Source organism: Gordonia sp. 852002-50816_SCH5313054-c (assembly GCF_001665925.1).
GTDB classification, from domain to species: domain Bacteria; phylum Actinomycetota; class Actinomycetes; order Mycobacteriales; family Mycobacteriaceae; genus Gordonia; species Gordonia jacobaea.
In genome coordinates, this window is record NZ_LZTE01000034.1 from 460,732 (window position 1) to 518,402 (window position 57,671).

Sequence of the window (57,671 nt, forward strand, 5' to 3'; positions counted from 1 at the left end):
TACGTCGCCGAGTCCGAGGCCGCGCGCATCTGTAACAGCCTCGGATTGCCCGATCGCGTACTCGGCCAGCCGCTGCGCACGCTCTCGGGCGGACAGCGCCGTCGCATCGAGCTCGCCCGCATCCTGTTCGCAGCCTCCGACGGTTCGGGCAAATCTGCGACGACGCTGCTCCTCGACGAGCCGACCAACCACCTCGACGCCGACTCGATCACCTGGCTGCGCAGCTTCCTGCAGAACCACGAGGGTGGACTCGTGGTGATCAGCCACGACGTCGACCTGCTGGCCGACGTGGTCAACAAGGTGTGGTTCCTCGACGCCGTCCGCGGCGAGGCCGACGTCTACAACATGGGCTGGAAGCGCTACCTCGACGCACGCGCAACCGACGAGCAGCGTCGTAAGCGTGAGCGCGCCAATGCGGAGAAGAAGGCGTCCGCGCTGCGCGCACAGGCTGCAAAGCTCGGCGCCAAGGCCACGAAAGCCACTGCGGCACAACAGATGCTCAAGCGTGCCGATCGGATGATCGATTCCCTCGACGAGGAGCAGGTGGCCGACCGCACCGCCCGGATTCGCTTCCCGGAGCCTGCGGCGTGTGGCAAGACTCCGCTGATGGCGTCGGGACTGAGCAAGTCCTACGGCTCGCTCGAGATCTTCACCGGCGTCGACCTCGCGATCGACAAGGGCAGTCGTGTGGTCGTGCTCGGACTCAACGGTGCGGGTAAGACCACCCTGCTCAAGGTGCTCGCCGGTGTCGAGGCGTCGGATACGGGTTCGCTGGAGCCCGGCTACGGACTCAAGATCGGCTACTTCGCGCAGGAGCACGACACCCTCGACGACATGGCGACGGTGTGGGAGAACATTCGGCACGCCGCGCCCGACGCAGGCGAACAGGATCTTCGTAGCCTGCTCGGTGCCTTCATGTTCACCGGACCTCAGCTCGACCAACCCGCAGGCACGCTGTCCGGTGGCGAGAAGACGCGACTGTCGCTGGCAGGACTCGTGTCGTCGGCGGCCAACGTGCTGCTGCTCGACGAGCCGACCAACAACCTCGACCCGATCTCGCGCGAGCAGGTGCTCGACGCCCTGCGCAGCTACACCGGCGCCGTGGTCCTCGTTACTCACGACCCCGGTGCCGCGGCGGCGCTCGATCCGCAACGCGTGATTCTGCTGCCCGACGGCACCGAAGACCACTGGAGCGACGAGTACCAGGAGCTCATCGAGCTCGCGTGACGCGCAGATCACTTCCTCTTGCTCGTCGTGATTGCGCTCCCATCTCTGCTGTGAGGTGAATCGCTGCCCAAGCGGCGTGGACGCACTGCCAATCTTCATTAGCCGTGCGAGGTTTGTCTGAGCGTCACGAATCATTCATGTGAGCGCCCGGCATCCACCTCACCTAGGAGTACTGCGTCCGTGCGGCAACCTTTGCGATCGCTCATCCTTTTCCTCGCTGCACGGTTCGGGGAGGTCCGGTGACGGCGGCGCATCGTCGCCGTTCGTGGCTCGTCGCGGCGATCGCCGCGCTGACTGTGTCCGCAGGGTTCGTGGTGCCGACCGGAGCCGCCCAGGCGGCCCCAATGCAGTCCGAGAATGTCGCCTGGGCGCCGGGGGCGCATTGGTCGCAGGCCTACATCCCCGAGAAGGACGGCACCGTCCTTCACGCCGACATCTTGCGGCCCGCGCACCTGTCCGCAAGCGCGAAGACGCCCGTAATCCTCAGTGTCAGTCCGTATTTCAATCATTCGGGCTCCGGTGGCGTCGCCGGTGCGCTTGACGGATTCACCTATAAGCCCCTTCCGCCCGCACAGCCGAACGACAGATTCTCCGATCTGGTCACCCAGGGTGACCTCATGCGCAAGGGGTATACCTACGTGATGGTCGACCTCCGAGGATTCGGAGGGAGTACGGGATGCCTGGATTATGACGGGCCGGGTGAGCAGGCCGACGTGCGCGCAGCGGTGGAGTGGGCAGCGAGTCAGCCGTGGTCGACCGGCGCTGTGGGCATGTACGGCAAGTCCTACGATGGCAACACCGGGATTATGGGAACGGCACTGGCCCCGAAGGGGCTGCGTGCGGTGGTCGCGCAAGAGCCGATGTACGACGGCTATCGCTACCTGTATCAAAACGGTGTGCGCTACCTGAACTCGCTCTACATGGGGATCTGGTACGACCAGATTGCCTCGGCGTCGGGGGTGCCGTTCGGCGACGACGCGCGCTACATGAAGTCCTCGCTGTATGAGCTCCAGCATCCGGAGTGCTTGTCGCGCAACGCATCAGCGCAGATGGCCGATTCGGATCACAACTCGTCGTACTGGCGGGAGCGGGGCTTCGCCGAGGCCGCCCACGACTCGCCGGTGCCGCTGTTTCTCACCCAGGGCCTGATCGAGAACAACACGTGGCCCGACGGGTTGTACGAGACGATCGCCGGGCGCAAGGCTCCGACGAGGGCGTGGCTGGGCATGTGGGACCACGTGCGCGGCAACGAGACCGCCGCCGACGGGCGACTGGCGATGGGGCGACCCGGATGGTTCGCCGAGGTGATGCGCTGGTACGACAGGTATCTCAAGGGCACTGACGTCGCAAGCGATCCGTCCATCGTCGTGGAGGACAACACCGGGTCGTGGCGTGCGCAGCCGTCGTGGCCGATGCAGACGTCCACGCAGACGGTCGCACTTCCGACCGGAAGCTATCGTGACGGCGTCACAGCAGTCGGCTCATACGGAACCCAGGCTTCAGCGATCTCGGCGCCGTCGGGACTCGATCGCAACCGGGGACTGTGGCGGGTCAGCGCGCCGGTCAGCAGGGCCGTCCGCATCTCGGGTGCGCCGCAGGTGTCGGTGCGCACAACGACTGCTCAGGCGGGCGCGCATCTGGTTGTCGACCTCTACGATCTCCCCCCATCCGGGCAGGCGACTCGGATCACCCGTGCCGCATCGGTTCTCGAACGCGGCGCCGCGACGACGACATTCCGGTTGCTCCCCAACGACTGGGTGTTGGCGCCCGGGCACCGACTCGGCATCCGCATCGTGAACACCAACTCCGAGCTCTATCTGCCGTCGGGCAGCAGTGCGACGGTCACGGTGACCGGTGGAACGTTGTCTCTGCCCATCGATGCCCACAGGTGGCCACCAACCGCGGGTGGCCGATCGGTGTTCCTCGACGACTACCTGGCCGGGGCGGGCCGCTACACGCTGCCCGCCGGCACACCGACGGATCAGTGGGTGATCAAGTAGGCGAGGCCTCGGCAGCATCAGGGCCGCTCCGTCGGTCCAGCCACGATGCCCGACAACTGCACGCGCTTGCCGACGTCCCGCGTGCTGACGTGACCGACGGGAGTGGCCAGAATCTCGTGATGGTCGGTGGCATCGGACTCGACGTGCATCGTTCCCGACGCCTCGTTCGCGATGTATCCGCTGGGAGCTGCTACCTCGCGAGCGCGGTAGCAGCCCGTCGGCAGCGAACGAATCAGCAGTCCCTGTGCATCGGTGACACCTGACCCACGGGATTGCCCGGCGCACGTCGTGATCGCGAACCGCGCGCCCGGCAGCGGGTGGCCGTCGATGCGGTCGCGCACTGCGATCCGCAGTTGGCCAGACCCGTCGTCGAATCCGCCGTTGCGTTCGACGCCGGTTCCGATGGATCGACTCGGTTGCTGGTCTCGCGTCGTCACGGTGAACGTTCCCGAACCGGGTGTGGCCGAGGCGGCCGCCGACGCTCCGACGATTCCGGCGAGCGCCATTGCGCCGACAACCGTGAGAGTCGTTGTCACACGGACGAATCGGCCGTTCATGCTCGCGTCGCCCACGCGATGATGTTGTCGGCGTAACCGAGCGGGGGACCGACGAACGCCCCGCCACACGTGACGAGGGCGAGGGTTTCCGGACCGTCGAGGCGGTTGAGTTCCTCTGCGGGAAAGCCCTTCTCCTTATCGGCCTTCTGGACGTTACGCACCCGGTAGTGGACGGTCTCACCCTTCGCTGTGGTGACCGCGACATCGGTTCCCGGTGCGAGAGAACTGAACCGGGCGGCGAAGCCACGCCCCTGCGAGGCCTCGTCGACGTGCCCGGTCACGACGATTGTGCCCTTGCCCGATCCGGGTAACGCCGAATCGACCCACCAGCCGAGACGATGGACGTCCTGTGGCGGCAGGAGCGCACCGGTCGTATCCGTCGCAACCGCATCGGTGACAGCGGAATCACCGCCGACCTCAATACTTTTCGGTGCGGCCGGCTCGTCGGTGCGTGCGGCAACGGGTGCGGGTAGCTGGGTCTGCGCAGACGGTGTTGCCACGGACGATTCGCTCGTGCGTGTCGAGCAGCCGACGAGAAGCGTCAGACTCAGAGCCAGCAGGCAGAACAGTGTGCGTATCGGCGTGGTCTTCATGGTCGATCCACCGGTCCCGACGGAATCGACGACAGCGATGTCCTGCCCGACGGATTGCGGTCGGTCACGTGGTCGACGGGGGTGTTGTAGACCGTCACCGTCGACACCTTGTCGGTGGACACGTCGACGGAGTACGAGCGGCCCTCGGACACATAGCCTTTCGGTGCCGCCGTCTCCTTGACGCGGTAGCAGCCCGGTGCCACCTCACGGTTGACCACGCCGCCTTCGCCGGTGGTTTCCCACCCCAGCACGTCTCCGGAGCATGTGGACACGATGAAGCTCGCCCCCGGCAGCTTGGCGCCGGTGACTCTGTCGGCCTTGACCACCTGCAGGGTTCCGGTGCGATCTCCGCCGTCGTCGGCGCGCGCGAAGGAAATCTGGATGTGGTTGCCGAGCAGTCCGAGTTCGACTGTGCCGCTTCCCGAAATCAGCCTCAACCCGTCGGGCCAGCTGATCGTCTCGTAGCTGTAGGTTCCCACGTTCAGGGTCAGATCGGCGGGGGCGGTCACCATCGTCACCGCGCCGGTTTCGTTGTTGGTGAGACGTACCCGAGCGCCCTGCACCGGCGTGATCCCGCCGGGATATGGGATGAACGATGTGACATAGAGATGTGCGGTCCCGGACTCCGGAGGAGTGGTCGGAGAACTCGGGGTTGTCGATGTCGGCGCTTCGACGGTCGTCGACGGCCCGGGCGCGGAGGTGCTCGGTGCCGACGAACTCGGGAGTGACGGATCGGTGGTGGCGGGTGTCGTGGTTGGGGGCGCCTGCGTCGTCGGCTGGTCAGCGGTCGTGGCGGGTGCCACGGTGGTCGACGACGTTGACGGGGTATCCGCCCAGCCGACCGCGGGAGCCATCGCAAGGCTGAGAAGCATCCCCGTTGCGAGGGCTGCGGTGCGTGTCCGCGGAGTGCGGAACCTGGTGTGGTGCTTGGGTGATCGATTCGACATGGGAGTGAGCCTTTCGGTGGGGTGGACGGCCCCGACACCCGTGAAGTCGGGTAGGCCAATCGATTCGTTATCGCCTGCGGCCGTCGGCGGGCGGAAATCATTCACGCGTCGTACGGCCTGTACGTGGCGGTGCATTTACGGCCGGTAGACGGGCCCCGAGGGAATCGAGCTCAGCGGAGTGCGTGCGCCCGGATCACGGCCGGGAGCCGAGGGTCCGGGATTCGTTGTTCCCGGACCTGACGTGCCCTTTGCGGTGAAGTGGATCGTGTAGATGATGTCCCGACCACGCTCGAGTGGAATGTTGAACGACGACGGCCCCACGAGCGTCAGTCCCGCGGGTACTTCGAGCACAAGGACACTCACCGTCCCGGTCGGGGACTGCACGGTAGCGGGCAAGGTCGTGACGTAAGGGTTGACCGCGACCAGGCGAACCAACACGCCGTTGACCCCGTCGTGCGCGCCGTCGAGCACGGCATTGATCATCACGGACCCATACGCGATAGGGCTTGTGGGCGTGGATGTTTCGGTGCTCGCGGGTGTGCTCGGTGGGGTCGATGACGAGGGCGGGGTGGTTGTCGGCGGCGTGGTTGTTGTTGGCGGTGTTGTCGTCGGCGGCGTCGTGGTTGTCGGTGCGGTGGTGGATGGGGTGGTTACCGACGGCGCGGTCGTGTCGACGTCGGCGTGGGCACCACCCACCCCGAGAGACAGGCACGCCGCGACGACGATGAGTGTGCTCGAGAAAGAACGGAAATGTGTGACGGTACGCATGAGCGGACTCGCGATCTCCCCGACCCGAATCGGATCACTGTGTGACCCCCGATGTCTGATGAGTCCGAATCGGGAGGGGGATCGTTAACACGCGCGAAGAACCGTTATCGACGCGTTATCTGGTGTCATTCACGCGTTCGACGGCGACCACTGCTCATCTCGACGCCGCATACCGCTTCGTGAGTTCGCCCTTGACCAGCTTGCCGGTGGGTGTACGAGGCAGATCTACAACGAAATCGACCGAGCGTGGAACCTTGTACCGCGCAAGCGAATCGCTTGCGAAGTCGAGGAGTTCGTCGGCAAGCGTCTGCGAGGCCTCGTACGCCGGATCGAGTTGCACGAGCGCTTTGGCGACCTCGCCGAGGTCGTCATCGGGCACACCGATCACGGCGACGTCGTAGACGGCCGGGTGGTTGATGAGAACGTTCTCGGCTTCTTGGGGATAGATGTTGACGCCGCCGGTGATGATCATGAACGCCTTGCGGTCGGTGAGATAGAGGAAACCCTCATCGTCGACGTAGCCCATATCGCCTGTTGTGGCCCAGGTCGGGTGTTTCGGGTGATACGCCGACGCCGTCTTGCCCGGGTCGTTGTGGTACTCGAAAGCGGGTGTCTCACGCTCGAAATACACGAGGCCGACGTCGCCGACGGGCATCTCGTCGCCGGCGTCGTCGCAGATCCTGATGACGCCCATGCCCGCTCGTCCGACGGAACCGGGATGCGTCAGCGCGTCCTCGGGGCCGATGAACGTCGCGCCCGCGGCCTCGGTCGATGCGTAGTATTCGTGGATCACCGGACCCCACCATTCGATCATCGCGCGCTTGACCTCGGCGGGGCACGGGGCTGCGGCGTGGATCGCCACCTTCAGGCTCGACACGTCGTATTTGTCGCGGATATCCGCGGGCAACTTGAGCATCCTGATGAACATCGTCGGCACCCATTGGCTGTGCGTGGCGCGATACTCCTCGACGAGACTCAGCGCTTCCTCCGGCTCGAAGTGGTCCATGAACACCACGGTGCCGCCGACAGAATTGGTGACGCCGCAAAAGCGCAGTGGCGCAGCGTGATACAACGGCGCTGGGGATAGGTAGACACTCTCGGCGTCGAATCCGTACAGCGGGCTGAAGATCGCGGTGTACGCATCGGGGACTTCTGCGACCAAGCCATCCGGTAGCGGTGTGCGAATCCCCTTGGGGCGTCCCGTGGTTCCCGACGAGTAGAGCATGTCGGTGCCGCGGGGTTCGTCGGTACGCAGTGTGTCCGGTGCTGCCGCCAACACGTCGTCGTAGGGTTCGAAGCCATCGATGACCCCACCCCACGCGATGCGATGACCTGTTTCGGCAAGCGCTGCGATATCGCCGCTCGTCGAGACCGCTTCTGCCACAGCGGCATCGGCAAACAGCACCTTCGCCGCGCTGTCGGTGAGGATGTAGGCGGTTTCGTCCGCGGTCAGGTGATGATTGATCGCGGTGACGTAGAGGCCACTGCGGATCGCTGCCCAGTACACCTCGAACATGTGAAGGTTGTTGCGCGACACCATCGCGATGGTGTCGCCAGGACGTAGCCCGAGTTCGTCGAGGTGGTTCGCCAAGCGCGCGGAGTTGTCATCGAGTTCGCGATAGGTGAGGGCGGTTCCGGTGGCAGCGTCGACGACGGCGGCTTTGTCGGGTGTGGTGGCGGCGATGGTTCCTGGGAACACGGCTATCTCCTCGATGACTCGGGATACGGACGATATCAATTGTGATCGACATCTCATGCGAGATCGTATACCGAGCGATAGTTCGGTGGGGCCGTGATGGGACTTCTGTCGTGTGATTCGGTTGCTCATCGGGTTCGGAATCCGACGTCGGCAGTGATTCGACTCAGTCGAGTCCGATGGAGCGCTGGGCAGCCGAACGAAATGCCGTCATCACGCCGTCGCCATCGAGATAGACACCGACCAACGCGGCGTCACGAAGCAGAACTAACTCGGCGGCAGCCGTGTCGGAGTCTGCGATGCCCGCCGCGTCGCAGAGTGCGCTCAAGGAGGCTCGGAACCATTCGCGGTGACGTCGCACCACTTGTCGAACCGAGCCATCGGGATCTGGATACTCAGCAGCGGCGTTGATGAACGGACAGCCCCTGGTGTGGTACCGCGTCGCATCGGTCGCAATACCCTCGATCACCGCCCCGAGAAGCTCGCCCGGGGATCCCCCGGCCGTGGTGGCCGCATCGAAGTAACCGCGGATTGTCGCATCTTCCCGATCGAGGTACGCAACGACGAGTGCCTCCTTGCCTGCGAAATGGCGGTACATGGTTGCCCGTGTGACTCCCGCCTCGGCGAGGATGCGGTCGACGCCGACGCCCTTGATGCCCTCCGCGTAGAACAGCCGCGAAGCGGTCTCGACCAGCCTGTCGCGCGGCGCACTAGTGGTGCCCATCACCATCACTCTCCAGTCGTAGGTCTTGACGTATCGAGTGTCGCACCCAAACAATGAACAGAACGTTCGTTCTATCTAGGGATGGCCCCATGACATCGTCATCGATCAGTGTCCGAGAGTCCGACGAGATAGCGGCAGCCAATGCGTCGGGCAAACGGCCCGTGGTTTTCGTACACGGGTTGTGGCTCTTGGCCGAAAGTTGGAATCCGTGGCGAGACTTCTTCGATGCCAAGGGTTTCGCCACCGTCGCGGTGGACTGGCCGGGCGACCAGCCGACAACCTCACTCGCCCACGCCCACCCCGAGTCGCTTGACGGCACGTCGATCGCCGACGTCGCCGACCACGTGGCAGCGGTCGTCGCGCAACTCGACGTCGAGCCTGTGCTGATCGGGCACAGCTTCGGCGGGCTCGTGGTGCAGATGGTCGCGGGGCGCGGAGTGGCAGCCGCAACCGTGTCGATCGACCCCGCGCCGAGCCAGGGCGTGCTCCCGCTGCCGGTCTCAACCATCAAGTCCGCGTTGCCGGTGCTGGGCAACCCGTTCACCTTCGGACGGACCGTCACGTTGACCTTCGATCAGTTTCGCTACGGATTCGCCAATGCGGTCGACGAGACTCAGGCACGGGAATTGTACGACGCACAGCACACGCCGGGGCCCGGGCGCCCGCTGTTCCAAGCCGCGACAGCCAACTTCAACCCGTGGGCCAAGACAAAGGTGGACAAGCGCAATCCCGAGCGAGGCCCGATGCTCCTGATCACCGGCGAGAAGGACCATATTGCGCCAGGCGTGATGACTCGAGCGGCGTTCGCGAAGCAACGCACTAATCCGTCAGCGACCGAACTCGTCGAGATTCCCGGCGCCGGTCACTCACTGGTGATCGACGACAATTGGGAACTCGTTGCCCAGAGATCCGCAGACTTCCTTGCACGGCAAGGGATCTCATGACTCCGCAGTGGCGCGCGAGCGCACGGATGCCTCCACGAGGTCGAGAACTGCCGCCAGGTCGTCGGTAGGACGTCCCGACGCCAATCGGGTGATCAGCCCGTCGAGGACGAGGTCGAGGTAGTCGAGCAGAACGTCGGTGGGGACATCGTCACGCAGTCGGCCGGTCTCACGGCCGCGTTCGAGGCGGTCGAGAGTCGCCTTCTCCAACTCGGCTGAGCGTTCCAGCCATGCCGACCGGAACGTCGGGTCGGTGCGGAGCTTGCGGGCGATTTCCAGCCGCGTGCCCAACCAATCGAAATCCTGTGGGCGCGCGAGCATGTCGCGCATGACCTGAACAAGGCCCTGCTCTGCCGCGACGTCGGCCATGCGTTCGGCGTCTTCCCGCGCGAGCGCGAGGAAGAGTGCCTCCTTGTCGCGGAAATGATGAAAGATCGCACCGCGAGAGAGTCCTGTCGACTCCTCGATGCGTTTGACCGTCGCTCCGTCGTAGCCGTACTCGGCGAAGCAATGCCGCGCGCCGTCGAGAATTTCCCGACGACGCGCGGCAAGGCGGTCATCACTGACCTTGGGCACTGCTATCGCCCTGTCAGCTCTTGATCATGTTGCGGAGCACGTACTGCAGGATGCCACCGTTGCGGTAGTAGTCGGCTTCACCGGGTGTGTCGATGCGCACCTTGGCGTCGAACTCGACCTTCGAGCCGTCTTCCTTGGTGGCGGTGACGTGCACCGTCTTCGGCGTGGTGCCGTTGTTGAGCTCCTCGATGCCGGTGATGTCGAAGGTCTCCGTGCCGTCGAGGCCCAGCGACTTGTGCGACTCGCCCTCGGGGAACTGCAGCGGGATCACGCCCATGCCGATGAGGTTCGAGCGGTGGATGCGCTCGAAGCTCTCGGTGATGACGGCCTTGACGCCCAGCAGGCTGGTGCCCTTGGCGGCCCAGTCACGCGAGCTACCGGTGCCGTACTCCTTGCCGCCGAGCACGACCAGCGGGGTGCCCTCCTTCGCGTAGTTCTGCGCGGCGTCGTAGATGAACGACTGCGGAGCGCCTTCCTGCGTGAAGTCGCGGGTGTAGCCACCGGTGACGTCGACGAGCTGGTTGGCCAGGCGGATGTTGCCGAAGGTCGACCGGATCATCACCTCGTGGTTACCGCGGCGGGCACCCAGCGAGTTGTAGTCCTTGCGAGCCACACCGTGCGCGTCGAGGTACTGCGCGGCGGGCGTGCCGGGCTTGATCGTCGAGGCGGGGGAGATGTGGTCGGTGGTCACCGAGTCGCCGAGCTTGGCGAGGACGCGGGCGCCCTTGATGTCGGAGACCGGATCGGCTTCGAGCTTCATGCCGTCGAAGTACGGAGGCTTCCGCACGTAGGTCGACTCGTCGTCCCAGTCGAAGGTCTTGCCCTCGGGGGTCGGCAGGCTCTGCCAGCGCTCGTCGCCCTTGAAGACGTCGGCGTAGTCCTCGGCGTACTGCTCGGGGCTGATCGAGTTCGAGATGGTCTGCGCGATCTCCTCGTTGGTCGGCCAGATGTCCTTGAGGAAGACGTCGTTGCCGTTCTCGTCCTGGCCGAGAGGATCGGACTCGAAGTCGAAGTCCATCGTGCCCGCGAGTGCGTAGGCGATGACCAACGGGGGTGACGCGAGGTAGTTCATCTTCACGTCGGGGTTGATACGACCCTCGAAGTTACGGTTACCCGAGAGCACCGCGGTCGCGGTCAGGTCGTTGTCGTTGATCGCCTTCGAGATCTCCTCGGGCAGCGGGCCCGAGTTACCGATACAGGTGGTGCAGCCGTAGCCGACGAGGTAGAAGCCGAGCTTCTCCAGGTACGGCCACAGGCCCGCCTTGTCGTAGTAGCCGGTCACGACCTGCGATCCGGGGGCCATCGAGGTCTTGACCCACGGCTTGGAGGTCAGGCCCTTGTCGACGGCCTTCTTGGCGAGCAGGCCGGCGCCGAGCATGACCGACGGGTTCGACGTGTTGGTGCAGCTCGTGATCGACGCGATCGTCACGATGCCGTGGTCGAGGATCATGTCGCCACGCTCGGTCGACGACACCTTGACGGGCTTCGACGGCCGACCCTCAGCACCCTTGCTGGCGTTGTGGGCGGGTTCGTAGCCGTCATCGGCGAACGAGAGCTTTGCGCCATTGGGATCGATGGCGGGGGAGTCCGAGGCGGGGAAGCTCTCCGCGTTCGACTCGTCGACACCGTTGTAGGCGGGCGTGTTGCCCTCTTCGACGTAGTTGTGGATGTCCTTGCGGAATGCGTTCTTGGCATCCCAGAGCTCGATGCGGTCCTGCGGGCGCTTCGGGCCTGCGATCGACGGGACGACCGTCGACAGGTCGAGCTCGATGTACTCGGAGTACTGCGGCTCGGTGGCGTCCTTCTCCAGCCACATGCCCTGTTCCTTGGCGTATGCCTCGACGAGGGCCAGGGTCTCCGCGCTGCGGCCGGTGAGCTTCAGGTAGTTGATGGTCTCGCCGTCGATCGGGAAGATCGCGCAGGTGGAGCCGAACTCGGGGCTCATGTTGCCGATCGTGGCGCGGTTGGCCAGCGGGACCTCGGCGACACCGTTGCCGTAGAACTCGACGAACTTGCCGACCACGCCGTGCTTGCGCAGCATCTCCGTGATGGTCAGCACGACGTCGGTCGCGGTGACGCCCGGCTTGGCCGCACCGGTCAGCTTGAAGCCGACGACGCGCGGGATGAGCATCGAAACCGGCTGGCCGAGCATCGCGGCCTCGGCCTCGATACCGCCGACGCCCCAGCCGAGCACGCCGAGACCGTTCTGCATCGTGGTGTGTGAGTCGGTGCCGATGCAGGTGTCGGGGTAGGCGACCTCGGTGCCCTCGGAGTTGGGGCGAACCATGACCGAGCGGGCGAGGTGCTCGATGTTGACCTGGTGCACGATGCCGGTGCCCGGCGGCACGACGCGGAAGTCGTCGAATGCGCCCTGGCCCCAGCGGAGGAACTTGTAGCGCTCTTCGTTGCGCTGGTACTCGATCTCGACGTTGCGCTCGAATGCCTGCGCGTTGCCGAAGGCCTCGATGATGACGGAGTGGTCGATGACCATCTCGGCGGGTGCGAGCGGGTTGACCTTGTCGGGATCGCCGCCGAGTTCCTTGACCGCGTCGCGCATGGTGGTCAGGTCGACCACACAGGGAACGCCGGTGAAGTCCTGCATGATGACGCGAGCCGGGGTGAACTGGATCTCGATGCTCGGCTCGGCCGAGGGATCCCAGTTGGCGATCGCTTCGATGTGGTCCTTGGTGACGTTCGCGCCGTCTTCGGTGCGAAGCAGGTTCTCGGCGAGGACCTTGAGTGCGTAAGGGAGCTTCTCGGTTCCCTTGACAGCGCTCAGCCGGTAGATCTCATACGACTTGTCGCCCACCTCGAGGGTGCCTTGGGCGCCAAAGGAATTGATACTCACGACTTAATCCACTCTCCTCGTGCCGACGGGCTGCGTCGGCGTCGTTCGACGTCTCACGTGTGCGCACGTGGACTGCTTGGCCGGCTCGTCGACGAACGCCGCTCGTCGACTCCGACCGTGACCCGACGGGCTGCGCCGGGTGTTCGAGTGCTGTCGGTGGCGCCGGTGGGTGGTACCGATGCCTCCCTGCCCTCGCGGGGCGGCCACGGGGCCGCCGTGGTCACCGTGTCATCCTAACAGTACGGCTGTACTGTTTACAACACGCGACACGCCCGTTTACCGCCTACCTACAGCATCCTCCATTCTGTCGCATGGCACGAGGCGAGGGTCACGCGGTCGTGTGCGCGTCGGCGACATTTAATGGCTGCGAAACCTTCCCCGGTGACACGCGGGGGTGGGTCCCCGGCCGTGACGACCCATTGGGCAGGATTGTCGTGGCAGCACGCATGTGGTTCGGAGCATGCGGTAGGTGCACGCAGTTTCGAGCAGAACAGAAAGTTGGGTACAGCCGATGAGTCCAGGTCCACAGGGCTACCCCGCGATCATTCCTGCGAATGTCGACATGACGGCCCTGCGGCAAGAGCTGCTTGCCGACCACGTCGCCGCACCCGCCGATCAGGAACCAGCGCTTCGCGCCCTCGTGGCCCGCGCCGAGTCTGACGGGCACGACCTCAACGTGGTCGTTCTGACCGTGCCGCAGCCGAACTTCACCTACTACCGCGACATCGCCACCCAGTTGCAGTCCGAGGTCGGTGGGACCGTACTGGTCATCGGCCCGAACTCGGTCGGTAGCTCGTCGGCCGATTTCAGTCGCGTGGTGCAGGAGCAGGCCATGGACGACCTGACGCTGCAGAATCCGTCCGTCGCCGCCACGCAGATGTACGACGAACTGACGTCGCCGCAGATCGACTGGACGCTCGTGACGCTTCTCCTGGTGGTCGTGACGATCATCGGTGCCGTGCTCGCCCGTGTGCGGACCGTACGTGCGCGTCGGCGCCGCGGTGAGGTCGCGCAACCGGCTGCACAACCGCCGCGATCAGCCGAGTCGACGTCGGGTGACGACGTGGTGTCGGCTACTGAGTCGTCCGCTCGCTGAGACCGGCTGCACCAACCAACCTCGCGAAGCTCGGACCCGGGTCGTACGGCACAACCGGGTCTCGTCGTCGTTCGACGCTCTGTTGCCAATTCGATACCTGGCAAGTCATGTCACCCTTTGGGCTGTTCACGGCATTTTCCCAGGTAATCACCCCTATGTAATTCGTTGCAGCGGTTTTCTCGTGTGTCCGATGTGACGTACGGTTCTCATGTCGCTTGTGTTGCTGTTAGTATCCAATGCACCACATGTGGTAGGTGATGCACGTTGGTTGGTTGGGGAAGACGTGCACCCTGTGTTCGGACATGGAGATGCGTGCGACTCGAGACGGTGCGACTCGAGGCATGACATCGCCGGCGAGGGCGAGGAGTTTCACGTGAGGCGAGTGACCACCGGTGTGGCTCGTGGTACCCCGGGGCGGGGTAGGCCGCGATTCGCACGTCTAGGGGCCGTACTTGCGGTCGCGATACTCAGCGGAATGGGTGCGGGCCAGGCATTGGCCGCTCCCGGCGCTACGGCGCCGAAAAAGCCGACGAGCGCGGTGTCGACGTTGATCAATCAGATCGCGACGGCAAATCAGAACATCAAGGATCTCGACGGAGCGGTCGCCGTTCGCCAGGAGAACGCCAACAGGTCGCTTGCCGATTATCAGAACTCGATCGCGGCGCAGCAGCTGGCCACCCAGGCGGCATCCGGCGCCGAGAACTCTCTCACCAAAGCCAACCGTGCTGCCAAAGACGCCCAGAAATCGTTCGATGCACTGATCCGTGATGTCTATCGGAATGGCACCACGTCGAGTTCGATGACCAAATACGTGTCCTCCGACAATCCCGACAGGGTGCTCGAGCGGATGTCGACGCTCGACCGGCTCGCCCGGAACCAGCAGGACACAATCCGTCGCCTGCAGGTGGCCCGCAACCAACAAGCCAACAGGGTGTCGGCGCTCGAAGCTCTCAAACGGCAGGCGGCGCTTGCCACCTCGGGCGCGGAGCAGCGCAAGAACGACGCCCTTGCCGCCGTACGCGAAGCCCGGTCGGCAATGGTCAACGAACAGCAGCGTCGCAATTCGCTCGTGACTCAACGTGACTCGGTCCAGCAGAAACTCGACAAGCTACGCGGCACGGTCACAACACCCAAGAAGGTCGACGCTCCCGCGCCGACCGACCTGTTGTCGGGACTCTTCCCCGGAATCCCAGGACTCCCGGGACCTCGTCCGAGCGCGCCCGGCGCGACTCAGGTCGAAGGGACGAGTGACAACCAAGCGCTTCAGGTGGCCGCGGAGGCCGCCGCTCGTCTCGCGGGAGACCTTGGCCAGAAGGCGCTCGCGGCAATGGTCGGCCAGGCGCAGATCCCGCACTCGGAACTCCTCGACGAACTCGGCCTCGGGGGTGCGTCGCTGGGCTCCTCCGGTGCTGACAGCATCGCCAGCAGGCTCGGTTCCGGCAGTCTCGGCACGCTGTTCGGCAGCTCCTCGGGTGGCGGTGGGCCGGTGCGTCCTGGTCTGCGTGGCCCTCAGGCCGTCGAGATCGTGGTGAACCGCGCGCTCTCGCAGCTCAACGTGCCCTACGCGTGGGGTGGTGGTGACGCCAACGGTCCCACCCTCGGTATCCGCGACGGTGGTGTTGCCGACAGCTACGGCGACTACAACAAGGTCGGCTTCGATTGCTCGGGTCTCATGATGTACGCGTTCGGCGGCGTCGGTATCCAGCTTCCGCACTACACGGGCTACCAGTACACATCGGGTCCCCAGGTGCCGCTGGCGCAGATGCAGCGTGGCGACATGATCTTCTACGGACCCAATGCGAGTGAGCATGTCGCGCTCTACCTCGGCGACAACAAGATGGTCGAGGCGCGGCAGTCGGGCGACGTCGTCAAGGTGTCGCCGCTGCGGACGGCGGGCGCGATGCCCAACGTGGTGCGCCTGCTCTGATTCCGCACCGAGCCGGATGCCGTGATGCCGCGCCATCCGAACGACCTTCTTGGTGCGTTTTCAGGACGCACGGCTAGGCTGGCTTGCAATCATGTCGGCAACCGATTCTGCGAAGGCACAACGCGGCTGCGCCGGGATCCGGACGAACCTTAGGAGTAGGGGTTGACCTCTTCGCATCCGAACACTGAGCAGGCGCACGCCGCGTCGAACTCGGGCGGGGGAGCGGTGACGCTCAGCGACGACGACGTGAAGCTCGTGGAACGTGCGATCTATGAGGTCAAGCGTGTGATCGTCGGCCAGGATCAGCTCGTCGAGCGCATCCTCGTCGGACTGCTCGCTCGCGGGCACATCCTCCTCGAGGGTGTCCCCGGTGTGGCCAAGACGCTCGCGGTCGAGACGTTCGCCAAGGTCATCGGCGGCAGCTTCTCCCGCGTTCAGTTCACGCCAGACCTCGTGCCAACCGACCTGCTCGGAACGCGCATCTACCGCCAGGGCCGTGAGGAGTTCGACACCGAGCTGGGCCCGGTTGTCGCGAACTTCCTCCTCGCCGACGAAATCAACCGCGCACCGGCGAAGGTGCAGTCGGCTCTTCTCGAGGTAATGGCCGAGCGGCACGTCTCGATCGGCGGCACCACCTATCCGATGCCGAGCCCGTTCCTCGTCATGGCGACGCAGAACCCCATCGAGAACGAGGGTGTCTACCCGCTACCCGAGGCGCAGCGCGACCGCTTCCTGTTCAAGATCCTCGTCGACTACCCGTCGGTCGAGGAAGAGCGCGAGATCGTCTACCGGATGGGCAATGTGCCACCGAGCGCGGCGCAGATCCTCGATCCGGAGACGACGATCCGGCTGCAGGAGACCGCGGCCAATGTGTTCGTCCACCATGCTTTGGTCGACTACGTCGTCCGTGTCATCAACGCGACCCGACGTCCCGCCGAACTCGGTCTGCACGACGTCGATTCCTGGTTGTCCTACGGCGCCTCACCGCGCGCGACGCTCGGCATCGTTGCCGCTGCCCGCGCGCTGGCACTGGTCCGCGGCCGTGATTACGTGATCCCCGCCGACATCGTCGAGCTCATCCCCGACGTCCTGCGTCACCGTCTGGTGCTGAGCTACGACGCTCTCGCCGACGAGGTCACAGCCGACCAGATCATCAACCGCATCCTGCAGACCATCGGATTGCCGCAGGTGGGTACACAGCCCGTGCAGCAGCAGTCGCCGCCTATGCAGGCGATGCCGGGTCAGCCCGGCGTCGGACCACAGGCCCCGGGCGTGAACGGCGCACCCGGTCAGAACCCGCAGCAGCCGCAACAGGTACAGCCGGTGAACGGGGCGCAGGGCCGCTACCCGGCGGGGCCGGCCAACCAGACGTCAGCGCGGTATGGCGGCTAACAGCACACTGCCGTCGCTCGAATCAGGCCTGCTCGACGAACCGCAGCTCTCGGCAGCGCTGAAGTCACTCGAACTGACGGTGCGCCGCAAGCTCGACGGCGTGCTGCAGGGCGAACACCAGGGACTGATTCCGGGACCGGGTTCCGAACCGGGAGAGGCACGGCCGTACCAGCCCGGCGACGATATCCGCCGGATGGAGTGGTCGGTCACTGCCCGTACGACCCAACCCCATGTCCGACAGATGATCGCCGACCGCGAGCTCGAGACCTGGCTCGTCGTCGACGCGTCAGCGAGCCTCGACTTCGGCACCGTCGCCCACACCAAACGCGAGCTCGCGGTGGCCGCGTCGTCAGCCATCGTGCATCTCACCTCCGGTGGTGGCAATCGCCACGGCGCGGTGGTGTGCACCGGTGACAAGGTCGTCCGCGTACCCGCCCACGCCGGGCGTGCCCACGACCTGAGTCTGCTGAAGACGATCGCCACCACCCGTCGCGCGGAACCCGGCGTGCGGGGCGATCTCAAGGCAGGACTCGAAGCGCTGCGCCGACCGCAGCGGCGTCGCGGACTGGCGGTCGTGATCAGCGACTTCCTGGGTCCGATCGACTGGGAGCGCTCGCTGCGCGCGATCGGCGCCCATCACGAACTCCTGGCGATCGAGGTTCTCGATCCACGCGATCTGGAATTGCCACCCATCGGCGACGTCACACTCGCCGACGCCGAGTCGGGTGAGATCAGGCAGGTCACGATCACCGAGTCGTTGCGTCGCGACTTCGCCGACGCAGCCAGAGCCCACCAGCAGAAGGTGCATCGGACCATCCGTGGCTGTGGCGGGCCCGTGTTGTCGCTGCGCACCGACCGGGACTGGATCAACGACATGGTGAAGTTCGTGGGGCGTCGTCGCCGCGGACTCGCCGCCGGGGTTGGGTGAGGACGACAGTGTTCTCGCACCCATGGTGGTTGCTCGCGCTCGTCCTCGTCGCCGCTCTCGGCGCAGGCTATTGGTACATGCTCCGGATGCGGCGCCAGCGGGCATTGCAGTTCGCCAACACCGAGATGCTCGACCGCATAGTGCCCGCAGAGCCGCGGTGGAAGCGTTGGCTGCGCCACGCACCCATGGTCGCGCTGCTCTTGGCGTTGGTGCTGCTCGTGGTCGCAGTCGCCGGACCCCAGGCCAACCGCAAGATCCCGCGGAACAAGGCGACGGTGATCCTGGTGATGGACGTGTCGCGCTCGATGAACGCCACCGACGTCGCACCGTCGAGAATCAAGGCGGCACAGTCGGCGGCGAAACAGTTCGCCGACAACCTCACCGACGGCATCAACCTCGGACTGATCTCGTTCGCCGGTACGGCGTCGACGTTGGTCACCCCGACGCCCAACCACGACGCCACCAAGCAGGCGGTCGACAAGTTGCAGCTCGCCGACAAGACGGCGACCGGTGAGGGAATCTTCGCCGCTCTGCAGCAGATCCAGACGCTCAACGCGGTGCTCGGCGGAGACGAGGGCGCACCACCCGCGCGCATCGTGCTGCTCTCCGACGGTAAAGAGACCGTGCCAGACGACCCGGACGACCCGCGCGGAGCCTTCACCGCCGCCCACAAGGCGAAAGAGGAGAAGATCCCGGTGTCCACGATCTCGTTCGGTACCTCGACAGGAACCGTCGATCTCGAGGGCGATCAGGTTCCGGTTCCGGTCGACGACGAGTCGCTGCGCAAGATCGCCAACCTCAGCGGCGGCCGGTTCTTCACGGCGTCGAGTCTCGATGAGCTGAACAAGGTCTACAGCACCCTGCAGGAGGAGATCGGCTACGAGTACCGCAAGGGCGACGATTCGTGGCCATGGCTGCTCGCCGGCACGATTTTCGTCATCCTCGCCGCGGGCGGTGCGATGCTCATCAACCAGCGATTACCCTGATCGTCGGCGATCATCACCGCATCGACCCTGCCGACGTCACACGCACTCGCAACCGATAGGTTTGTAACCCATGTCGCAGAGCAATGAATCTCCCAGCCGTGTCTCGCGTTCGGTTCTCGTGACCGGAGGCAACCGCGGCATCGGTCTCGCGGTCGCTCGCCGGCTCTCCGCGGACGGTCACAAGGTCGCCGTCACCCACCGCGGCTCCGGCGCCCCCGAGGGCCTGTTCGGCGTGACGTGCGATGTCACCGACACCGCATCCGTCGACGCCGCGTTCAAAGAGGTCGCCGAGCACCAGGGGCCGGTCGAGGTGGTCGTGTCGAACGCGGGTATCACCGCAGACACCCTTCTGATGCGGATGAGCGTCGAAAGCTTCGAAGACGTCGTCGACGCCAACCTGACGGGCGCATTCCGTGTCACCAAGGCCGCGACACGCGACATGCTGCGCAAGCGGTGGGGTCGGTTCATCTACCTCGGTTCGGTCGTCGCGCTGATGGGCACCCCGGGGCAGGCCAACTACGCGGCGTCGAAGGCCGGATTGGTTGGCCTCGCCCGCTCGGTCACCCGCGAGCTCGGCGGACGCAACATCACCGCGAATGTCGTCGCACCCGGCCTCATCGACACCGACATGACCCGGTCGCTGCCCGAGGAGTACACCAAGACGGCCGTCGACCAGGCGATCCCGGCCAAGCGCATGGGGCAGCCGGAAGAAGTGGCCGCAGTGGTCAGCTTCCTCGCGTCCGACGACTCGGCCTACGTCACCGGCAACGTGATCAACGTCGACGGCGGCCTTGGCATGGGCCACTAGACCCCCTCAGCCGCACACCCCCCAGCCTCACACGCACAGACACCATCCACAGACACGCCTACCCGCAGAGGAGCCCAGCACTGTGAGCGGAATCCTGGACGGAAAGACCGTCCTCATCACCGGCATCATCACCGACGCGTCAATCGCGTTCAGCACGGCCAAGGTCGCGCAGGAGCAGGGCGCGAAGGTGATCATCACCGGCATCCCCGAGCGACTGCGACTGATCGACCGCATCGCCAAGCGCCTCCCGCAGGAGGTGCCGCCCGCTATTCCGCTCGATGTCACCGACGAACAGAGCCTCGGCGAGCTCGCCGACAAGGTGCGCGAACTCGCACCCGAGGGGGTCGACGGCCTCGTCCACTCGATCGCGTTCGCACCGAAGACGCTGATGGGTCCCGACGCCGTGCCCTTCCTCGACGGTCCTGGTCCCGACGTCGCGAAGTCGTTCGAGATCTCGGCGTGGAGCTACGCCTCGCTGGCTCGCGCGGCGCTGCCCGTGATGAACGAGGGCGGTTCGATCGTCGGCATGGACTTCGACCCGCGGACCGCGCTGCCGGACTACAACTGGATGGGCGTTGCGAAGGCCGCCCTCGAGTCGGTCAACCGCTACGTGGCACGCGAGGTCGGCTACGCGAAGAAGATCCGTTCCAACCTCGTCGCCGCCGGCCCTATCAAAACGCTTGCAGCCAAGGCGATTTCGGGTACAGCCACCGACGACGCCAAGAAGCTCACCATGCTCAACACCTACTGGGACGGCGCGTCGCCCATCGGTTGGGACGTCAACGATCCGGTAGTGGTCGGTAAGAGTGTGTGCACCCTGCTCAGCGATTGGCTGCCCGGCACAACGGGCTCGATCGTGTACGTCGACGGCGGAGCCAGCCACAACACCTGGTTCCCGGAGAACTTCCTCAGCGAGTGACTTCGCAGAGCTCGAGCACACAGAACAGCACGGCATTCGACGCCGTGCTGTTCCTCTCGTTCGGCGGACCCAACGGGCCCGACGAGGTGATGCCATTCCTCGAGAACGTCACGCGCGGTCGAGGCATCCCGCGTGAGCGACTGGAGGCCGTCGCCGAGCACTACTACCACTTCGGTGGGGTGTCGCCGATCAATCGACTCAACCTGGACATGATCGAGTCGTTGCGTGCCGAACTCGCGCGACGGCGACGCGACCTTCCGGTCTACTTCGGCAACCGCAACTGGGAGCCGATGGTTGAGGACACCGTCGAGCAGATGTACGCCGACGGTCATCGGCGGGTGCTCGTGTTCCCGACCTCCGCCTGGGGCGGTTACTCGGGATGCCGTCAGTATCACGAGGACATCGCCCGCGCCCTCGACGCTCTCGCCGCCCGCGTCCCCGCTTCGGCTGACGACCCGTTGCTGCTTCGCAAGCTCCCGCAGTACTGGGCCGAGCCGTCTTTCGTCGACGCCGGCGCCGACGCGGTACGTCGCGCGGTGGCTTCGCTGCCCGCTTCGGACACGCCCACTCATCTCGTCTTCACCGCGCACTCCGTACCGATGTCGGCCGACGCGGCGTCCGGGCCCGTCGACGACACCGCCGAGCGCACCGGCGACACCACGAATGGTGAAGGCATCGCAGCCGGTGGCGGTCGGCTCTACTCACGGCAGGTGCGCGCGGCGTCGAACGCCGTCGCCGAGGCACTCGCGGGTGCAGCGCAGTCCGATGTCGACCAGGTCTGGCAGTCGAGGTCTGGCCCGCCACAGATCCCGTGGCTCGAGCCCGACATTTGCGACCACCTCGAATCACTCTCTGCGGCAGGCGTTTCCAGAGTGGTGGTGAGTCCCGTCGGATTCATCTCCGATCACCTCGAGGTGGTGTGGGACCTCGACAACGAGGCCGCGGAAGTCGCCGAGAAACTCGGGATGGAGTACGCGCGTGCCGACAGCGTGGGAACCGATCCGCGTTTCATCACGATGATCGCCGACCTCATCGACCGCTACGCCGACGGCGGGGGTGACCTGCGGGCACTCGGGTGCGCCGACAACGGTGCGACGTGCCGCCCGAACTGCTGCGTCCCGGTGCGCCGACCCCAGCGGGCCTAGCAGTGGGGTCGGGGTCGGAGGTAGACGACGATGCGGTCGCGACGTCGTTCACCGACCTCGTGGCCGACGGCGCGGCCGCCGACGTGTCGGGTTGGGATTTCTCGTGGTTGGACGGACGCGCAACCGAGGAACGCCCACCGTGGGGTTACGCGCGTGCTCGAGGTCTTCGATCTTCGCACCGCCCGACTCCGCATCGAGATCTTCGACGTCGCCGCGGTGATCTATCTCCTGAGAAAGATTGTGTGGTGGGTCCCCGGATTCACGGTGGACGGATATCGGGGCCGGCTTCGCGAACTACACGAGCAGATCCAGCGGGAGGGGCCGTTCGTCGCCCACTCCACACGTCACCTCATCGAGGCACGCCGACGCTGACGACGGCTTTACGGGATCGTCGGTACGTACTCGGAGATGACCCGATTGACCGCGGCGCCGCGTGCGGCGCGGGCAAGCGAGACCAGGCGTCGTAATTCGCCGTCGCCGGAATGCAATTCGTTCGACGTCGCGCCGAAGGTGACGTCACCTCGACCGGCGACGGTCACGATTGCCTCGATCTGAGCGGCGGTATCGATCACTCTGCTCGCACGGGTGTCGTCGTGGGGCGGGAGGTCGACCTGATTGCGCAGCGTGAGCGCGCGGACGGAGCCGCGCAGGTCGGCGGGAGGATTACCTGCGCGCGAGCCGACCCGGGTCGCCAGGGCCGCTGCCTCCGAGACCGATTGCCGCAGTTGATATTCCACTTCTCCGACGGGTGCCGATGGGTCCGCGGGCAGCGGGGCGGAGTAGCGGTACACAGACCACCGGCATACGTCGGCATCGAGGTCGGGGACGAGCGCGAGGGGACCTGCGCGCTTTCCGATCTCATCGTCGACAAGCAGGACTTCGCCGGCTGCGAAGCACGCAGACGTGGCAGGTCCGGGGGGCAGACCGTGTGGGTCGCCTGCTGACGGCAGACGCACCGACATCGCCGTGGCACCGCGTAGGAGCGAGAGGAGTCCGAGAACGCCGTCGTCGCCGACGCGCGGGTGGTCGGTGCGGTCGTCGACCGCGTGGTGATCGGCGAAGATCGCGAGTGTGTCGGCCACGTCGTCGGGTGAGCATCGGCCCGCCAGCCACGCCGCGGCCCAGCCGCCGAGCGCGCACGCTGGCCACGCTCGCGTCACGGTGTGGTCGGTACTGGTCACGAGGAATCACGATACCGATGGCGGCTCACGCGCGCTGCGCGCATCGACTCACGCGCGCCGCGCGCACCGACCTCACGCGCGCATCGACATCGACACCGACACGTCATGGAGGTGCCCGGCGTGGCGACACGCAGCGCGTCGGGTCTGCCCTTAGCGTGTCCGGAGTGAGCGACGATCGATATGGACGAGACGTGCTGGCGACGCCGCGCCGGGCCAAGCCGAGGCCTCCAGAGGTGGCGGCCGAACGTGACCTGGTTGTCGAGGACGCCGCGACCGGCTTCTGTGGTGCCGTCATCGGCTTGGAGAAGAGCTACTCCGGCGACCTGGTGCGACTCGAGGATCGTCACGGACGATCGCGCGTGTTCCTGATGCTGCCGGGGGCGTTTCTCATCGACGGGAAGCCGGTGACGCTCGTGCGTCCGCGGACCCGCGGTCCGCAGGCCGCGTCGCGCACCGCATCCGGATCGCGGGCGCTACCGCAACAACGTGCACGGCAAGCCAGAGCGAGTCGATTGTTTGTCGAGGGTGTGCACGACGCCACCCTCATCGAGCGTGTGTGGGGCGCCGACCTCCGTGCGGAAGGCGTCGTCGTGGAGAGTCTCGACGGACTCGACAATCTCGAATCCGCGTTGGCGGAGTTCGGTCCGGCACCGCATCGCCGCGTCGGCGTTCTGGTCGATCATCTCGTCGCGGGATCCAAGGAGGAGCGACTGACCGCGGACGTCGGCGAGAACGTTCTGGTGTGCGGGCATCCCTATATCGACGTCTGGCAGGCGGTGAAGCCGTCATCGGTGCGGATCACGAAGTGGCCTGATGTTCCGCGTGGTGAGGACTGGAAGACCGGTATCTGTGCACGACTTCGATGGGGCACACCGCAGGACGGCTGGCGTCGAGTTCTGGCCGGAGTCAACGACTTTCGTGATCTCGAGGTTCCGCTGTTGCGGTCGGTCGAAGAGCTGATCGACTTCGTGACGCTCACGCCCGGCGACGACTGACCAGGCGGCACAGTTTCTGCTCGTCGTCTGGTTTGTCGGATTCGTTCTGGCACAATGAATATATGAGCGCACTGATCTGGCTTGCCGCCGCGATCGTGCTGCTGATCGGAGAGATCTTCAGTGGCGATCTCGTCCTTCTCATGCTCGCAGGTGGTGCGTTTGCCACCGCGGGTGTCGACGTCGCGTTCGATCCACCGATATGGGTCGACGGAGTCGTCTTCGCCGTGGTGTCCATCCTGCTGGTCGCCGTCGTGCGGCCGGTTGCCAAGCGCCACATGTTGAGTCGACCGCGCGTGCTCACCAACACCGAGGCGTTGGAGGGCAAGCAGGGAATCGTGACCGAGCAGATCGACGGCAATGACGGTCGGGTGAAGATCGGCGGCGAGATCTGGTCGGCGCGGTCGATGGACCCGGCCGAGACCATCGAGCCGGGTGAACATGTGACGATCGTGCAGATCGACGGCGCGACCGCTGTCGTCTGGAAGGGATGAATGGCAATGGAATACATCGGCCTGGCCGTGGTGATCCTGCTGGTGCTCCTCGTTGTGGTGGTCCTGGCGAAATCGGTAGCACTGATTCCGCAGGCCGAGGCCGCGGTGATCGAACGGCTCGGTCGCTACACGCGAACCGTCTCCGGTCAGTTGACGCTCCTGCTGCCGTTCATCGATCGCATTCGCGCACGGGTCGACATCCGTGAACGTGTCGTGTCGTTTCCGCCGCAGCCGGTGATCACCGAGGACAACCTGACCCTGTCGATCGACACGGTCGTGTACTTCCAGGTGACCAACCCGCGGTCGGCGGTTTACGAGATCGACGACTACATCGCGGGTGTCGAGCAGCTCACCATCACCACGTTGCGCAACGTCGTCGGTGGCATGACTCTCGAGGAGACGCTGACCTCTCGTGACTCGATCAACGGGCAGCTGCGTGGTGTCCTCGACGAGGCGACCGGCAGGTGGGGCTTGCGAGTGGCTCGCGTCGAACTGAAGTCGATCATGCCGCCTCCGTCGATCCAGGAGTCGATGGAGAAGCAGATGAAGGCCGACCGGGAGAAGCGCGCGACGATCCTCGCCGCCGAGGGCCAGCGTGAGTCGGCGATCAAGACGGCCGAAGGTAACAAGCAGAGCCAGATCCTCGCGGCGGAGGGCGCCAAGCAGGCTGCGATTCTCGGCGCGGAGGCCGACCGGCAGTCACGCATTCTGCGCGCCCAGGGCGATCGCGCGGCGGTCTACCTGCAGGCGCAAGGCGAGGCCAAGGCCATCGAGAAGACATTTGCCGCGGTGAAGTCGAGCAAGCCGACGCCCGAGGTTCTCGCCTACCAGTACCTGCAGCAGATCCCGGAGATGGCCAAGGGTGAGGCGAACAAGGTCTGGGTGCTCCCCACCGATTTCGGCTCGGCGCTGCAGGGATTCGCGAGGTCGTTCGCTCAGCAGGGTGATGACGGCGTGTTCCGGTACGAGCCCAACCACGACGAATCGGCCCCGGAGGTCGACGACGCCGAGACCGAGGACTGGTTCTCTCTCGCATCAGATCCCAAGGTCGCGCAGGCGGTAGCAGAGGCCGAGGCCGTTGCGCGCAAGCCCGTCGCCCCCGAGGTGACTGCGCGTCCCGTGCGGTCGTCGCTGCCGTACGCCGAGCCCCAACCTGCCGCGAACGATTTGGCCGACACCGCGTCTCCCGCTACGACGGCCGACGATGAGGCGCTGCGAACCGAGTGAGGCCGCGCTTACGCAGTGGTCGACTGCTCGCGTACCGGTAGTCGGACGTCGACGATCAGTCCGATGACCCCGACGGCGAAGAAGGTCGCGCTCAAGAGCATGAGCAGAGGATTGCGCTCGCCGGTGAGGGCATTACCGAGCAGGACCACCGCGACGGTGCCCGGCGCAGACGCGATGACCGACGCGGTCAGGTAGGGGAGTAGCCGCACGGACGAGAGCCCGGCGCACCAGTTCAACAACCAGAACGGACAGATCGGGATCAATCGCAGCGATCCGATCGCCAGCCAGCCGCGTGCAGCAAGCCTCGCGTCGATCGTCATGACAACCGGGCGGCTCAGGAATGGCGTGACCCGATCGCGCCCTGCCCACCGCGCAAGCAGAAATCCGAGCGTCGCGGCAACCGCTGTCGAGATCAGTGCGCCGATGAGTCCGACGACGGGCCCGAACAGCACGCCCGCGGACACCGTGAACACGGTGCGGGGGATGGGAAATACGGTGACGAGCGCGTACGCGAGGAAGAAGACCCAGACGAACCCCGGTCCGAGGTCCTCGCCCCAACTACGGACGCTCGCGACCGTCGGCACGGGGACCAGGTACGACGTGACCAGCACAGCGCACACCGCGATGAACGCGATGACCGCGTTGCGGACCAGACGTCTGCGTGCCGCACGGTCCCCGACATCCTGTGTAGGCGTCGGGGACACGGTCTCTGAGGGCACCGGGTAACTCTACTCGTCGTCCCTTGTGGCGAACTGCTTCCATGGAGCGCTTACCCGACCGAGCGAACGATCGGCTAAGGTTCGGTTACGCGCCCAACAGGAGCATCACGGAGGTTAGCCAGACCACATGAATGATCAGCCTGTGCAGTCAGACCCGGCACTCGACGAGGCCTACCAACACTGGTCGGAGTCGGCGGCTGCGGTGCTCGCCAAGTCGCGACGTGTCGACGTCGCCGACCTTCCCGATACTCCGGAAGCCCTGCTGTCGACCTCGACAGCCGACGGCCTCACGGTGCGGCCGCTCTACACCCGCAAGGACGAAACCCCCGAGCCCGGACTGCCCGGGGCGTTTCCCTTCGTTCGAGGTGCAGATCCCGCGCGCGATGTGACGGCCGGTTGGCGAGTCACCGAACGATTCGGCGACGACCCGACGGTCGACGCAGCGGCGGTCAACACCGAGATCCTCGAGGCGATGAACAACGGCACCAGCGGCCTGTGGATCGCGGTCGGCGGGGCTGTGGCAGCCGATGACCTCGCCACGGTGCTCGACGGCGTCTATCTCGATCTCGCGCCGGTGACGCTCGACGCCGGGGCCGACGGAATCGCGGCGGCCGAGGCATTCGCTGCGATCCGTGCGGGCGCGCCGGAGCCGCCGGTGACCACCGCACCCACGGTCGGCACCACGCATTCGCTGGGACTCTCGCCGTTGACTGCGGCGTACAGCGGCCGACCGACCGTGGACGCGGCGCAGGCCACGGCGCTGGCAGTCTCGAATCCCGACCCCGCCCTGCGTGCGTTCCGCGTCGACGGTGCCGACTTTGCCACCGCAGGCGCCGACAACGGCCTCGAGATCGCGCTCATCGTCGGAGCGGCCCTCACACATCTGCGTGACCTCACCGACGCCGGATTGACCCCGGCGCAGGCGTTGACCCAGGTGTCGTTCGGTGTGTCGGTAGACGACGACCAGTTCGCATCCATCGCTAAACTGCGTGCGCTGCGTAAGATCTGGGCGCGCGTGGCCGGTGTCGTCGGCGCGCCGGAGGTCGGTGGTGCGCTCACCCACGCGGTGACAGCACTCTCGATGTACTCCCAGCGGGATCCCTGGGTGAACATGCTGCGCAGCACGGTTGCGGCATTCGGCGCGGGTGTCGGTGGCGCCGACCAGGTGAGCGTCCTGCCCTACGATGCCGCGCTGCCTGCATCGAAGCGTACGTCGGGGTCGACGTTCACCCGACGTATCGCCCGCAACACCCAACTGTTGCTTCTCGAGGAATCGAACGTCGGCCGCGTCCTCGACCCGGCGGGCGGCTCGTGGTTTGTCGAAAGCCTCACCGACGACCTCGCATCCAACGCGTGGGCGGTCTTCACCGACATCGAAGCGGCCGGTGGCTACCGCGCCGCACTCTCGTCGGACTGGGTCGCCGACCGTATCGGCGAATCCCTGGCACGACGCGACGTTGAGGTGGCGCACCGGCGTAAGCCGGTCACCGGCGTGAGCGAATTCCCCAACCTCGACGAGAAGCCGCTCGGCCCCGACACCGCAGACGCAACCGCCCTCGCGACCGGCGGTCCGCGGCTCGCACGGGTGGGACGTGCATTCGAGGAATTGCGCGACCGATCCGACGCCGCGCTCGCCGACACCGGACGTCGTCCGACGGTGCTGCTGCTGCCGCTAGGGAGCGTCGCAGAACACAACGGTCGTACCACTTTCGTGGCGAACCTCCTTGCCGCAGGCGGTATCGCGGTCATCAACCCCGGACCGGTGACCGCCGACGACATCGCCGACCTCGCAACGGCGGCCGACACCCCGATCGCGGTCATCTGTGGAACCAAGCAGCGCTATGCCGACGACGGGCCTGCCGCACTTGCGGCGGCACGCGCGGCCGGAATCGGCAATGTGCTTCTCGCCGGCCCTGAAAAGGAGTGGCCTGCAACCGAATCCGAAGCGCAGGCGAAGCCCGACGGGTCGCTCCGTGTCGGTATCGACGCCGTCGCCACCCTGAACGATCTCTTTGACACGCTGACCACATCGACCCCGGCCGGGTCGAACACCTCGGGAGCCTCGGCATGACCGAAACACAGCAGACGGGTACGCAGCAGACGGGAACCATCGGTAGCTTCGCCGACGTCGATCTCGACGGCGCAGGCGATTTCGCGGCCACCGCGGGGTCGTCGGATGTCGCCGACGCGATCGACACGCTCGCAGCGGCAAATGGCTACACGACGGAGCAGGTCATCTGGAGCACACCCGAACAGATCGACGTCAAGCCCATCTACACCCGGGCCGACCGCGACGCCGTCACCCGCGACGCCGAGCACCCCTATCCGCTCGACTCCATCCCCGGCGCCGCCCCCTTCATCCGGGGTCCATACCCCACGATGTACGTGAACCAGCCGTGGACGATTCGTCAGTACGCGGGCTTTTCGACGGCCGCGGAGTCGAACGCCTTCTACCGACGCAACCTGGCGGCCGGGCAGAAGGGTTTGTCGGTCGCCTTCGACCTCGCAACCCACCGCGGCTACGACTCCGACCACCCGCGCGTCGCAGGTGACGTGGGTATGGCGGGCGTCGCGATCGACTCGATCCTCGACATGCGTCAGCTCTTCGACGGCATCGACCTGGGCGCAGTCTCGGTGTCGATGACGATGAACGGCGCCGTGCTGCCCATCCTGGCGTTGTATGTCGTTGCCGCCGAAGAGCAGGGTGTGCCGCCGGAGAAGTTGGCCGGGACCATCCAGAACGACATCCTCAAAGAGTTCATGGTCCGCAACACCTACATCTATCCGCCCAAGCCCTCCATGCGGATCATCTCCGACATCTTCGCCTACACCAGCGCGAAGATGCCGAAGTTCAACTCGATATCGATCTCCGGCTATCACATCCAGGAGGCCGGAGCGACAGCCGATCTCGAACTCGCCTACACGCTTGCCGACGGCGTCGAGTACATCCGCGCAGGCATCGAGGCCGGCCTCGACATCGACAAGTTCGCGCCCCGACTCTCGTTCTTCTGGGGCATCGGCATGAACTTCTTCATGGAGGTCGCCAAGCTTCGCGCCGCACGGCTGCTGTGGAGTGAGCTGGTGGCGCAGTTCAGCCCCAAAAACCCGAAATCGCTGTCGCTGCGCACACACTCGCAGACCTCCGGATGGTCGCTGACGGCGCAGGACGTCTTCAACAACGTGGCACGCACCTGCGTCGAGGCAATGGCTGCGACGCAGGGCCACACGCAGTCGTTGCACACCAACGCGCTCGACGAGGCCATCGCTCTGCCGACCGACTTCTCGGCCAGGATCGCCCGCAACACGCAGCTACTGCTCCAACAGGAGTCGGGCACCACGCGTCCCATCGATCCGTGGGCGGGGTCGAATTACGTCGAGTGGCTCACCGCGCAACTCGCCGACAAGGCTCGTCGCCACATCGCGGAGGTGGAGGAGACCGGCGGCATGACGCAGGCCATCAACGAGGGTCTGCCGAAACTCCGCATCGAGGAGGCCGCCGCCCGCACACAGGCGCGCATCGACTCCGGGCAGCAACCACTGATCGGCGTGAACAAGTACCGAGTCGACGACGACGAGGAGATCGAGGTCCTCAAGGTCGAGAACTCCAAGGTGCGGGCCGAGCAACTCGAGAAGCTGAAAAGGCTTCGGACACAACGCGATCAGGCCGCGGTCGATGCTGCACTTGCCGATCTCACCCGCGCCGCCGCGTCGACCGACACCTCGGGTGGTCTGGACAACAACCTGATGGCTCTCGCGATCGAGGCGGCACGTCATCAGGCGACCGTCGGCGAGATCTCGGCCGCCCTGGAAAAGGTCTATGGTCGCCATCAGGCGCAGATCAAGACCATCAGCGGGGTGTACCGGCATGAGGCAGGCGACGTGAGCAACATCGACGCGGCGACCGACATCGTTCGACGTTTCGCGGAGGCGGAGGGTCGACGACCCCGCGTGCTCGTCGCGAAAATGGGTCAGGACGGCCATGATCGCGGACAGAAGGTGATCGCGACCGCCTTCGCCGACCTCGGCTTCGACGTCGACGTCGGCCCCCTGTTCGCCACGCCGGAAGAGGTCGCCGCGCAGGCTGCCGACAACGACGTCCACGTCGTCGGGGTGTCATCGTTGGCGGCGGGTCACCTCACCCTGGTACCTGCGCTCCGTCAGGCGTTGGCCGACGTCGGTCGCGAGGACATCATGATCGTCGTCGGCGGCGTCATCCCGCCGGGCGATTTCGATGAGCTCTACGAGGCAGGTGCGGCCGCCATCTTCCCGCCCGGCAGCGTGATCGCCGATTCCGCCGTCGAGTTGATCTCCAAGCTCGCAAGCAGCCTCGACATCGAGTTGCCAGAGGTGGCTGCCGGTTAATGGGAGTGCAACGTCGGGTTGATGTTCAGGCGCTGACCGACGGTGTGCTCGGTGATCGTCGCGCCGATCTCGCGAGGGCGATCACCTTGGTCGAGTCAACGCGACCGGATCACCGTGCGGCGGCACAGGAGTTGCTGTTGGCGCTCACCCCGCATGCCGGGAAGTCGTTTCGCGTGGGGATCACCGGTGTGCCCGGCGTCGGCAAGTCGACGACGATCGAAGCGCTCGGCATGCACCTCATCGAGCAGGGCCACCGCGTCGCGGTTCTGGCAGTCGACCCGTCGTCGACGCGCACGGGTGGTTCGATACTCGGCGACAAGACACGCATGGGCACGCTCGCCGTGCACCCCGACGCCTACATCCGCCCGTCTCCGACGTCGGGCACACTCGGTGGCGTCGCGAAGGCAACCCGCGAGAGCATCGTGCTCGTCGAGGCCGCCGGATTCGACGTCGTGCTCGTCGAGACGGTCGGCGTCGGTCAGTCGGAGGTGACCGTCGCCAACATGGTCGATACCTTCACGTTCCTCACCCTCGCGCGGACAGGCGATTCGCTGCAGGGCATCAAGAAGGGCGTGCTCGAACTCGCCGACGTCATCGTGGTGAACAAGGCCGACGGCTCGCATCTGACCGAGGCCAAAGGGGCTGCGCGCGAACTGAAGAACGCGCTCAAGCTGATCTATCCGCACGACGCGCTGTGGGTGCCACCCGTCCTGACGATGAGCGCACTCGAGAACACCGGCGTCGACGACTTCTGGCAGGCCGTCGAGCGCCATCATTCCGTGCTGGTCGACGCGGGCGAGTTCGACGCGAGGCGCAGCCGCCAGCAGATCGACTGGACGTGGACGATGGTGCGCGACGAGTTGCTCAATCGCCTGGCGGCCAGCCCGGAGGTCGCCGGGATCCGCAGTGACGTCGAAGCGCGTGTCGGATCCGGCGACCTGACGCCCGCCCTGGCTGCGCAGGAAATCCTCGCCTCCTTCGATCGTCGGTGACCGAAGGGCCATCGACGGCGAGACCCAGATGACCTGCTACGTTGCTTAGGGTCGCCTAATGTCGGGCGCCGTGTCTGTAAGGAAGGCGGTCTCATGCGTTCTCTGGCCAGGATCCCGCGGCGTCGTTTCGCCGCGATGCTTGGGTCGGTGGTATCCGTACTCGTCGCGGTGGTGATCGGGTTGGTGCCCACGCTCACCGCAACCCCCGCTGCTGCAGCGCCTGCCACCGCGGGCACGGTGCTCAGCGCCGAGGACATCACCGACAGGCCGGACGCGAAGGTCGCAGGTGCGGGCAAAGTTGTTGCCGTGACCTACCTTTCGCCGCAGAGTGACGGCACGCTCGTGCCCGTGCGTGCCACGATCATGATTCCCGCGGTCGCCGCACCGAAGGATGGCTATCGCGTCCTGGCCTACGGTCACGGCACCGCGGGCCTCGGCGACGACTGCACCGTCACCGACCGCATGGGGCATCAGGGGCGCTACGACTCCTGGCTTGGTCCGTGGCTCAAGAAGGGCTATGTCATCGCGGCGACCGAGTACGCGGGTATCGGCGGCCCCGGTGTGCACGCCTACCTCGACGGCGACATCGCAGGCAAGAACATCCTCGATTCCGTTCGCGCGGCGCGCGTCGTGACCCCACAGTTCACCGGAGTGCAGACCTCGAAGGGCTTTGTGTCCACGGGTGGTTCGCAGGGTGGACACGCCGCGTTGTGGGCGGGTCATCTCACGCCGTCGTACGCTCCCGAGTTGACCAATGTCGGTGTCGCCGCGACCTCACCGCCCGTCGACATCGCCGACTACTTCTCGGCGATCCGACCGGGCGTTCCGCCGGTCGAGGTGCCCGACTACGTCACCTACTTCTCGTACGTGCTCGCGGGACTCAAGGTCGCGCGACCCGATGTGGACGTCGATTCCTACCTGACCCCGCAGGGGCGCAAGGTCGTGAAAGACGCGCAGACGCTGTGCTACCCGAATCAGGGTCGCGCGACAAAGGGGATGACCGTCGGGCAACTCGTTGCGAAGCCGTTCAACGAGGGTCCGCTGATCCCGGCTTTGCGCTCGGTGACGTACGTCCCCGAAAAGGGTTATCCAGCACCGATTCTGCTCCAGCAGGGCGCACTCGATCCGGTGGCATTCGCGCCGCTGACACAGCGGTGGGTTGACCGCGCGAAGGCGAACGGCGTCAATGTCGATCTGCGGACCTACCAGGCCGGCCACGGCGTCGGTGTCTACGCGGAAACGAACGCGCTGGCATGGTCCGAAGGGCTCCGCTGGCCGACGGCCTGATCGCAGCGCGTCAGCGCTACAACGATCTACAAAGACTGCGTCCCGCTCACCGAGGAATCGGTGAGCGGGACGCAGTCTTTGTGGTGGGTTTCTCTCCCCGGCGCAGGCCTCAGAACTTGGCGGCCACGGGATCGAGGGTGTTGATCACGAATCCGACCGACGGTGCGCTGGGCACGCTGAATGCGGGCTGCGTCTTGTCGTCGAGGAACACCACGGTGCCCTTCTGGACCGCGGGCAGCGACGACCAACCCGGAACACGCTCTGCGACAGCGGGATCGCCGCCCGGGGTGTAGACAACGAGCAGATCCAAGTCGAGCAGGTCGATTCGCTCGGCAGAGATGAGCGAGCGCGTCGAACCCTCCTTGTGCTCCGCTGCGACCTTCGGGTTCAGGGTGAAACCGAGCTGGGCGATCAGACCTGCGGCGGCATCGTCGGTGGTGTTGATCGCACCGACCTGGCCGGTCGGACCGACCTGTGCGAAGGTGAACGTCTTGCCGACGGCCGCGGGGTACTTCGCCTTGAAGTCGGAGATCTTCTTGTTCGTCGAGTCGACGAGTTCGGTTGCCTGCTGCTGCTTGCCGAAGATCTGCCCGGTGGTGGTGGCGATCTTCTCCCACGTATCGACCGTCGCGCCCTTGGTCAGGACGGGGATCGTCGGTGCGATCTCAGCCAGCTTGTCGTAGCGGCTCTTGTCGCCGACATAGCCTGCCAGGATCAGATCCGGTTGGTACTTGGCGATCTCGCCGACGCTGACCTGCGAGATGTCTGCAACCTGGATCACCTCGGAGTCGTGCTTGGGCGTCCACTCGAAGCTCGGGGTGCCCTGCGGAACGAACTCAGCGGTGATCGGGATATCCAGCGCCGCAAGGGTGTCGGTCCAGTCGGTGATCAGGCTGACCACCTTGGTCGGCTTCTTGTCGATCGTGGTGCTGCCGAACTCGTGGTCGATCGTCACGGGGGCGAACGATTCCGATGACGACGACGATGCGTCGTCCTCCGAGGACGAGCATGCGGCCAGGAAACCGATGAGTCCTGCTGTCAGCAGAACCGCGAGTGCCCGCGTCGCGCGCGTTTTCTTCACTTCAATCCAATCGTCTGTGTCGGGTATGTCAGTTTCGGACGGTACATCGCACATCACATGTCCAACGTCGCACCTCCGTCGACGCGAAGGTCGTGCATGGTGATGTGGCGTGCGGCGTTCGACGCGAGGAATACCACCGTCGATGCAACATCTTCGGGACTTGCTATGCGTCCCAACGGTATTCCGAGTCGATAGGCATCTGGTTCTCCGGCGAGTACCCGGTCGCGGTCAGCGTCGTCGGTCCACATTCCCCGCAGCATCGGCGTGTCGGTGGAACCGGGGGAGACGATGTTGACGCGGACACCGTACGGCGCGACCCGAAGTCCGAGACTGCGTGCGTACGACGTCGCGGCGGCTTTGGATGCGCCGTACGCGGCCAGGCCCGATCGCGGGGTGGCTCCCGCGTTGCTCGAGACGACCACGACGGATCCGCTCCGTCGCGCGGTGAGGTCGTCGAGTGAGACGTCGAGCAGATTGCGCACCCCACCCGCGTTCACGGCCATGCAGGTATCCCAGTCGTCGGACATCACTCCGGCGGCCGAGATGACGATATCGACGGGGCCCGTCTGCGTCGCCGCCCTCCACGCTTCACCGACCGCCTGCCGATCCGTCACATCGACACGACGGATACCGCTGTCGTGCACCAGATCCCACGCGTCGACGGAGGATCCGTGTGCGCGCAGCAACGCGGTGACGGCTGCCCCGATACCCCCCGCGGCGCCGGTGACAACCGCACGTGTTCCCGCGAGCGACCCAGGTTGAAGCAACACAGGATCAGGCAGGGCAGGATCAGGCAGCGCAGAATCAGGCATGGCTGCGCGCCCCGCGCGCGGGGGTGTCCGATTCTGACGTTGCGCCTTTACGCAGTGCGTCGACAACGTCGTCGGTGGTGAGGACCCGTCCCGCACGCTTTCCGACGTACTCGCACGCCATCGTGTGCTCGTCGCGCGTGAAGTCGGCGACGGCGTCGGCAACGAAGAACGGTTCGACGTCCATCATGAACGCCTCGGTTGCGCTGATCATGCACCCCATGTGGGCGTACACGCCGATCACGATGAGCTGATCACGCCCGTGCCGTGCCAACAGGTGTCTCAGATCGGTGCGCTGAAATCCCGAGTACCGCCACTTGGTGACGGTGATGTCGCCCTGGCGAGGAGCCAGTGCGGGAATGATGTGCTCGTCACGGCCGGAATCGAGTCCACGGCCCCAGAAGTCGGCCAGGATTCCTCGTCGTGAGGGATGCTGATCGCCGGGCTGTGCCGTGTAGACGACGGGTATGCCTGCGGCGGTGGCTGCCGCACGAATGGCGACCATGTTCGGGAGCGCGGTCGCCATCGGTTCGGCCTGCGTATCGTAGGCGTCGATGAAGTAGTTCTGCATGTCGTGGATCAGCAGTGCGGCGCGCGAGGGTTCCAACTTCCAGTCGACGCGCTGCGGGAACGGTCCGTCGGGAATCTGGTACGGGGTGATCGTCGGGATAGCCACGCCATTAGGGTAGCCTCACCTTTATGCTCGTGTCTCCATGGCCCCCGGAACTGGAAGCGAAATATCGAGCCGACGGACTGTGGGTGGGGGAGACGTTCGACGACGTCCTGCGCTCTCGGGCCGACGACCCGGCGTCCGCCGACCATACCGCTGTCGTCGACATCCACCGCGGGCTCACCTACGCGGAGTTGAACGATCGCGTCAGCCGGATCGCGGCCGGCTTCGTCGAACTCGGGATTGCGCCAGATGATCGTGTGCTGGTGCAGATCCCGAACCGGGTCTGCTACGTCGAAGCCGTCTTCGCGCTGTTCCGACTCCGCGCGATCCCGGTGTTCACGCTTCCCGCTCATCGTGCAGGCGAACTCGTCGGTATCGCGCGCGCTGCCGGTGCCACCGCGATCATCTCGCCACGCGAGGACGCGGGATTCGACTATCGCGGACTCGCCGACACCATTGCGGCGCAGGTTGATTCGGTGACCCGGTGGATCGACGCCGACGACCTCGACGCGTTGTTGGCGCAACCGCTCGAGCACGACCGCGCGAACCCCGCCGAGCTCGCCTTCCTGCAGTTGTCGGGTGGAAGTACGGGCATCCCCAAGCTCATTCCGCGCACACACGACGACTACCTCTACAGCGTGCGTCGCAGTAATGAACTCTGCGGCGTCACCGCCGACACGGTCTATCTCGCGACGCTGCCCGTCGCACACAACTTCCCGATGAGTTCGCCAGGCATTCTCGGCGCGATGTGTGCCGGTGGGACGATCGCCCTCACCGCGTCGCCCGCGCCGTCCGTCGCATGGGAGATGGTGGCGCGCGAGGGCGTGACGATGACCGGCCTCGTGCCGCCCCTTGCGCGGCTGTGGACCGAAACCGCCGAGGCCGGAACATCTTTCGACCTCTCGTCTCTCGACGTCATTCAGGTCGGAGGTGCGCGCTGCCCGGACGAACTCGCACGCCGCATCGGCCCGGCACTCGGGGTGCGCCTGCAGCAGGTGTTCGGTATGGCCGAGGGCCTGGTCTGCTACACGCGACTCGACGATCCGATCGACGTGATCACCACGACGCAGGGCCGTCCGATGTCGGCAGACGACCAGGTCAGGCTCGTCGACGAGGACGGCGTCGACGTCGGTGCCGGACCTGGCTTCCTGGAGACACAGGGGCCGTACACGATTCGATCGTATTGGCAGGACGCGAGTCCGTCGTCGTTCGCGATCGACGGGTGGTACCGCACGGGCGATGTCGTCGAGCTGACAGCAGAGGGCAACGTCGTGGTGCGGGGTCGTGGCGGTGATCGTGTCAATCGCGGTGGCGAGAAGGTGTCCGCCGAGCAACTCGAAGAACAGTTGCTGACACACCCTGCGGTGCGCGACGCCATCGTGGTGGCGGTAGCCGACCCCTATCTCGGTGAGCGCACCTGCGCCTACCTGATCGCCGACGACGCCGACAATCCGCCGAACCTCGCGGGTATCCGACGCTTTGTCCGCGAAAACGGCCTCGCCGAGTGGAAGCTCCCCGACATCGTCAAGATCATCGATGAATTCCCCGAGACCGGCGTCGGCAAGGTGAGCCGCAAGAAGCTTCGCGAGATCCTCGCGGGCTGACCCTTCCGACCCTTCTGACCGCTCAGGCCTCTCAGACCGCTCAGGACAGCGTGCTCTCCACCGGGCGGTCGTTACGTACTGCGACGACCGCTCGGAGCGCGAAGGCCGCGATGATCGAGAGGACGAGCAGTGCGAGTCCGTAGTAGACGATGGCGTCCGATGCGGTCCAGATCGTGCCGAAGACGCCTGCGACGAGCGCACCGATCGTCACGCCGCCGACCTCCTGGGCCATCCAGATGCCGTTCACCCGTCCGAGCAGCGGCCCGGGGGTGTGGTGCTGGATGAGGGAGTACCGGAGCACTTCCTGCGTCGCCTCGAGATATCCGACGATGCACAGCAGGACGATCGCGAGCCATGCGACCGGTGCGAACCCGAAGAGCACCTGGACGAGCGCTGCGCCCGCGAGTGCGCCGAGCAACACGACGCCCGGACGCCGTACCCCTGCCAACCATCCACTGGTGAGTGCGCCGAGCATCGCGCCACAGGCGACGGCCGCGTACAGCAGGCCGGTTGCTCTGGCGTCGCCGCCGAACCGCTCCGCCACGAGCGCGGGAAGGAGTGCCACGAGTCCCGCGCCCAGCATCGCCAGAACACCGACGATCATCACGCCGAGCACGACTCGTTGCGAGGTGAGGAACTCGATGAGTGATTGCGGCGAGTCGCTGTGTGCCGCGTCCGCGGCGTTGACCTGAGCTTCTCCGGACGACGACTCCGACTCTGCGCCGAGGGTTGCCGCAGTGGGAGGCATCGATGGGAGACCCAGCAGGATCAGCACCGTCAGGGTCGCCAGGATCGCTGCGATGGTGTAGGCCCACTCGACGCCGGCAGCCGCGATGATCAGGCCCGCGATGGCAGGCGAGATCGCGGTTCCCACCCGCACGGTCAGCGAACTGAGTGCGCCGACGGCCACGAGCTTGTCTCGCGGGATCAGCGTCGGCACCGCCGCCATCAACGCCGACGTCGAGAGCGAGCCGATCAGCCCGTCGACGCCCGCAAGAACGTACAGAGCCACCACCGACGTCGTGCCGAATACACCGAAAGCGTTCAGCGCGAGGCCTGCGAAGCTCAGTGCCGCGCCCGTGCGTCCGAGAAGAATGAGCTTCTTGCGATCGAACCGGTCGGCGAGAACACCGCCAACCAGCATGCCGACGAACGTCGTGACGCCCGTGACGGCAGTCGCCGCGCCGACCTGCGCCGACGATCCGGTGAGGTCGTACATCTGGATCGGCACCGACACCATGAGGAGCCCGATGCCGATGATCGAGATGAGTCGGGCGCAGAAGATGCGGCGGAAGGCCGCGCTCTCGCGCAGGGGACTGATATCGATCAGGACCCCACGTACCTTGCCGCTCATCGACCACCTTCCGTCTCGCCGGTATGCACGTTCGCCAGTTCAGTGAGGGCAGCCAGCCATCGTTCTGCCAGACGCGCAATGGCATGTGCGTCGATCATTCCGGGCTGGTAGTTCCATGTTGCCGACAGTCGCGGCCCGTCAGGACCGTCGACCGTCGCGACGTCGACGATGAGTCCGTAACCGGCGGGCATCTCGTCGTCGGGTCCGATGTCGACCGACTCGGGCGCCATCGACCACCCGTCGAACGCGAAATCACGGTACCGACCAACGTAATTGAACTCGATGGCCGCGCTGGGTAGGTCGATGACCTCCCGGCCGCTGCTTTCGTCGCCGCTCGCGGAACCGTACCGCAGCAGCCCGTACCCGACGCCACCGTCCGGGATCGTCGCCCATTGCAGCGCGAGATCTCTCGCCTGCGTTGCGGCGTCGTCGGTACCGCCGACCCGGATCGGATGGACGGCCGTGAACCACCCGACGGTGCCGGTGAGATCGGCGCCCGGAACGAGATGTTCGACGCGGCCGTGCCCCTCGGAGTCGACGAGCGTCGGGGTGCCGATCGCCGCACCGAACGCGCCCAACAGCACCTCGTCGACGCCGACACCCAGCCGCGCGCCGACCGGACCCAGGATCTCCCGCGCGACATCGGTATCGACATCGACGCGATGTCGGAGCACGGTGCCCTGGCGATCACGAGCGGGATCGAGGGCACGCGAGAAGACGGCCAGCGGATCGACATCGGCGGCGATCTGACGCCAGAGGTCTGTCTCACCACTGCGGTCCAACTCCGCCAACTCGCGCGCCCACGCACCGAAGTCGGTCGATACCTGCGCGAGCGAGATGTCCTCCGGTGCAACGCCTGCGGTCAGCTGCGTGTACGCGGCAATCAGTTCCGGGACGAGCACGCGCCACGACACACCGTCGACGACGAGGTGATGGATGGCCACCAGCAGGCGGCCCGGTTCATCGCCCCGATCGCTCCACGCGGCCGCGACCATGCGTCCTGCCACGGGATCCAGGCGAGCGCGCACAGTGCGTGCGAGCTCGATCAGATCTCCCTCACTGCCGTCGACGACGAGCACCTCGGGCACGGCGCCGGATTCGGTTGTGTGCTCGCCGATCTCGGGGATCTCGAAGTGCCACGGCGACGTGGTGGCGACGAGTCGTGCACGCAGCATGTGGTGGCGCGACACGAGAATGCTGAGCGCCTCTGTGAGCGCGTCGACGTCGAGACTCGCGGGAACCGTGAGCAGCGCTGATTGGTGGAAGCCACCGATGTGCTCGGGGTTGCCGCTCGTGAGTTCGTCGAGCCAGCCGACGATCGGGGTGGCAGGCACGACGCCCGCGGCCACCCGGGGGAGTTCCGTTGTGGCCCCGGCACGTTCGAGTGTGTCTGCGAGTCCGACGATGGTGCGGTTGACCATCACGTCACGCGGACTGAGTGTGAAGCCCTCGGCGCGCAACCGGGCGACGAGCTGCATCGCCACGATGCTGTCGCCACCGAGCTCTGCGAAGTCGTCGTCGAGTCCCACCTGGTCGGCCGGCAATTCCAGCACGTCGGCCACGGCATCACACACTCGGCGCTGCACGTCCGTCTCCGGCGGACGCACAGTGTGGTCGAAGGTCGGTTCCGGTAGTGCGCGGCGATCGATCTTGCCGTTCGGCAGGGTGGGCAGCGCGTCGAGCACGACGACGGTCGCGGGCACCATGTAGTCGGGCAGCATCGCGCGCACGGCAGCACGCAGGGTGGCGGGCTCCACCGGAGCCTGCTTCTCGCCTGCCCAGTTCTCTTCTGGGGACCGATCGGCCACGACATAGCCGACGAGCCTGCCGACACGCGCGACGACGAGCGCCGTCGTCACTCCCGGTACCGACGTCAGCGCCGACTCGACGTCACCGAGCTCGACGCGGAAGCCGCGGATCTTCACCTGGTCGTCGGCACGGCCGCGGAAGTCGAGCTGGCCGTCTCGCGTCCAACGAACCGTGTCGCCCGTGCGATACATCCGCGACCCGTCTGCCGCGAACGGGTCGGCGACAAATCGTTCGGCGGTGAGGTCGCCGCGACCGAGGTAGCCGCGCGCCAATCCCGCTCCGGCGAGGTACAACTCACCGTCGACGCCGTCGGGGACCGGCATGAGTGCCGGGTCGAGGACGTAGGCGCGCGCACCGTCGACGGGTCGGCCGACAACCGGATGCTCGGCGTCGGCCGCTCGCGCGACGAGAGCGTCGACCGTCGCCTCGGTGGGTCCGTACAGGTTGTAGGCGTCGGTTCCGGTCAGTTCGCGATAGCGCTGCCACTGGGCGTCGGGAACCGCTTCGCCACCGAAACCGATGGCGCACAGGGATTCTTCGGCACCGTCGAGTTGGCGCAGGTGTGACGGCGTCAGCTCGAGGAAATCCCAGCTTTCAGCACGTAACTGCGCGGCGAGCGCCTGCGCGTCGTGCTGGGTATCGGCGTCGACGATGCTCACCTCGTGGCCGTCGAGCAGCCACAGCTGTGGTTGCCACGAGGCGTCGAAGGCCAGTGACCACGCGTGGCCCACGCGCAGTCGATCACGCCCGGCACGGCGACGTGCGGGCTCATGGAGCATGCGCCGATGACTCGCGAAGAGGTTCGCAAGACCGCGATGAGGCACCACGACACCCTTGGGTGTGCCCGTGGACCCGGAGGTGAAGATGACGTAGGCGGGGTGATCGGGCAGCACCGGCACTGTCCGCCTCAGCGCAGGCGCCGAATCGGCTTGTGTTGGAGCGAGAATCGGGTCGTCGAGGGTGTCGATCACGCGTCGCGGCGCTGCGACGCGGGTCATCGCGGCAACCCGCTCGGGTGGTGTGCCCGGCTCGATGGGGAGGTAGGCGGCACCCGCGACGAGTACGCCGAAGATCGCTTCGAGCGCGACCACACCACGGGGCAGCGACACGACCACGACGTCCTCGGGACCGATGCCCTCGGCCACGAGCCTGGCCGCGATTGTCTTCACGCGCAGGTCGAGCTCGCCGAACGTGCGAGTACCGTCGTGCCCTCGGAGCGCAGGCGCAGATCGATCTCGGGCCACCGCGGCGTCGAACAACTCAGGGAAGGTCGTCGCAGGAGCGGGCGGACGATGCAGGTCGCGCAGTTCTGTCGGGATTCGGATGTCGAGCTCGCGTAGCGGCCGATCCCGTTGTGCCGCCATGAAGTCCAGGATCATGACGAGCCGTTGGGCCATCGATTCGACCGTCGCCCGATCGAACAGATCGGTGCTGTACTCGATCACTCCGCCCACCCGCGGCGTCACGCCGGTGGCGTCCTCGGTGAAGTCGAACGACAGATCGAACTTGGCCGTCGTCGGCAGCGGCGGCGCGATGCCTTCACCCCCGTCGGTTCCCGTGTTTCCGTCGGTTGGTGACTCGGGGAGTCGCCCGTCGACGTAGACCACCATCGTCTGGAACAGCGGGTTGAGCGCCGACGAGCGTGACTGCGCCACCGCTTCGACGACCTGCTCGAACGGGACGTCCTTGTTCTCGAACGCCGACAGGTCGGCCGCGCGGACCCTGGCGAGTAGCTCGGCCACTGTCGGGTCACCCGACACATCGGTGCGCAGCACGAGGGTGTTCAGGAAAAAGCCGACCAGTTGGTCGAGCCGTGCGTCGTCGCGCACGGTGACCGGCGAACCGAGCGGGATGTCGGTGCCTGCACCCAGTCGTGACAGCAGAACGGCCACGGCCGCCTGGAACACCATGAACATCGACGTTCCCGTCGATGCGGCAAGCTCCTTGAGTGCCACGACCGTCTCGGGGCGAACGCCGACGAGGACTCCGTCGCCACGACCTGACGGTCGCGGAGGTCGGGCCCGGTCGTAGGGAAGTGACAGCTCCTCCGGCGAACCGTCGAGAATGCGGCGCCAGAAGTCCAGCTCGCGTCGACCGCGGTCGTCGGCAAGCAGATCCCGCTGCCATGCGGCGAAGTCGGAGTACTGCAGTGCGAGATCGTCCCACTCGGGTGCAATCTGTTGTGCGCGTGCACGATACGCCGTGTCGAGGTCGGCACGCAGCGGCGCTGCCGACCACTCGTCGGTGGCGATGTGATGGATCGTGACCACCGCGAACTCGGATGTTGTCGCCACCCGAATCGGTATCTCGGCGGCAAGGTCGAAGGCGTGTGCCGCATCCGCGTGCAGCTCAGCGATGTCGGAGACCACGCGGACCGGAATCTGTGGCGCGACGACGACATCGGGGCGATCGTCCGGGTACCGCGTTCGGAGTATCTCGTGGCGGTCGACGACGTCGCGGACTGCTGCGCGCAACACTTCCGGGTCGATGGGTGTCGTCCCCTGGGGGCCGTCCGGACGCCAGAGCAGCGGCACGTTGTAGGTGCTGGTGGGTCCCGACACTCCCGCGAGCGTGAGCATCTGGGCCTGACCGAAGGAGAGCACCGGTTCGGCGTCCGCGCGACGACGCAAACTCGTTGTGTCCGAATGCGATTCCGTCGTCGTGGCATCCCCGTTGGCGACGAGCCACTCGGCTAGTTGAGCGATGCTCGGCTCGTCGAACACTGTCCGGACCCCGACGTCGTACCCGAGTGAACCGCGAATCAGGTTGACCAACTTGATGGCGGCGAGCGAGTGGCCGCCGAGGGTGAAGAAGCTCGCGTGGATATCGGCGACGTCGGTCCCGAGCACCGCCGAGAAGATCTCGGCGAGGTCGGATTCCAGCGACGTCCGCGGGCTGGTGCCCTGCGAACCGTCGACGGTCGGCGTCGGCAACGCACGGCGGTCGAGCTTGCCGGTCTGATTCAGCGGAAACGCATCGAGCACGACCAGCGGTGACGGAATCATGTAGTCCGGCAGCAACGTCGAGAGTTGACGTGTCACGGACTCGACGACGGACGACTCGTCCTGCGAGCCGGCGTCTTCCGAATCGCTTGCGGCGACGATCCAGCCGACGACCCGATCCGAGTCGACGGCGACCGCGGCGTCGGCGACCTCCGGAAGCGAACGCAGTGCCGCCTCGATCTCGCCGAGCTCGACGCGGTTTCCGCGCACCTTCACCTGGCTGTCGATACGGCCGAGGTACTCGAGGACGCCTGCTCGACGTCGGACCAGATCGCCCGTCCGATACACCCGCGCGCCCGGCTGGTCGCCGGTCGGATCGGCGACGAAGGAGCCCGCGGTGCGAGCTGGGCGCCCGAGATACCCACGGGCGAGCGGTGTTCCGCGCACGTACAGTTCGCCTACCGCGCCGTCGGGTACACGCCGCAACGACGTGTCGAGGACGAGGAGATCGGTACCGGCGATCGGACGTCCGATGGGTGCCGTACGGGTGGACGCGTGTGGAACTGCCGTGTGATCGGTGACGACGACCGTGGTCTCGGTGGGACCGTAGGCATTGATCACTGCCAGCGACGGGGCCGCGGCGAGTACGTCGTCGACGAGCTCGGTGCGTAACGCCTCGCCGCCGACGATCATGTGACGCAGTGAGTCGAGGCCAGGAAGGTGGGGGACGAACAGCTCGAGCAGCGACGGCACGAAGACCGTCGTCGTCACGCCATAGGCGCCGATGAGGTCGGCGAGTCGGCGGGGGTCGCGCTGTGCGCCCGGTTCTGCGACGAGAACACGCGCACCGACGGTGAACGGCAGCAACAACTCCCACACGGCACCGTCGAAACCCACCGGCGTCTTGGCGAGAACGGTGTCGGCGGGTACGATACCGCCACCCGGCATGGTCTGCGCGCGCCACCGCAGCACGTTCACCACGCTGCGATGGGTGACCACCACGCCCTTCGGCCTGCCCGTCGAACCCGACGTGTAGATCACATATGCGCCGTCGTCGGCGCGTACGTGAGGCAGCGCAGCGTTCGTAGGCGACGTCGCCGAGTCCGCAGGGGCCTCGTCGAAGAGACCGTCGTCGACGCTGATCGTCGGTGCACTGTGGTTGATTTGCGCACTGTTGCCGATCGGTGCCGAGCTGTCGGTTCCGACGATGACGGCGGCGGGCCGCGCGTCGTCGAGGATCGTCGTGACACGGTCGGTCGGTGTGTCGGTGTCGATCGGCAGGTAGGCCGCACCCGCGCGCAGCACGGCCTGTAGGGCGGCCAGTTGCGCCATGCTCCGGGGGACGAGGACGGCAACCACGTCGCCGGGTCGCACGCCGAGGTCGATGAGTCGGCCAGCCAGTCGTTCGGTCGCTCTTGCCAGCTGCGCGTAGTCGACCGATCCGCCATCGGTGTCGGACAACGCTATTCGCGACGAATGCCCGCGGGTGGCGTCGTCGATGAGATCTGTCACCGTGTCGGCGTGATCGGCGAGCGCCTGCGCGCCGCACTCGGCGTCGCGGATGGATGCCTCGTCGTCGGGACCGAGAAGCTCGATCTGATCGACGACGACCTCGGGCGTCGCACTGACGACGCGCAGGATGCGGGCAAGGCGTGCGAGCAGGTCCTGAGCGGTTGCGGCGTCGAACATCGTCGTCGCGTACTCGAGGGCGAGCGTCAGTTCACCCGTCTCGGTGTTGTCGACGACGGTGAAGGCGAGATCGAACTTGGCCGATACGGACGTCAGGTGCTCGAACGTCGCCGGGACACCGAGGAAGCGGTCGGGCATCGCACCGAATGGCAGGTATCCGACGCTGACACAGAACAACGGGTTGCGTCCGGGAACACGCTGCGGTGCAAGGTGTTCGACGATCTGTTGGAAGGGGATGTCCTGGTTGTCGAATGCAGCGAGATCAACTGCGCGGACACGGTCGATGAGTTCGTCGAAACGCGGGTGGCCGCCGACGTCGGTGCGCAATACCTGGGTGTCGACGAAGAATCCGACGAGGTCGTCGAGCGCGGGATCGTTACGGCCCGAGACCGGCGATCCGAGCGGGATGTCGGCTCCGGCACCTACTCGGTACAGCAGTGTGGCCACGGCCGCCTGGGCGACCATGAACATGCTGGCTCCGTGATCGGCGGCGATACGCGCGAGAGTCGCACGGGTGTCGGCGTCGACGACGGTCGACTCCGTTGCCGCGGGCCCCGGCGCACCGGGACGCCGTGGACGGTCGCGGGGAAGTGCGAGCTCCTCGGGGAGGTCGGCGAGTGTGTCGGTCCAGAAGTCGAGCTGCTTCTGACCGCGCTCGCTGATCCGATCACGTTGCCACAGTGCATAATCGGCGTACTGGACGGGCAGCGTCGAGAACTCCGGTACTGCACCTGCGGCTCGCGCGGCGTAGGCAGCGGTGAGATCGGTGAGCAGCGGTCGGTCCGACCATTCGTCGGTGGCGATGTGGTGTATCGCGATGGTCAGGACGGCAACGGTCGACTCGTCGGGTGCAGCGACATGCGCCACCTGCACCCTGATCGGTGGCGCCGAACGCAGATCGAAAGTGCGCGTGAGGAACTCACGTGTCACCTCTGTGACCTCGGCACCGGCGGTGCGCACCTCGACCACCTCGGGGATCTCTGCGGAGTCGAGAACACGTTGGTACACCTCGCCGTCCGCCGTGGTCTCGAAGACGGTGCGCAGGCTCTCGTGGCGTGCGAGTACATCTCTCATCGCGGCCGACAGTGCGTCGGCGTCGATGGATTCGTGCACGCGCACGACGTGACCGTAGTGATACGAGATGTCGTCGGGATCCATCTCGTAGAGCACCCAGAGTCGTTCCTGTGCGGGCGAGAGCGGGATACGGTCCGGCCGAACACCGGTCGTGATGTCGGTGGTCGATCCGGTCAGTTCGGTGCGCAGCGCGATGTCGGCGGGAGTTCTGGCCTCGAAGAGGTCGCGGATCGCCAGTTCGGCGCCGAGTTCGGCGCGCAGCGTGGAGACGAGTCGCATCGCGGCCATGGAGTGACCGCCCAGTGCGAAGAAGTCGTCGTCGATTCCGACGGCACATCCCTCATCGGTGTCCGGGAGTCCGAGGACCTCGGCGAAGACCTCGCACAGCCGCCGTTCGAGCTCGGTGCGGGGTGCGCGTCGTGTTCCACCGACCTCGGGGGCGGGCAGCGCCTTCACGTCGAGCTTGCCGTTGACGGTCATCGGGAACTCGGTGACCGTGGCGAACAGGGTCGGGACCATGTAGTCGGGGAGCTTCGCGCTCAACTCGCGTCGCAAGTGCGCATAGTCGAGTTCCGCGTCTGCGTCGGCGGGAATCACGTATGCCACAAGACGTTTGACGTCGGGTGTCGCCGGATCGGCGGTCGCCACGACTGCCGACGACGCGATCTGCGGCAGCGCGGTCACCGCGGCGTCGATCTCGGCGAGTTCGACCCGATAGCCGCGGACCTTGACCTGATCGTCTGTGCGTCCGAGGAAGTCGAGATTGCCGTCGGGACGGATCTTCATCGCGTCGCCGGTGCGGTACAGGCGGCCTCCGTCGGAGAACGGGTCCGCGACGAACCGCTCTGCGGTCAGATCGGGCCGTCCGAGATATCCGCGCGCGAGACCTGCGCCGCTGATGTACAACTCGCCCGGCACCCCCGCGGGCACCGGTCGCAGCCACGGGTCGAGCAGGTGTGCGGTGGTGTTCCAGATCGGGGTACCGACCGACGACGTCGGTGTTTCGTCGGTGCCGACTCCGAGGGTGTTGATCGTGTACTCGGTCGGGCCGTAGAGGTTGTAGCCGAGGGTGTGCGGGTGTTGACGAAGCGCGGTCCACACCGGTTCGGAGACTGCCTCACCACCGAGCAGGACGAGCGCGGGCACGTGGTCGCCTGCGAGGAGGCCGTCGGCGAACAACTGCGCGGCGTACGTGGGCGTCACGTTGATGACGTCGATGCGGTGGGTCGCGCAGTAGGCGACGAGCGCCGTCGAATCGGCACGGAGTTGCTCGTCTGCGACGTGGACCTCGTGGCCCTCGACGAGCCACAGCAGCTCTTCCCAGGACATGTCGAACGCGAACGAGACCGTGTGCGCAATGCGGAGTCTCCCGCTGACACCGGCCTCACGAGCGAGCGCGATCGCGGGTTCGAAGACCTTCTCGCGGTGGTTGAGCTGCATGTTCGTCAGGCCGCGGTAGGGCGTGATGACACCCTTGGGTTTGCCCGTCGAACCCGACGTGTAGATCACGTACGCCGGTTGATCCGGGTCGACGTGGGGAGCCGCCCACGCCGGTGATGTGGGCTCGGGCAGGTCGTCGACTGCAAGTGTCGGCAGGCCTACCGTGTCGAATCGGTGCGCCACCGAGCTGTGGGTCAGGATCAGCAGCGGCGCTGCGTCGTCGATGATGCCGTGGAGTCTGCCGTCGGGGTGATCGAGTTCGAGGGGCAGATACGCTCCGCCTGCCCGCAGGATCGCGAACAGTGCGACGACGGTCTCAATGGAACGGGGGATCGCCAGTGCGACAACTGTTTCCGCTCCGACACCGTGGTCTGCGAGCACATGCGCAACACGGTCGACCTCGCCGTCGAGCTGGGCGTAGGTGAGACGTGAATCGCCGTAGATGAGTGCGTCGGCGTCGGGGATCGTTGCGGCGCGCTCGGCGAGCAACCCCGACACCGTGGTGTCGGGGAGCCGATGGAGTGGGCCGACGAGCGCAACGTCTGACTCGAGCGAGAGATCGAGGGAGGCAACCGTGGTGTCGAGGTCGCGACCGATCAACTCCAGTGCGTGGCGGAATCGTGTCACGAATCCGTCGGCGTAGCGATGGTCGATCAGGTCGTCGCGATACTCGAGTCGGAAGCGAATCGACGCGCCAGGTGTCACCACGAGTGCCAACGGGTAGTGGGTGTGGTCCAGACTGCCCTCGCCGATGACGTCGTGCAGCGCCGACTGCTCGCGCTCCTCTTCTTCGGTCCGGAAGTTCTGCAGGACGTAGAGGACGTCGAACAACACCGGATGCTCGGTCTCCTGCTGTAGCCGGGCCAATCCGATGTGGTCGTAGGCCATCAGCTCCACGCGGGCATCCTGACTGCGGCGCAGGAAGTCTCGCACCGACTCCTGCGGATGCAGCACCGTTCGCACGGGGACGGTGTTGAGGAACAGCCCGATCACGGTGTCGAGGCCGGCAACCTCTGTCGGACGGCCGGCGACGGTGGAACCGAACGCGACGTCGGTGACTCCGAGGACGCGCGACAACGTGAGGGTCAAAGCTCCCGAGATGACGGTGTTGAGTGTGACGCCCGCAGATCTCGCGTCAGCGCGGAGTGACTCCGACGCGGCGACACCGAGGTCGACCTCGATCCGACGCGGCGCACGAGGAGTGGACCCCACCGCCCGCGGCGCGACGAGCGCAGGCTCGGTGTAGCCGTCGAGATGTGCGTGCCATGCCTCGAGTGCGTCGGCGTCGGACGTGTCAGCGATCCAGGCGAGGTAGTCGCGCAGTGACGCTTCCGGTGTCGTCGCCTGTGCGCCTTCGAGGTGGGCGAGTAGCCGCGACACCACGAGTCCGCCAGACCAGCCGTCCCACAGGAGGAATCGACGGTTGACGACGATGCGGTCGTGCTCGCCGGGCAGGTGAATCAGCGTGATCCGCCAGAGGGGTGCGGTGCCGATCGGGATCTCGCGGCCGCGGTCGGCGTCGAGGACCGCGTCGAGCTCGAAGTCGACGACGTCGGGCGACACCTCCGTGAGGTCGACCTCCGCGATGACGGGATCGACCGCGCTGCGGATGATCTGCACAGGGGAGCCGTCGACCTCGACGAATGCCGCCCGCAACTCGGGATTCTCGTCGAGCAGCGCGCGTGCGGCGCGCCGCAGCGCCCCCACGTCGATTCGGTGGCCGAGGTCGAGCCAGAACTGCGCGGTGTAGATGTCGTCGGATGCGTCGATCTGCGACTGGAAGAACAATCCCTCCTGCAGCGGTGTCAGCGGCCAGATGTCGTCGATGGTTCCGTGTTCGCGAGTGAGTCGCTCGACGGTCGCTTCGTCGAGTGCCACCAGACGTCGATCGGCGTCTGCGATCACCCGGTCGGTGATCGCCTGAGCCAGGGTGTCGGCGTGTGGGATGACTTCCGAATCGACGTCGACGATGACCGACCAGCCTGCGTGATCGGGAGAGTCGTTGCGCAACAGCCTGATCGAGACGGGGTGTGCGGTCGGCAGTCCGTGGTCGCCGACGAGCACGTCGGGTTCGACGATCTGCCCCGCAGCAGTGGCGCCGGCCAACGCCGCGCCGACCTGCGGCGAGAGATAGCGCAGCACATCGAGACCCGGTCCGTTGCCGAGAGTCGGGTTCGGGCCGGAGGGTAGCGAGGGATTCGCCAGGTCGATGCGTACCGGCTCGAGTGCCTGCAACGGGCCGACCGTGCGAGTGCCGACGGGTCGCAGGTCAACGGCGAGGTCGATCAGGAGTTCCCGCGGCGCATCGGTGCCGAAGACGTCTGCGATCGCACCTGCCAGTGCCGCAACGAGAGCGTGCTGGGTGGGATGTTCGACGTTCGGGTCGTCCACGTCGACGCGAGAGCTGTGTGTCGAGTGGTCGGCCACAGATGGGCCGGACGTGCCGTCGATGCGCGGTAGCGACGCTCCCGGCGCGAGGGTTTCCAGATAGTGCGCCAACGCGCTGACATCGGCGGCTCGTCCTGCCAATCCCGTTGCCAGGGTGCTGAGTTCGGCGTCAGGTGCATCGACCTCGATGTGCCTACCCGCGGCGGCGTCGTCGAGCGCGGTCTGCAGGTCGGTGCGGAGGATCTCCGCGGACGTCGGATCGACAAGCGCGGCGTCGAACGCGCCGATGACCTCACCGGTCGCGGGCACAAAGGTCAACCCGTGCGCGGGTGCTCCGGTCGGCTCGACGTCGGTGATCGAGACCGGAAAGGTGATGTCATGCGTGGACGCGGTCGTCAATGTCCACAGGATCGGTGCGGGCCGACTGACCGTGGTGCGCAACGCGGGATGTGCCGCGGCCAGCGCAGAGGCGATGTCACCGACCGCGTCGGCGGTCACTGCTGCGGGCGCCCAGGCACGAATGATGCGGGGCGGCAATGTATCCGGATCGATGCGGCCTTCGCGAAGTCGCGCCAACGAAGGTGTGAGCGATACCGCGCCCGCAGCTCCGTGCGTTTCGGTGCGAACCGAGCGCAGCGCATCGTCGAGCTGTCCGTCGGGAGTGAATGCGCGTAGGCGTTCGGAGGGAGCGGTGGCGAGCGCGCGCAGGAAAGCGGCGAAATCCTCGCCGAGACGATGCGCCTGTTCGGCGGCCTCGGCGACGGTGCGAACGACGACTTCGGCGGGCCTGTCCCGACGCCGCACCTGGATCTGGATCTCGACATCGGAGACAGGACCGGATGCGAGGGCATGCAGCGAGAGTGGATGGCCGCCCATCGTCTGCCGCGAGGTGTTCGCCATGACGTTCACGCCCAGACCGAACATGCGGTACGGGCCGTCAGATGGTGCCGACGAACCCGCGTCCCTGGCCTGCGCTGCGAGAGCACGGCCGAGATCCTCACCGCGAAAACGACTGTGGGCAACGAGCGCGAACACCGCGCGTTCGGTGCGGGCGGCGAGGTCGGCGAGGTTGTCGCGCGGGTCCGCGTCGACGCGCAGCGGCAGCACACTGGTCACCATCGACGGTGTTGTGCGTGCCCTACGGTCAAGGCGCCCGGTCACGGGTAGCGCGAGAACCAGGTCGGTGCGGCCGGTGCGCACATGGGCAAACGCCGCCACCGCGGCGATCAGCAGGACGGTCGGTCGTACCCCTGCATCGCGCGCCAACGCGCGCAACGGGTCGAGAACCTCGAGGGGAATGTCGAAGCGTGACGCGATGATCCCGCGACCGGGCACCACATCGTCGTCGAGGAGTCGCACCGGCTGCGGCCGGTCGCCCATGCGCGCCAACCAGTAGTCGGCATCGGCGGTGAAGTCGGGACCGTCGCGATAGTCGTGCTCGGCGTCGAGCACCGGGAGCAGCCGCCAATCCCTGGCTCGCGACGCAGTGCCGTTGCCAGAAGTCTCGGATGTCCCAGAAACGCCGGATACGTCGTAATGCTCCTGCACCGCCTGGGTGAAGAAGCCGAGCCCCATGCCGTCGCAGACGAGGTGGTGAACCTTCACAAGCGCCAATGTCGGGTCGGGCTGGTCGGTTGCTGAGTCGGTGTCGGTTCGGGCGGTGCGCAGGATCGTGCATTCGGTGAGTGGGCCGTGCGTGATGTCCATCGGCTGCGCGAGTTGTGCGGCCATCCAGTCGCGCGCTTCGGGGAGAGGCATGTCGAGGATGTCGACATCGAAGTCGGTAATGGGCAGGACTCGCTGCCGTACGTCGCCGCCTTCTTCGACGAACACGGCGCGCATCGCTTCGGCCTTCTCGAGGACCGCGAGGATAGACGCCCGGAGACGTTCGACATCGGTTCGTGCGTCGACCTCGACGTAGAGTCCGGTCACGTACAGTGCGGGGTCGCCCGAGGCCTGCATCGACAGATAGATGTCACGCTGACCGGCGAGGACGGGCAGTGTCTGATCCTGCGAAGTCGGATGCTGCGAAGTCGGATGTTGGGGGCTGACATGCTGCGAGGTCACTGGTTGACTCCGGATTCTGCTGGCGCCGCAAGCGAATCGAGCGCCGTGCACAGTGCAGCGGCGAGGTCGCGCACAGCGGCGTCGTCGAGGTGGTCGGGTAGATAGCTGAAAGTCGCGGCGACAACGGGACCCGACGACTCGTCACGACAGACGATGTCGATCTCGAGTGGGTAGGCGACACCTAGGGCCGGGTCGGGATCTGCGGCGAGTGCCGTCGATTCCACCGAGGGCTGCCAGGGCGAGCCCCCGCCGACGGTGAAGCGGCCGAGGTAGTTGAGCAGCACGGACGGTCGCGACATGGTGGCGAGTGCGGCCGACAACTGCGGGTTGAGGTAGCGCAGCATGCCGAATCCTGCACCGGCAGCGGGCATTGCGGTCCATGCTGTCTCAGCGTCGGCGATTGCGTCGGCGATGTCGCCGGTGGCGGATAGCCGGATCGGTGCGACGGTCGTAAACCAGCCCACCGTGTGTGACAGATCCGCGTCGATACCGAACTCATGTGCATCGCGACCATGACGTTCGGTGTCGACGATGAGGTCCCCTGTGTCGAGAGCTCGTGTTGCGGCGACACGCAACGCCCCGAGGAGCAGCGACGTGATCCCCACACCGCGGCGGGTGGGTAGATCGGAGACGAGCGATGCCGAGGTTTCCGGAGACAACGTGACGACGTGGCGTCGCTGCTCGGCGACGGTGCCCGACGTGGCGAGCCGACCGGGCACCAGTTCGCCGCCCGGTGCCAGCACCTGCGCCCAATGGGCAGCCTCGTCGAGCAGTGCCGGGTCGGCGGCTCGCTCGGTCACGGCGGCGGCGAATGCGTGCAGGGGTGTCGGGGTCGGAATCGGTTGCAGCACAACACTGGTGGCTGCTGTCTCCCAGAGGGTGCGGAGATCCTCGAGTAGGATGCGCCGGGAGACGCCGTCGACGGCGAGATGGTGAATGACGAGTATCAGTCGTCCCGCGGCCGGATCGCTGGGCGAGTCGGCCGTCAACCAGGTCGCGGCAACCATGCGTCCTGCGCCGGGCGACAATCTGCCTGCCGCCGCGCTGGATTCGGCCGACACGGCTGCGGCGAGCGCGTCTGGGTCGTCGAAGACGGATCTGTCGAGCGTGGCGATTCGCAGGACGTCGTCGACGTCGACCGATCCCGGTGGCGCGCTCTGCATGTTCCAGAGCACACCGGCGACGATCTGCAACGAACTCCGGAGCGCCTCATGGGAATCGAGCAGTGCACGGAACATTGCGCGAAGCGTGTCGGCGTCGAGTTCCGCCGGGGTGTCGACGACGAGCGACTGGTTGAACCGGTCGATCGTGCCACCGATCTCACGGAGTCGATGGACGATCGGCAGCAGCGGAATGGGCGTCGGCGCGGTGGCCGCCGGGTCGTCCGTGCTCGTCGGAGCGGCAGACGACGTGTCGTCGATCCACTCGGCGACCGATCCGAGGCCGGCGACGGTGCGGTGCGTGAAGACGTCCCTCGGCGTGAATCGGATGCCACGTCGCCGTGCGCGATTGACCAAGGTCGTCGAGACGATGCTGTCGCCGCCAAGCGCGAAGAAGTCGTCGTCGACGCTCGGCGGGTCGGCGAGTCCGAGAGTGTCGGCGAAGATGTCGGCGAGCGCGGCCTCGATAGCTGTCGTCGGCGCACGGCCCTCCGCGACGCCGACCTCGGGCTCGGGAAGTGCTGCGGCATCGGTCTTTCCGTTGACCGTCAACGGGATCGAGTCGACGATCAGCACGGCCGACGGGACCTCGTGCTCAGGGAGAGCGTTGCGCAGTGCCTCGTGGAGTGAGTCGGCGTGGAGCGAATCGGAAGCGATGTTGTCGGCGACGGCGTAGGCCAGGATTCGGTCGGCACCGCTCGGTCCTGGCCGGGTCAGGACTGCGGCGTCGCGCACGCCGGGCAGACCCGCGAGGGCTGCCCGGATTTCCCCGAGTTCGATACGGAAACCACGGATCTTGACCTGTGTGTCCGCGCGCCCGAGATAGATGAGCGCACCCTGGCGGGTCTGTCGGAACAGGTCCCCGGTGCGATACAGGACCTGACCGGTGCCCGACGGGTCGGCGACGAAACGTGTTGCGTGCAGCGCCGGGCGCTGCAGGTAACCGGCGGCGACCTGAGGGCCGGCGAGGTACAGCTCACCTACGGCACCAACGGGTACCCGGCGCAGATATCCGTCGAGCAGATGGCCGGTGAAACCTGGCAGCAACGCCCCGACGTCGCTGCCCGTCGCGGTATCGATGGTCTGCTGATCGAGCACCAGATACGTTGCATGGACGGTGATTTCGGTGATGCCGTACATGTTGACCAACGTGGTCCGCGGATACCGGCGGCCGAACGATCGGAGGCGCGGCAGGTCGAGCGCCTCCCCACCGAAGATCACGTAGCGCAGTGAATCCAATGCCGACCCGGAGCCAATTGTCTCGGGGGTCTCCTGGTGCTCGGGGATCTCCTGGTGCTCGGTGTCTGCGAGATCTGCGGCGTCGAGGGCGAAGAAGGCCGACGGCGTCTGGCTGAGCACGGTCACGCCCCGCTCGCCGATGAGGGCGGCGAAGTCGGCGGGCGAGCGCGTGGTGGCGTGGTCGGGCACGACGAGGTGCGCTCCGGTCGAGAGCGGACCCCACAGCTCCCACACCGAGAAGTCGAATGCGTAGGAGTGGAACATCGTCCACACGTCGTTCTCGTCGACGTCGAACAGTTCGGCCGTGGCATCGATCAGTGCGACGACGTTGCCGTGCGTGACCGTGACACCCTTGGGCTTTCCGGTCGACCCGGACGTGAAGATCACATAGGCAGGGTCGGCCGGGGTGAGTTCGGGATCGAAAGCTGCTGTGTCCGAGAGGGAGTCATCTCCGCGCTGGAGGTAGTCGGCGTCGACGATCACCGTCGGCGCGGCGTCGGCGAGCGTCGACGAGATGCGTTCACTCGGGTACGCGGGATCAATAGGAACGTAGGCGGCGCCGCAGCGCAGTACTGCGATGATCGCGGCGACGAGGTCCGTCGAGCGTTCCAGGATCAGGGCAACCGAGTGGCCGCGTCGCACGCCGTCGCGGCGCAGGCGTGTAGCGATCGACGCGCTGAGTGCGTCGAGTTCGCGATAGGTGAGCGTGTGCGTGCCGCCGGACACGGCGGGACGGTCGGCAAAGGTGCGTGCGCTGGCGGCGAAGATATCGACAAGGGATCGCCGAGGACGAACGACGTCGGGTGCGGGCAGCATGGGAAGCTCGGCGGACCGGCCGAGGCGCAGCTGCGCGACGTGACTGGTCGGGGCGTCGACGAGCGCAAGCAGTACGGATCTCACGCGCTCTGCGAGATCAGCGACGGTCGGTTCGTCGAAGAGTGCCACGGCGTACTCCACGCGCAAGCGGATGCCGGCGGAGTCGGCGAGTTCGACGAACTCGAAGGTCAGGTCGAACTTGGCGGTTCGGGCTCGTGGGAAGACGGGTTCTGCACGCAACCCGGTGAATTCGGGGGCGATGATCGGGTCGCGGTACTGGACCATCGTCTGGAACACCGGATGTCGGCTCAGTGCTCGTTCGGGGGCGAGTGCGGTGACGATCTCGTCGAACGGCACATCCTGTGCGGCCAAGGCCGCGACGTCGGTCTCCCTGACGCGGCGCAACACCTCGAGGAGCGTCGGATCACCGGAGAGGTCGGTGCGCAGCGGCAGGGTGTTGACGAACATTCCGATCAGCGACTCGGCGGATGCCGATGACCGGCCGGCCACCGGGGTGCCGACCACGATGTCGTTGCCCGCGCCGGACGCGTTGAGCGCGAGCGCCACAGCGGCGTGCGCTGCCATGAACACGGTCGCATCGAGTGCCCGTGCGGCAGAGCGGAGCCCGACGAGAACGTCGGCGTCGACGACGATCTCGACCTGGCCACCAACGGCATCCGGCTCGGTGGGCCGGGCACGGTCGTAGGGGAGGTCGAGTTCGGCTGGTGCGTCGGCGAGTTGGTCTCGCCAATAGTCGAGTTGTCGGCGTACCAGTGATCGGGAATCGTCGACGGTGCCAAGCCGCTCGATCTCGACAAGCGTGTGATCGGCGTACTGGAGCTGTGGCGCGGCAACCGGCGTGCCGTTGTAACCGGCGGCGAGCTCGTCGAAAAGCGTTGCTGCCGACCATTCGTCCGCGGCGATGTGGTGCACCGTGAGGAGCAGCACCGCCGACGCCTCGGAGGTGTGTAGGAGGTCGGCGCGCAGGGGCAGGTCCGCTGACAACTCGAATGGGCGCCCGACGAGTGAGTCGATCGTCGCGTCGAGGTTCGCGGGGTCGATGTGGTGTTCGTCGATCAGCACGCTCGCGCTGTCGACCCCGTCGATGACCTGCGCGTCGTCGACAATCCTTGTGCGGAGCGTCTCGTGGCGTTCGACGATGCCGTCGAGTGCGCGTTGCAGCCGCGCAGCGTCGACTGGCCCGTCGAGCCGAACGGCGAACGGAATCGTGTACGCGGCATCGCCGATCCCGCTCTGGAAGGCGAGCCTGCGCTGTGCGGGCGACAGCGGAATCCGTTCGGGGCGTTGCGCAGGCACCGCTGCCGCGCTGTCGGTGACGCCGGTAGTCGTGGTTCCAGGAGCATCGCTGTCGTCCGCGAACAGCGCCGCGAGGTCGACGAGCTGCGGGTGGGCAAAGACCTCGGCGACACCGACGACACGTCCGGTTGCCACCCGCAGCCTCGTCAGCACACGCGTCGCCGAGAGGGAGTGGCCACCGAGGTCGAAGAAGTTGTCGTCGACGCTCGGCCGTGCCGCGCCCGCGGCGTCGAGGCCGAGAACGTCGGCGACGGTGTCGACGACGAGCCGCTCGATGTCGGTGCGCGGCTCGCGTCGGGAGACCGCGCGCGGCGAGGTCGGCGCGGGAAGGGCTCTACGGTCTGTCTTGCCGCCCGGTGTGCGGGGAAGAGAGTCGAGTCGGGTCCAGGTGGCAGGGATCATCGCTGCGGCCAACGTATCGGCGAGTTCGGCCGGGACGGCGTCTGGTGCCTGAGCTCCGGCAACGTAGACGTCCAGACGTGTGTGTCCGTCGTGATCCTCACCGGCTACCGCCACGGCGTCGTCGACGCCGTCGAGTGCGAGGACAGCCTGTTCGACCTCACCGAGTTCGACGCGGGTGCCGCGGATCTTGACCTGCGAGTCGGCTCGACCGAGGAGCTGCAGTCTGCCGTCGGCAGTGATCAGACCACGATCGCCGGTGCGATATATCCGGTCACCGGAACCTGCCGGGTTCGCGACGAATCGCGTTGCCGTCCAGTCGGAGTGGCCGTGGTAGCCCCGCGCCAGTTGGACGCCGGTGACGTAGACCTCGCCGGAACGGCCGACCGACACCGGGTTCAGGTGACGGTCGAGCACGACGACACCAGCGCCCGGAACCTGCGTGCCGACGGTGATCGTGCCGACCGCGGCGATGCGG

Annotated in this window: 36 protein-coding genes and 1 pseudogene (2 of these 37 only partly in view); 21 read left to right on the forward strand and 16 right to left on the reverse strand. The window is 66.3% G+C overall.

Translation table 11 applies throughout. The features are described from left to right. Together A5788_RS08190 and A5788_RS08195 are read left to right on the forward strand one after the other, a co-directional pair. Nucleotides 1-1,227, forward strand: partial view of an ABC-F family ATP-binding cassette domain-containing protein gene (locus A5788_RS08190; RefSeq protein WP_005202799.1) — the 3' portion only. The gene continues 402 nt to the left of window position 1, outside the view; 1,227 of the gene's 1,629 nt are visible here — the last part of the coding sequence; its start codon lies beyond the left edge, outside the window; it ends in the stop codon at nt 1,225-1,227. Nucleotides 1,228-1,466: 239 nt separating this feature from the next. Continuing rightward, nucleotides 1,467-3,227, forward strand: coding sequence for a CocE/NonD family hydrolase (locus A5788_RS08195; protein ID WP_005202806.1), 1,761 nt, complete (start codon nt 1,467-1,469; stop codon nt 3,225-3,227). 17 nt (nt 3,228-3,244) lie between these two features. Here A5788_RS08195 and A5788_RS08200 read toward each other — a convergent pair whose 3' ends face one another. The 4 genes from A5788_RS08200 to A5788_RS08215 form a co-directional block, all read right to left on the reverse strand. Further along, on the reverse strand, nt 3,245-3,799 hold the full coding sequence (locus A5788_RS08200) for an MSCRAMM family protein (protein WP_231894376.1): 555 nt from the start codon (nt 3,797-3,799) through the stop codon (nt 3,245-3,247). Then, entirely contained in the window at nt 3,781-4,377 is a 597-nt protein-coding gene (locus A5788_RS08205) for a class F sortase (RefSeq protein WP_005202809.1), read from the reverse strand. Before A5788_RS08205 ends, A5788_RS08200 begins: the two co-directional genes overlap by 19 nt. Further along, entirely contained in the window at nt 4,374-5,324 is a 951-nt protein-coding gene (locus A5788_RS24280) for an MSCRAMM family protein (RefSeq protein WP_231894375.1), read from the reverse strand. Before A5788_RS24280 ends, A5788_RS08205 begins: the two co-directional genes overlap by 4 nt. A gap of 135 nt (nt 5,325-5,459) precedes the next feature. Then, nucleotides 5,460-5,807 (reverse strand): hypothetical protein, encoded by a 348-nt coding sequence (locus A5788_RS08215; protein WP_231894374.1) that lies wholly within the window; start codon nt 5,805-5,807, stop codon nt 5,460-5,462. Between the two features lie 31 nt (nt 5,808-5,838). Between A5788_RS08215 and A5788_RS23800 the strand changes: the two genes are divergently transcribed. Then, complete coding sequence (locus A5788_RS23800; RefSeq protein ID WP_064870772.1) at nt 5,839-6,180, forward strand: hypothetical protein; 342 nt, start codon at nt 5,839-5,841, stop codon at nt 6,178-6,180. Between the two features lie 66 nt (nt 6,181-6,246). Here A5788_RS23800 and A5788_RS08225 read toward each other — a convergent pair whose 3' ends face one another. Then, nucleotides 6,247-7,791 carry an acyl-CoA synthetase gene (locus A5788_RS08225; protein ID WP_064870771.1) on the reverse strand — a complete coding sequence of 515 codons (1,545 nt, stop codon included), beginning with the start codon at nt 7,789-7,791 and terminating at the stop codon, nt 6,247-6,249. A 163-nt stretch (nt 7,792-7,954) separates the two neighbouring features. Further along, the gene (locus tag A5788_RS08230) at nt 7,955-8,512 is read right to left on the reverse strand and encodes a TetR/AcrR family transcriptional regulator (RefSeq protein ID WP_082938156.1); all 558 of its coding nucleotides are present in this window, start codon (nt 8,510-8,512) and stop codon (nt 7,955-7,957) included. An 89-nt stretch (nt 8,513-8,601) separates the two neighbouring features. On the opposite strand from A5788_RS08230, the gene A5788_RS08235 reads away from it, so the two are divergent. Continuing rightward, entirely contained in the window at nt 8,602-9,456 is an 855-nt protein-coding gene (locus A5788_RS08235; RefSeq protein WP_064870769.1) for an alpha/beta hydrolase, read from the forward strand. Here A5788_RS08235 and A5788_RS08240 read toward each other — a convergent pair. Together A5788_RS08240 and A5788_RS08245 are read right to left on the reverse strand one after the other, a co-directional pair. Then, nucleotides 9,451-10,029: a TetR/AcrR family transcriptional regulator gene (locus A5788_RS08240; protein WP_064870768.1), complete on the reverse strand. Its 579-nt coding sequence runs from the start codon at nt 10,027-10,029 to the stop codon at nt 9,451-9,453. The genes A5788_RS08235 and A5788_RS08240 overlap by 6 nt on opposite strands. Nucleotides 10,030-10,042: 13 nt before the next feature. After that, nucleotides 10,043-12,877, reverse strand: coding sequence for an aconitate hydratase (locus A5788_RS08245; RefSeq protein ID WP_064870767.1), 2,835 nt, complete (start codon nt 12,875-12,877; stop codon nt 10,043-10,045). A gap of 511 nt (nt 12,878-13,388) precedes the next feature. On the opposite strand from A5788_RS08245, the gene A5788_RS08255 reads away from it, so the two are divergent. The 9 genes and pseudogenes from A5788_RS08255 to A5788_RS24555 all read left to right on the forward strand — a co-directional run. Continuing rightward, the gene (locus A5788_RS08255; RefSeq protein ID WP_064870766.1) at nt 13,389-13,973 is read left to right on the forward strand and encodes an Rv1476 family membrane protein; all 585 of its coding nucleotides are present in this window, start codon (nt 13,389-13,391) and stop codon (nt 13,971-13,973) included. Nucleotides 13,974-14,367: 394 nt separating this feature from the next. After that, complete coding sequence (locus tag A5788_RS08260) at nt 14,368-15,900, forward strand: NlpC/P60 family protein (RefSeq protein WP_064870853.1); 1,533 nt, start codon at nt 14,368-14,370, stop codon at nt 15,898-15,900. Between the two features lie 162 nt (nt 15,901-16,062). Continuing rightward, nucleotides 16,063-17,292, forward strand: a complete 1,230-nt coding sequence (locus A5788_RS08265) for an AAA family ATPase (protein WP_064870765.1) — start codon at nt 16,063-16,065, stop codon at nt 17,290-17,292. Beyond that, nucleotides 17,282-18,220: a DUF58 domain-containing protein gene (locus A5788_RS08270; protein WP_064870764.1), complete on the forward strand. Its 939-nt coding sequence runs from the start codon at nt 17,282-17,284 to the stop codon at nt 18,218-18,220. The genes A5788_RS08265 and A5788_RS08270 overlap by 11 nt, the downstream gene beginning before the upstream one ends. 8 nt (nt 18,221-18,228) lie before the next feature. Next, nucleotides 18,229-19,206, forward strand: a complete 978-nt coding sequence (locus A5788_RS08275) for a VWA domain-containing protein (protein ID WP_064870852.1) — start codon at nt 18,229-18,231, stop codon at nt 19,204-19,206. Between the two features lie 70 nt (nt 19,207-19,276). Next, complete coding sequence (fabG1, locus tag A5788_RS08280) at nt 19,277-20,014, forward strand: 3-oxoacyl-ACP reductase FabG1 (RefSeq protein ID WP_064870763.1); 738 nt, start codon at nt 19,277-19,279, stop codon at nt 20,012-20,014. Between the two features lie 82 nt (nt 20,015-20,096). Further along, a complete protein-coding gene (gene inhA / locus A5788_RS08285) occupies nt 20,097-20,933 on the forward strand; it encodes an NADH-dependent enoyl-ACP reductase InhA (RefSeq protein ID WP_005202835.1) in 837 nt (278 codons plus the stop codon). After that, the gene (locus tag A5788_RS08290) at nt 20,930-22,078 is read left to right on the forward strand and encodes a ferrochelatase (RefSeq protein WP_064870762.1); all 1,149 of its coding nucleotides are present in this window, start codon (nt 20,930-20,932) and stop codon (nt 22,076-22,078) included. Before inhA ends, A5788_RS08290 begins: the two co-directional genes overlap by 4 nt. Nucleotides 22,079-22,234: 156 nt before the next feature. Next, nucleotides 22,235-22,450 (forward strand): annotated as a pseudogene (locus A5788_RS24555) (SAM-dependent methyltransferase); the annotation flags it as partial. 8 nt (nt 22,451-22,458) lie between these two features. Here the strand turns inward: A5788_RS24555 and A5788_RS08300 are convergent. Then, on the reverse strand, nt 22,459-23,259 hold the full coding sequence (locus tag A5788_RS08300; RefSeq protein WP_064870760.1) for a hypothetical protein: 801 nt from the start codon (nt 23,257-23,259) through the stop codon (nt 22,459-22,461). A 164-nt stretch (nt 23,260-23,423) separates the two neighbouring features. Here A5788_RS08300 and A5788_RS08305 point away from each other — a divergent pair, with 164 nt between their 5' ends. The 3 genes from A5788_RS08305 (at nt 23,424) to A5788_RS08315 (ending at nt 25,972) form a co-directional block, all read left to right on the forward strand. After that, entirely contained in the window at nt 23,424-24,254 is an 831-nt protein-coding gene (locus tag A5788_RS08305) for a DUF3097 domain-containing protein (RefSeq protein ID WP_442902909.1), read from the forward strand. Between the two features lie 62 nt (nt 24,255-24,316). After that, complete coding sequence (locus tag A5788_RS08310) at nt 24,317-24,745, forward strand: NfeD family protein (protein ID WP_049697330.1); 429 nt, start codon at nt 24,317-24,319, stop codon at nt 24,743-24,745. Beyond that, the gene (locus A5788_RS08315; protein ID WP_064870759.1) at nt 24,746-25,972 is read left to right on the forward strand and encodes an SPFH domain-containing protein; all 1,227 of its coding nucleotides are present in this window, start codon (nt 24,746-24,748) and stop codon (nt 25,970-25,972) included. An 8-nt stretch (nt 25,973-25,980) separates the two neighbouring features. Here the strand turns inward: A5788_RS08315 and A5788_RS08320 are convergent, their stop codons facing one another. Continuing rightward, nucleotides 25,981-26,691, reverse strand: a complete 711-nt coding sequence (locus A5788_RS08320; protein WP_064870758.1) for a TVP38/TMEM64 family protein — start codon at nt 26,689-26,691, stop codon at nt 25,981-25,983. A 127-nt stretch (nt 26,692-26,818) separates the two neighbouring features. On the opposite strand from A5788_RS08320, the gene A5788_RS08325 reads away from it, so the two are divergent. The 4 genes from A5788_RS08325 (at nt 26,819) to A5788_RS08340 (ending at nt 33,332) form a co-directional block, all read left to right on the forward strand. Further along, a complete protein-coding gene (locus A5788_RS08325; RefSeq protein WP_064870757.1) occupies nt 26,819-28,762 on the forward strand; it encodes a methylmalonyl-CoA mutase family protein in 1,944 nt (647 codons plus the stop codon). Next, the gene (scpA, locus tag A5788_RS08330) at nt 28,759-31,053 is read left to right on the forward strand and encodes a methylmalonyl-CoA mutase (protein WP_064870756.1); all 2,295 of its coding nucleotides are present in this window, start codon (nt 28,759-28,761) and stop codon (nt 31,051-31,053) included. The genes A5788_RS08325 and scpA overlap by 4 nt, the downstream gene beginning before the upstream one ends. Beyond that, a complete protein-coding gene (gene meaB / locus A5788_RS08335; RefSeq protein ID WP_049697335.1) occupies nt 31,053-32,045 on the forward strand; it encodes a methylmalonyl Co-A mutase-associated GTPase MeaB in 993 nt (330 codons plus the stop codon). The genes scpA and meaB overlap by 1 nt, the downstream gene beginning before the upstream one ends. Nucleotides 32,046-32,138: 93 nt before the next feature. Next, nucleotides 32,139-33,332 carry a lipase family protein gene (locus A5788_RS08340; RefSeq protein WP_064870755.1) on the forward strand — a complete coding sequence of 398 codons (1,194 nt, stop codon included), beginning with the start codon at nt 32,139-32,141 and terminating at the stop codon, nt 33,330-33,332. Nucleotides 33,333-33,441: 109 nt separating this feature from the next. On the opposite strand, the gene A5788_RS08345 is transcribed toward A5788_RS08340, so the two are convergent. The 3 genes from A5788_RS08345 to A5788_RS08355 are packed head-to-tail and all read right to left on the reverse strand — an operon-like array spanning nt 33,442 to nt 35,898. Next, nucleotides 33,442-34,413: an ABC transporter substrate-binding protein gene (locus tag A5788_RS08345; RefSeq protein WP_064870850.1), complete on the reverse strand. Its 972-nt coding sequence runs from the start codon at nt 34,411-34,413 to the stop codon at nt 33,442-33,444. A gap of 53 nt (nt 34,414-34,466) precedes the next feature. After that, on the reverse strand, nt 34,467-35,225 hold the full coding sequence (locus tag A5788_RS08350; RefSeq protein WP_231894372.1) for an SDR family oxidoreductase: 759 nt from the start codon (nt 35,223-35,225) through the stop codon (nt 34,467-34,469). After that, a complete protein-coding gene (locus A5788_RS08355; protein ID WP_064870754.1) occupies nt 35,218-35,898 on the reverse strand; it encodes an isochorismatase family protein in 681 nt (226 codons plus the stop codon). Before A5788_RS08355 ends, A5788_RS08350 begins: the two co-directional genes overlap by 8 nt. Before the next feature lie 23 nt (nt 35,899-35,921). Between A5788_RS08355 and A5788_RS08360 the strand changes: the two genes are divergently transcribed. Then, the gene (locus A5788_RS08360; protein WP_064870753.1) at nt 35,922-37,499 is read left to right on the forward strand and encodes a (2,3-dihydroxybenzoyl)adenylate synthase; all 1,578 of its coding nucleotides are present in this window, start codon (nt 35,922-35,924) and stop codon (nt 37,497-37,499) included. 40 nt (nt 37,500-37,539) lie between these two features. Here the strand turns inward: A5788_RS08360 and entS are convergent, their stop codons facing one another. The 3 genes in view from entS to A5788_RS08375 are tightly spaced (each overlapping or abutting the next) and all read right to left on the reverse strand, a layout consistent with a single transcriptional unit that may run on beyond the window. Beyond that, nucleotides 37,540-38,853, reverse strand: coding sequence for an enterobactin transporter EntS (entS, locus tag A5788_RS08365; protein ID WP_064870752.1), 1,314 nt, complete (start codon nt 38,851-38,853; stop codon nt 37,540-37,542). Continuing rightward, nucleotides 38,850-52,262: a non-ribosomal peptide synthetase gene (locus A5788_RS08370; RefSeq protein WP_064907290.1), complete on the reverse strand. Its 13,413-nt coding sequence runs from the start codon at nt 52,260-52,262 to the stop codon at nt 38,850-38,852. Before A5788_RS08370 ends, entS begins: the two co-directional genes overlap by 4 nt. Continuing rightward, a protein-coding gene (locus A5788_RS08375) for a non-ribosomal peptide synthetase (protein ID WP_064870475.1) crosses the window boundary here: on the reverse strand, nt 52,259-57,671 show its 3' portion. It continues 2,183 nt past the right edge of the window; the window shows 5,413 of its 7,596 coding nt (coding positions 2,184-7,596); its start codon lies beyond the right edge, outside the window; its stop codon occupies nt 52,259-52,261. The genes A5788_RS08370 and A5788_RS08375 overlap by 4 nt, the downstream gene beginning before the upstream one ends.

What these genes read in the sequence shown, in the direction of transcription:
- A5788_RS08205 (WP_005202809.1), bottom strand. Translation starts at nt 4,377, where the DNA reads ATGAAGACCACGCCGATACGCACACTGTTCTGCCTGCTGGCTCTGAGT.
- A5788_RS24280 (WP_231894375.1), bottom strand. Translation starts at nt 5,324, where the DNA reads ATGTCGAATCGATCACCCAAGCACCACACCAGGTTCCGCACTCCGCGG.
- A5788_RS08215 (WP_231894374.1), bottom strand. Translation starts at nt 5,807, where the DNA reads ATGATCAATGCCGTGCTCGACGGCGCGCACGACGGGGTCAACGGCGTG.
- A5788_RS08230 (WP_082938156.1), bottom strand. Translation starts at nt 8,512, where the DNA reads ATGGGCACCACTAGTGCGCCGCGCGACAGGCTGGTCGAGACCGCTTCG.
- A5788_RS08235 (WP_064870769.1), top strand. Translation starts at nt 8,602, where the DNA reads ATGACATCGTCATCGATCAGTGTCCGAGAGTCCGACGAGATAGCGGCA.
- A5788_RS08255 (WP_064870766.1), top strand. Translation starts at nt 13,389, where the DNA reads ATGAGTCCAGGTCCACAGGGCTACCCCGCGATCATTCCTGCGAATGTC.
- A5788_RS08270 (WP_064870764.1), top strand. Translation starts at nt 17,282, where the DNA reads ATGGCGGCTAACAGCACACTGCCGTCGCTCGAATCAGGCCTGCTCGAC.
- fabG1 (WP_064870763.1), top strand. Translation starts at nt 19,277, where the DNA reads ATGTCGCAGAGCAATGAATCTCCCAGCCGTGTCTCGCGTTCGGTTCTC.
- A5788_RS08310 (WP_049697330.1), top strand. Translation starts at nt 24,317, where the DNA reads ATGAGCGCACTGATCTGGCTTGCCGCCGCGATCGTGCTGCTGATCGGA.
- A5788_RS08315 (WP_064870759.1), top strand. Translation starts at nt 24,746, where the DNA reads ATGGCAATGGAATACATCGGCCTGGCCGTGGTGATCCTGCTGGTGCTC.
- A5788_RS08325 (WP_064870757.1), top strand. Translation starts at nt 26,819, where the DNA reads ATGAATGATCAGCCTGTGCAGTCAGACCCGGCACTCGACGAGGCCTAC.
- scpA (WP_064870756.1), top strand. Translation starts at nt 28,759, where the DNA reads ATGACCGAAACACAGCAGACGGGTACGCAGCAGACGGGAACCATCGGT.
- meaB (WP_049697335.1), top strand. Translation starts at nt 31,053, where the DNA reads ATGGGAGTGCAACGTCGGGTTGATGTTCAGGCGCTGACCGACGGTGTG.
- A5788_RS08340 (WP_064870755.1), top strand. Translation starts at nt 32,139, where the DNA reads ATGCGTTCTCTGGCCAGGATCCCGCGGCGTCGTTTCGCCGCGATGCTT.
- A5788_RS08350 (WP_231894372.1), bottom strand. Translation starts at nt 35,225, where the DNA reads ATGCCTGATTCTGCGCTGCCTGATCCTGCCCTGCCTGATCCTGTGTTG.
- A5788_RS08360 (WP_064870753.1), top strand. Translation starts at nt 35,922, where the DNA reads ATGCTCGTGTCTCCATGGCCCCCGGAACTGGAAGCGAAATATCGAGCC.
- entS (WP_064870752.1), bottom strand. Translation starts at nt 38,853, where the DNA reads ATGAGCGGCAAGGTACGTGGGGTCCTGATCGATATCAGTCCCCTGCGC.